50 protein-coding genes (1 of these 50 running past the window's edge) are annotated in these 57671 nt (G+C 62.6%); 17 read left to right on the top strand and 33 right to left on the bottom strand.

Annotated elements, in window-relative coordinates:
• A protein-coding gene (locus tag GC125_RS00950) for a glucoamylase family protein (protein WP_151983325.1) crosses the window boundary here: on the bottom strand, nucleotides 1-740 show its 5' portion. It extends 583 nt beyond the left edge of the window; 740 of the gene's 1323 nt are visible here — the first part of the coding sequence; the start codon lies at nucleotides 738-740; its stop codon lies off the left edge, out of view.
• 708 nt (nucleotides 741-1448) lie between these two features.
• Here GC125_RS00950 and GC125_RS00945 point away from each other — a divergent pair.
• From GC125_RS00945 to GC125_RS00935, 3 genes are read left to right on the top strand one after another with little or no spacing between them, the layout of a single operon-like run.
• On the top strand, nucleotides 1449-2075 hold the full coding sequence (locus tag GC125_RS00945; protein WP_151983324.1) for a (2Fe-2S)-binding protein: 627 nt from the start codon (nucleotides 1449-1451) through the stop codon (nucleotides 2073-2075).
• Complete coding sequence (locus GC125_RS00940) at nucleotides 2072-3097, top strand: FAD binding domain-containing protein (protein ID WP_151983323.1); 1026 nt, start codon at nucleotides 2072-2074, stop codon at nucleotides 3095-3097. The genes GC125_RS00945 and GC125_RS00940 overlap by 4 nt, the downstream gene beginning before the upstream one ends.
• Nucleotides 3090-5288: a xanthine dehydrogenase family protein molybdopterin-binding subunit gene (locus tag GC125_RS00935; RefSeq protein ID WP_151983356.1), complete on the top strand. Its 2199-nt coding sequence runs from the start codon at nucleotides 3090-3092 to the stop codon at nucleotides 5286-5288. The genes GC125_RS00940 and GC125_RS00935 overlap by 8 nt, the downstream gene beginning before the upstream one ends.
• 197 nt (nucleotides 5289-5485) lie before the next feature.
• Here the strand turns inward: GC125_RS00935 and GC125_RS00930 are convergent, their stop codons facing one another.
• The gene (locus GC125_RS00930; protein WP_151983322.1) at nucleotides 5486-6379 is read right to left on the bottom strand and encodes a LysR family transcriptional regulator; all 894 of its coding nucleotides are present in this window, start codon (nucleotides 6377-6379) and stop codon (nucleotides 5486-5488) included.
• Nucleotides 6380-6475: 96 nt separating this feature from the next.
• Between GC125_RS00930 and GC125_RS00925 the strand changes: the two genes are divergently transcribed.
• Complete coding sequence (locus GC125_RS00925; protein ID WP_151983321.1) at nucleotides 6476-7270, top strand: SDR family NAD(P)-dependent oxidoreductase; 795 nt, start codon at nucleotides 6476-6478, stop codon at nucleotides 7268-7270.
• Nucleotides 7271-7736: 466 nt separating this feature from the next.
• On the opposite strand, the gene GC125_RS00920 is transcribed toward GC125_RS00925, so the two are convergent.
• The 11 genes from GC125_RS00920 to GC125_RS00870 all read right to left on the bottom strand — a co-directional run bounded on the left by GC125_RS00920 (nucleotide 7737) and on the right by GC125_RS00870 (nucleotide 19337).
• Nucleotides 7737-9473: an SLC13 family permease gene (locus GC125_RS00920; protein WP_151983320.1), complete on the bottom strand. Its 1737-nt coding sequence runs from the start codon at nucleotides 9471-9473 to the stop codon at nucleotides 7737-7739.
• A 58-nt stretch (nucleotides 9474-9531) separates the two neighbouring features.
• Nucleotides 9532-10917, bottom strand: coding sequence for an FAD/NAD(P)-binding protein (locus GC125_RS00915; protein WP_151983319.1), 1386 nt, complete (start codon nucleotides 10915-10917; stop codon nucleotides 9532-9534).
• A 4-nt stretch (nucleotides 10918-10921) separates the two neighbouring features.
• Entirely contained in the window at nucleotides 10922-11977 is a 1056-nt protein-coding gene (locus GC125_RS00910; protein ID WP_151983318.1) for a sulfate/molybdate ABC transporter ATP-binding protein, read from the bottom strand.
• A gap of 28 nt (nucleotides 11978-12005) precedes the next feature.
• Entirely contained in the window at nucleotides 12006-12881 is an 876-nt protein-coding gene (gene cysW, locus GC125_RS00905) for a sulfate ABC transporter permease subunit CysW (RefSeq protein ID WP_151983317.1), read from the bottom strand.
• A complete protein-coding gene (gene cysT / locus GC125_RS00900) occupies nucleotides 12871-13731 on the bottom strand; it encodes a sulfate ABC transporter permease subunit CysT (protein WP_151983316.1) in 861 nt (286 codons plus the stop codon). The genes cysW and cysT overlap by 11 nt, the downstream gene beginning before the upstream one ends.
• 6 nt (nucleotides 13732-13737) lie before the next feature.
• Nucleotides 13738-14757, bottom strand: a complete 1020-nt coding sequence (locus GC125_RS00895; protein WP_151983315.1) for a sulfate ABC transporter substrate-binding protein — start codon at nucleotides 14755-14757, stop codon at nucleotides 13738-13740.
• Between the two features lie 102 nt (nucleotides 14758-14859).
• Complete coding sequence (locus GC125_RS00890; protein WP_151983314.1) at nucleotides 14860-15306, bottom strand: RrF2 family transcriptional regulator; 447 nt, start codon at nucleotides 15304-15306, stop codon at nucleotides 14860-14862.
• A 172-nt stretch (nucleotides 15307-15478) separates the two neighbouring features.
• Entirely contained in the window at nucleotides 15479-16255 is a 777-nt protein-coding gene (locus GC125_RS00885; RefSeq protein ID WP_151983313.1) for an exodeoxyribonuclease III, read from the bottom strand.
• On the bottom strand, nucleotides 16252-16887 hold the full coding sequence (locus GC125_RS00880; RefSeq protein ID WP_151983312.1) for an alpha/beta hydrolase family protein: 636 nt from the start codon (nucleotides 16885-16887) through the stop codon (nucleotides 16252-16254). Before GC125_RS00880 ends, GC125_RS00885 begins: the two co-directional genes overlap by 4 nt.
• 293 nt (nucleotides 16888-17180) lie before the next feature.
• The gene (locus tag GC125_RS00875; protein ID WP_151983311.1) at nucleotides 17181-18203 is read right to left on the bottom strand and encodes an aldo/keto reductase; all 1023 of its coding nucleotides are present in this window, start codon (nucleotides 18201-18203) and stop codon (nucleotides 17181-17183) included.
• A 30-nt stretch (nucleotides 18204-18233) separates the two neighbouring features.
• The gene (locus GC125_RS00870; protein WP_151983310.1) at nucleotides 18234-19337 is read right to left on the bottom strand and encodes a Gfo/Idh/MocA family protein; all 1104 of its coding nucleotides are present in this window, start codon (nucleotides 19335-19337) and stop codon (nucleotides 18234-18236) included.
• A 291-nt stretch (nucleotides 19338-19628) separates the two neighbouring features.
• Between GC125_RS00870 and GC125_RS00865 the strand changes: the two genes are divergently transcribed.
• The gene (locus GC125_RS00865; RefSeq protein WP_286165312.1) at nucleotides 19629-20546 is read left to right on the top strand and encodes an AraC family transcriptional regulator; all 918 of its coding nucleotides are present in this window, start codon (nucleotides 19629-19631) and stop codon (nucleotides 20544-20546) included.
• Between the two features lie 4 nt (nucleotides 20547-20550).
• Here GC125_RS00865 and GC125_RS00860 read toward each other — a convergent pair whose 3' ends face one another.
• Entirely contained in the window at nucleotides 20551-21564 is a 1014-nt protein-coding gene (locus tag GC125_RS00860) for a homoserine dehydrogenase (RefSeq protein ID WP_151983309.1), read from the bottom strand.
• Nucleotides 21565-21623: 59 nt separating this feature from the next.
• A complete protein-coding gene (locus tag GC125_RS00855) occupies nucleotides 21624-22382 on the bottom strand; it encodes an SDR family NAD(P)-dependent oxidoreductase (RefSeq protein WP_151983308.1) in 759 nt (252 codons plus the stop codon).
• Nucleotides 22383-22478: 96 nt separating this feature from the next.
• Between GC125_RS00855 and GC125_RS00850 the strand changes: the two genes are divergently transcribed.
• Nucleotides 22479-23426 carry a helix-turn-helix transcriptional regulator gene (locus GC125_RS00850; RefSeq protein WP_151983307.1) on the top strand — a complete coding sequence of 316 codons (948 nt, stop codon included), beginning with the start codon at nucleotides 22479-22481 and terminating at the stop codon, nucleotides 23424-23426.
• A 104-nt stretch (nucleotides 23427-23530) separates the two neighbouring features.
• Nucleotides 23531-23881, top strand: coding sequence for a DUF2200 domain-containing protein (locus GC125_RS00845; RefSeq protein ID WP_151983306.1), 351 nt, complete (start codon nucleotides 23531-23533; stop codon nucleotides 23879-23881).
• A 21-nt stretch (nucleotides 23882-23902) separates the two neighbouring features.
• Here the strand turns inward: GC125_RS00845 and GC125_RS00840 are convergent, their stop codons facing one another.
• Together GC125_RS00840 and GC125_RS00835 are read right to left on the bottom strand one after the other, a co-directional pair.
• Nucleotides 23903-24571 (bottom strand): response regulator, encoded by a 669-nt coding sequence (locus GC125_RS00840; RefSeq protein ID WP_151983305.1) that lies wholly within the window; start codon nucleotides 24569-24571, stop codon nucleotides 23903-23905.
• Nucleotides 24571-25932: a sensor histidine kinase gene (locus GC125_RS00835; RefSeq protein ID WP_199864394.1), complete on the bottom strand. Its 1362-nt coding sequence runs from the start codon at nucleotides 25930-25932 to the stop codon at nucleotides 24571-24573. The genes GC125_RS00840 and GC125_RS00835 overlap by 1 nt, the downstream gene beginning before the upstream one ends.
• A 400-nt stretch (nucleotides 25933-26332) precedes the next feature.
• On the opposite strand from GC125_RS00835, the gene GC125_RS00830 reads away from it, so the two are divergent.
• The gene (locus GC125_RS00830) at nucleotides 26333-29158 is read left to right on the top strand and encodes a peroxidase family protein (protein WP_151983303.1); all 2826 of its coding nucleotides are present in this window, start codon (nucleotides 26333-26335) and stop codon (nucleotides 29156-29158) included.
• Entirely contained in the window at nucleotides 29119-34002 is a 4884-nt protein-coding gene (locus GC125_RS00825) for a peroxidase family protein (RefSeq protein WP_151983302.1), read from the top strand. Before GC125_RS00830 ends, GC125_RS00825 begins: the two co-directional genes overlap by 40 nt.
• Nucleotides 34003-34226: 224 nt before the next feature.
• On the opposite strand, the gene GC125_RS00820 is transcribed toward GC125_RS00825, so the two are convergent.
• From GC125_RS00820 to GC125_RS00800, 5 genes are all read right to left on the bottom strand, one after another.
• Nucleotides 34227-35264: an ABC transporter substrate-binding protein gene (locus GC125_RS00820; RefSeq protein ID WP_151983301.1), complete on the bottom strand. Its 1038-nt coding sequence runs from the start codon at nucleotides 35262-35264 to the stop codon at nucleotides 34227-34229.
• Between the two features lie 17 nt (nucleotides 35265-35281).
• The gene (locus tag GC125_RS00815; RefSeq protein ID WP_151983300.1) at nucleotides 35282-36166 is read right to left on the bottom strand and encodes an ABC transporter permease; all 885 of its coding nucleotides are present in this window, start codon (nucleotides 36164-36166) and stop codon (nucleotides 35282-35284) included.
• Entirely contained in the window at nucleotides 36163-37041 is an 879-nt protein-coding gene (locus GC125_RS00810; RefSeq protein WP_151983299.1) for an ABC transporter permease, read from the bottom strand. The genes GC125_RS00815 and GC125_RS00810 overlap by 4 nt, the downstream gene beginning before the upstream one ends.
• Nucleotides 37041-37814: an ABC transporter ATP-binding protein gene (locus GC125_RS00805; protein ID WP_286165311.1), complete on the bottom strand. Its 774-nt coding sequence runs from the start codon at nucleotides 37812-37814 to the stop codon at nucleotides 37041-37043. Before GC125_RS00805 ends, GC125_RS00810 begins: the two co-directional genes overlap by 1 nt.
• A gap of 124 nt (nucleotides 37815-37938) precedes the next feature.
• Nucleotides 37939-38601 carry a FadR/GntR family transcriptional regulator gene (locus GC125_RS00800; protein WP_151983298.1) on the bottom strand — a complete coding sequence of 221 codons (663 nt, stop codon included), beginning with the start codon at nucleotides 38599-38601 and terminating at the stop codon, nucleotides 37939-37941.
• Nucleotides 38602-38726: 125 nt separating this feature from the next.
• Here GC125_RS00800 and GC125_RS00795 point away from each other — a divergent pair, with 125 nt between their 5' ends.
• Together GC125_RS00795 and GC125_RS00790 are read left to right on the top strand one after the other, a co-directional pair.
• The gene (locus GC125_RS00795) at nucleotides 38727-39590 is read left to right on the top strand and encodes a fumarylacetoacetate hydrolase family protein (protein ID WP_151983297.1); all 864 of its coding nucleotides are present in this window, start codon (nucleotides 38727-38729) and stop codon (nucleotides 39588-39590) included.
• A gap of 22 nt (nucleotides 39591-39612) precedes the next feature.
• Complete coding sequence (locus GC125_RS00790; protein WP_151983296.1) at nucleotides 39613-40596, top strand: ABC transporter substrate-binding protein; 984 nt, start codon at nucleotides 39613-39615, stop codon at nucleotides 40594-40596.
• Between the two features lie 59 nt (nucleotides 40597-40655).
• On the opposite strand, the gene GC125_RS00785 is transcribed toward GC125_RS00790, so the two are convergent.
• The 11 genes from GC125_RS00785 to GC125_RS00735 form a co-directional block, all read right to left on the bottom strand.
• On the bottom strand, nucleotides 40656-41717 hold the full coding sequence (locus GC125_RS00785; protein ID WP_151983295.1) for an aldo/keto reductase: 1062 nt from the start codon (nucleotides 41715-41717) through the stop codon (nucleotides 40656-40658).
• A 10-nt stretch (nucleotides 41718-41727) separates the two neighbouring features.
• Nucleotides 41728-42336 (bottom strand): DAK2 domain-containing protein, encoded by a 609-nt coding sequence (locus GC125_RS00780; RefSeq protein ID WP_151983294.1) that lies wholly within the window; start codon nucleotides 42334-42336, stop codon nucleotides 41728-41730.
• Nucleotides 42337-42347: 11 nt separating this feature from the next.
• Complete coding sequence (locus GC125_RS00775) at nucleotides 42348-43346, bottom strand: dihydroxyacetone kinase subunit DhaK (RefSeq protein WP_151983293.1); 999 nt, start codon at nucleotides 43344-43346, stop codon at nucleotides 42348-42350.
• Between the two features lie 22 nt (nucleotides 43347-43368).
• Complete coding sequence (locus tag GC125_RS00770) at nucleotides 43369-44382, bottom strand: ABC transporter permease (RefSeq protein WP_151983292.1); 1014 nt, start codon at nucleotides 44380-44382, stop codon at nucleotides 43369-43371.
• Nucleotides 44379-45869 (bottom strand): sugar ABC transporter ATP-binding protein, encoded by a 1491-nt coding sequence (locus GC125_RS00765; protein ID WP_151983291.1) that lies wholly within the window; start codon nucleotides 45867-45869, stop codon nucleotides 44379-44381. Before GC125_RS00765 ends, GC125_RS00770 begins: the two co-directional genes overlap by 4 nt.
• Nucleotides 45870-45933: 64 nt before the next feature.
• On the bottom strand, nucleotides 45934-46929 hold the full coding sequence (locus tag GC125_RS00760; RefSeq protein WP_286165310.1) for an autoinducer 2 ABC transporter substrate-binding protein: 996 nt from the start codon (nucleotides 46927-46929) through the stop codon (nucleotides 45934-45936).
• A gap of 44 nt (nucleotides 46930-46973) precedes the next feature.
• The gene (locus tag GC125_RS00755) at nucleotides 46974-48476 is read right to left on the bottom strand and encodes an FGGY-family carbohydrate kinase (protein ID WP_151983290.1); all 1503 of its coding nucleotides are present in this window, start codon (nucleotides 48474-48476) and stop codon (nucleotides 46974-46976) included.
• Nucleotides 48473-49573 (bottom strand): M42 family metallopeptidase, encoded by a 1101-nt coding sequence (locus tag GC125_RS00750; RefSeq protein WP_151983289.1) that lies wholly within the window; start codon nucleotides 49571-49573, stop codon nucleotides 48473-48475. The genes GC125_RS00755 and GC125_RS00750 overlap by 4 nt, the downstream gene beginning before the upstream one ends.
• A complete protein-coding gene (locus GC125_RS00745; RefSeq protein ID WP_151983288.1) occupies nucleotides 49570-50553 on the bottom strand; it encodes an ABC transporter permease in 984 nt (327 codons plus the stop codon). Before GC125_RS00745 ends, GC125_RS00750 begins: the two co-directional genes overlap by 4 nt.
• A gap of 4 nt (nucleotides 50554-50557) precedes the next feature.
• A complete protein-coding gene (locus GC125_RS00740; RefSeq protein ID WP_151983287.1) occupies nucleotides 50558-51367 on the bottom strand; it encodes a BtpA/SgcQ family protein in 810 nt (269 codons plus the stop codon).
• Nucleotides 51364-52182, bottom strand: a complete 819-nt coding sequence (locus GC125_RS00735; protein ID WP_151983286.1) for a DeoR/GlpR family DNA-binding transcription regulator — start codon at nucleotides 52180-52182, stop codon at nucleotides 51364-51366. Before GC125_RS00735 ends, GC125_RS00740 begins: the two co-directional genes overlap by 4 nt.
• 160 nt (nucleotides 52183-52342) lie before the next feature.
• Here GC125_RS00735 and GC125_RS00730 point away from each other — a divergent pair, with 160 nt between their 5' ends.
• From GC125_RS00730 to GC125_RS00705, 6 genes are all read left to right on the top strand, one after another.
• On the top strand, nucleotides 52343-53083 hold the full coding sequence (locus GC125_RS00730) for a FadR/GntR family transcriptional regulator (protein ID WP_151983285.1): 741 nt from the start codon (nucleotides 52343-52345) through the stop codon (nucleotides 53081-53083).
• Between the two features lie 38 nt (nucleotides 53084-53121).
• Nucleotides 53122-54120, top strand: a complete 999-nt coding sequence (locus GC125_RS00725) for a TRAP transporter substrate-binding protein (RefSeq protein WP_502706024.1) — start codon at nucleotides 53122-53124, stop codon at nucleotides 54118-54120.
• A 72-nt stretch (nucleotides 54121-54192) separates the two neighbouring features.
• The gene (locus tag GC125_RS00720; RefSeq protein ID WP_151983283.1) at nucleotides 54193-54660 is read left to right on the top strand and encodes a TRAP transporter small permease; all 468 of its coding nucleotides are present in this window, start codon (nucleotides 54193-54195) and stop codon (nucleotides 54658-54660) included.
• 5 nt (nucleotides 54661-54665) lie between these two features.
• Nucleotides 54666-55943, top strand: a complete 1278-nt coding sequence (locus GC125_RS00715; protein WP_151983282.1) for a TRAP transporter large permease — start codon at nucleotides 54666-54668, stop codon at nucleotides 55941-55943.
• 20 nt (nucleotides 55944-55963) lie between these two features.
• Complete coding sequence (gene rpiB / locus GC125_RS00710) at nucleotides 55964-56410, top strand: ribose 5-phosphate isomerase B (RefSeq protein WP_151983281.1); 447 nt, start codon at nucleotides 55964-55966, stop codon at nucleotides 56408-56410.
• 113 nt (nucleotides 56411-56523) lie between these two features.
• A complete protein-coding gene (locus GC125_RS00705) occupies nucleotides 56524-57552 on the top strand; it encodes an NAD(P)H-binding protein (RefSeq protein WP_151983280.1) in 1029 nt (342 codons plus the stop codon).
• Nucleotides 57553-57671: the final 119 nt, after the last annotated feature.

Below are 57671 nucleotides of genomic sequence, written 5' to 3'. Positions count from 1 at the left end.
TCGATGCCGTGGTATCTTCGTCCGTTCTGGAAATCGGCGCCGGACGCGAAGCCTTCATGATAAGCCTCGGCGTCGACCGAATGATCGGGAGAGCCGGCAGCAAGTACGAAGGCCAGCAATCCTTCGTTCCAACCAGTGATCTTCCGGTTCATCGCCCAGCCGTATTTGGGGCTCCAGTGCCAATAGAGATGCTTGCCGCGGCCCCGGTTGTACCAGTTCCACTCAGCTTCCAGCCAAAGCCGGTTGATGCGGTCACGCAGGGATCTTTCGGCATCGGTTTCACGATCGAAGTATTGCCGAGCGCAGAGAAGCCCCTGGAACAGAAGCGTGCTCTCGACGACGTCGCCGCCATCATCCTTTCGACCGAAGGGTATGGTCTCGCCTGTCCGCCCGTTAATGAAATGCGGAAACATGCCGCGATAGCGTGGTGTCCGCTCCAGACAGAACAGCATCGTGTCAAGCCGGGCGGTAGCGGCTTCGCGCGAAATCCAATTGCGTTCGACCGCAACGATCATGGACATGATGCCGAAACCGGAACCGCCGATGGCGACAAGATCGTTGTCAGGGTCACCGGTCGTTTTCTGGCGGTCTCGTGCTAGGCCGCTTGGCTGATGCGCTCCTTCCCAAAAGAAGCGGAAGGTTTGCCTTTGGATCAGTTCGAGAAGTTCTTCATCAGCCTCTGAGAACTGGCCTGGATGCGCGTCAGATTTCAATGTCATCGGAAAATCAGTAAGGCTCATCGCTCCGTCAGGCTAGTCGGCACCGAGCCAGCAGAGGCCCGCATGCCGGTAGCCTTGGGGCCATCTTCGGATGGGTCCGGTTGGATGAGGCACTGAGAAAGTCGGCCAGCGACCCCTTCTCCAATATCGACGTCCGGTCCAGCACTCGCACTTGGGAAATGATTTCCCAAGACGTTTTAGGGGCCGGATCGGGACGGTCGAAGAGAGATGGAGCACAGGTGCGGCAATCATTTCGCCTGCTACGCACGCGACATCACGCCGCCTGCCCGGACCCAGAGGCTGCCAGGACGCTGCGTCATCTCCGCATGCACGCAAGCTGCTTGCGGCCCTGGACAGGCAACCGAAGCGATGACCCGCCAGATTGCGCCTCAAGGCAGACCTGACCGGTCCACCGATAACCAGGGCGAGGGCGCATCTGCGACGTCGCACAGCTCGAAACATAACTTCACATTTCAAAATCTCTTGGCGATCTCGGCCGGGTTAGTTCTGACCTTCGCGGTGGCCGAACTGCCGATATATGCGGCGTCGGTTCCATCGGTTTCTGGAGCCCAGAATGCGTCAGCCCGATCCGTCTGAAATACAGAAGTCAGCCACTCAAAGTGCTGCCAGCCGCCCATGGCAGGCGGTGAAGACGATGGCATGCCCCCCCTTCTCCCAGACCAATGAGGCTTCGGGATCAACCAGCAACCTCCGGGAGGTCTTCTTGAGATGAATGACAGTGAAAATCATGGCGGCCCCATCTCCAAGCCGCGACGGAAGTTCTTGATCGGAACGGCGGTTGCCGGGGTCGTGCCAGTTACCGGCTGGACCGGACCGACGCAGGCCGCGGTGGGGGTCACGCCCCCAAATGTGCAAAGACCGCTGGAGATCGGGTTGCAAGTCAATGGAAGCCTGCACCGGCTAGAGGTCGACGTGCGTACTACCCTACTCGATGCGCTGCGCGAGAACATCGGGCTGACCGGGGCCAAGAAGGGCTGCGATCACGGTCAGTGCGGCGCCTGCACCGTGCTGGTCGATGGACGGCGCGAGCTCTCATGCCTGACACTCGCCGTCGCCGCGCAATCGCGCGAGATCACGACGATCGAAGGATTAGCAGAGCCGGATGGCACACTTCACCCCATGCAGGAAGCCTTCGTCGAGCATGACGCCTTCCAATGCGGCTATTGCACGCCGGGGCAGATCCTGTCCGCGGTCAGCTGCGTCCGTGAAGGTCATGCCACCAGCCCCGAGGAAATCCGCGAATACATGAGCGGCAATCTGTGCCGCTGTGCCGCCTACCCAAACATCGTGGCCGCCGTGCTCCAGGCCGGCCAGCAGATGGGGAGTGACACATGAGACCGTTCCACTATCACCAGCCGGACACCCTGGCCGAGGCGATCATCGGCGAACGCGATGCGCGCGGCGCCACCCAGGACATTCAGGCCGCCGCTTTCCTCGCGGGCGGCACCACTCTTCTGGACCTGATGAAGCTTGAAGTGATGCAGCCCGAGCGTATCGTGGACCTGCGTGCGTCGGGCCGCGAGTTCTCGCATATTGCCTATGATGGCACCGTGCTGCGGCTGGGCGCCTTCGCCAGGATGGCCGAGGTCGCAGACCATCCGGACGTGCTCGATGCCTTCCCGGTGATCGCACAAAGTCTGTCACTCGCGGCAAGCGCGCAGTTGCGCAATATGGCAACGCTCGGCGGCAACGTGCTGCAGCGCACCCGCTGCGCCTATTTCCGCGACCCTACCTGGTCGGCCTGCAACAAGCGTCTCCCGGGCAGCGGCTGTGCCGCGATCGACGGTGCCAACCGGCAACATGCGGTACTTGGCACCAGCAGCCGGTGCATCGCCACCTATCACGGTGATTTCGCGCAGGCGCTGATCGCACTCGATGCGAGGGTGGTGCTGGCAGGGGCCGAAGGCACGCGGCAGATACCTTTTGCGGCACTGCACCTTCCGCCCGACGAAACACCGCATCTGGAAAACACGCTGCAGCCAGGCGAGATCATCATCGAGTTCGTGATCCCCGCTGGCGGATGGACCCACCGCTCGCTCTACCTCAAGGTCCGAGATCGGCAGTCCTACGAATATGCCGTTGCCTCCGCCGCGGTTGCGCTCGAGCTGGACGACAATGTCATCACCCAGGCACGCATCGCACTCGGCGGCGTTGCATCGGTGCCATGGCGCGCACGTGAGGCCGAAGTGGCCCTGCAAGGCGCCGTCCTCGATGAAGCCAGCGCACAAGCGGCAGCAGACGCTGCCTTTGCCGGCGCCATCCCGCAATCCCACAACGCGTTCAAGATCGGCACCGGCCGCGCCACATTGGTGCGCGCCCTGCTGCAAGCGGCAACGATGGAGCTTCGTCGTGGTTGATACCCTCTTCCCTAAAGCTACCGGCAGCTCGGGCCAGCCCAATCGCCGTTATGAGGCGCGTGAGAAAGTGACCGGGAGTGCAGCCTATGCCAGCGACGTGAAGCTGGCGCGGGTGGCCCACGCCTACATGCTGACCAGCCCGATCGGCAGCGGCAGCATCCTTTCGTTCAACATGGCTGAGGCGCGATCGCTGCCGGGTGTGCTTGACATCCTGACGCATGAAACGATGGCGGGCGAAATCCGGCAGATCTCTTCGATCTACGGCGGCGGATATATGGCTGACTCGTTGCTGCCGCTCGGTTCGGCTGCGGTAGCTTACTGGGGCCAGCCGGTCGCGATGGTCGTCGCGGAAACGTACGAGACCGCACGCGAAGCGGCAAACCGGATCCGCGTCACCTATGCGCCAAACTCTGCGCTGAGTGCGGGTATCGACGCGCCAGGCGCAAACTCGCAGCTGCTGGACCCGATGACGGTTGAGGTCGGCGATTTCGACGCGGCCTATGCCGCAGCACCGGTCACGGTCGAAGCCCGTTACACCACCCCCGCCCAGCACCAAAATCCAATGGAGCTCTTTGCCACTCAATGCGTGTGGGAGGCAGGTCGACTGACCGTCCACGAGCCCAGCCAGTATGTGAACAACATAAAGTTTGGACTGGCCGAGCAACTTGGACTGGACCCGTCGAACGTCCGGGTCATCAGCACCTATGTTGGCGGCGCGTTCGGCGCGAAGGGCTTCCTGACACATCGAACCGCAATCGTCGCGGTCGCCGCCCGGCGGCTCGGCCGTCCGGTCAAGCTGGTTCCGACCCGCGCGCAGGGTTTTACCGTATCTGGTTATCGCGCCGAGACGCGGCATCACGTTCAGCTCGCGGCGAAAAGGGATGGACGCCTGACCGCAATGAGGCATGAAGGTTGGGAGCTGACTTCGCGCGCGGATGCCGTCGCGATGGGGGCGGTGTCGATGACCGCACGTTTGTATGCCTGCCCCAACATCATTGGCCGGGTGAATGCAGTCGCGTCAGACCGATCGACGCCGGGCTTCATGCGGGCGCCAGGCGAGATGCCCTATGCGTTCGCGATGGAAACGGCGCTGGACGAGCTAGCGCACGAGCTGCAGATGGACCCGGTCGAACTGCGCCGCGTCAACGACACCACGACCGAGCCGATCGGAGGCCTGCCCTACACCAGCCGGTCGCTGATGCCTTGCTTCGATGCGGCGGCCGCCGCCTTCGGCTGGGACGCGCGGATGATGCAACGCTCGACGATGCGCGATGGCGATTGGCTGATCGGCTGGGGCTGCGCCACCGCCTTTTATCCGACCCATGCCGGCAACTCGGCGGCTCGCGTAGGGCTGTCTGCGGATGGCAGAGTGCATGTCGAAAGCGCCGGACACGAGCTCGGGCAAGGCATGTACACCATGATGGCGCAAGTCGCTGCCGAAGAGCTTGGGGTACCGGTTGAGCAGGTCACCGTCGCTCTCGGCGATACCAACTTGCCGCCTGCCGTGGTTGCCGGCGGCTCTTCGTCCACCGCCAGCGTCGCTCCGGCGATCATGGCTGCCTGCGCCGCGATCCGCAGACGGCTTGGCGTCGAGGACGGCGCTCCGGCCGACATATTGCCCGCTATGGAAGCCCGCGGCATCGGCACCATCGAAGAGTTCGCCGAGGTGAAGGCGCACGGCACAGCGCCCGACAGCATGCGCGGACTTTACCGCGGCATGGCGGTGCCTGCAGGCGGCGTGCATCTGCCCGACCGTGTGCAGTTCGCGCTCGGCGCGCAGTTCGTGGAGGTCCGCATCCACGAACGCACGCGCGAAATCCGCGTGCCGCGCGCGGTGGGCGCCTTCGCTGCCGGGCGCATCATCAATCCCCGCACGGCGCATGGACAACTGGTTGGAGGGATGATCTGGGGCATCGGGTCGGCGCTGCATGAACACAGCGAAATCGACGCCAGAAACGCGAGTTACATTAACGCGAACCTCGCCGATTATCTGGTGCCGGTGAACGCCGACATCATCGACGTTCAGGCGATCATGGTCGAGGAAGAGGATCGCGAGGTAAACCGCGCCGGGGTGAAGGGCGTGGGCGAAATCGGCGTGGTCGGCGTCGCGGCAGCCATCTCCAATGCGATCTTCCACGCCACCGGACGCCGCCTGCGCGACCTGCCGATACGGATCGAGCACCTCATGTGACGTCACCACCAGAAGCATAACGTTTTCAGGCCGGGCGAAGCAGCGAAGGCAAGCTTGATGCGCGCCACCACTGCTGTCGGCTACCCTGCTCGACATTTCCCCGGCAAAGCTCGCTGAGCTTGTGGATGGCGTGATAGGGCTGCACGTCCACGTTCGACGGCGCGCGCCTGCAGCCGTACTCAGGATGGCTTTCGAAGCTAGGATCTGTAGCGAAGCGTCTCCACGAGCGCTGCCAAAGCCGGCGTTTTCTGCCGCCTTGTGGGATAGTAGAGATGATAACCCGGCGCGGGCGGGCACCATTTCTCGAGGCATCTTACCAACGCCCCGCTTTCGAGATGCGGCGCGACTTGGTCTTCGAAGAGATAGGCGAGTCCCAGCCCGCACAGCGCCGCCGCTTCAAGCGTGTCGCCGTCATTGACGGTCAAGGAGCCCTCGACCTTGACGTCGAGCGGGCGGCCCTTGTCCCAGAACTGCCAGCGAAAGATGTTGCCGGCGCTTGCCAGACGGAAATTAATGCAGTCGTGCCGGGACAGGTCGCGCGGGTTCTCCGGTTTGGAACAACGCTCGAAATAGTTGGGCGTCGCCACCACCGCGACGCGGATATCCGGGCCGATCGGCACCGCGATCATGTCCTTTTCGACCCTGTGGCCAAAGCGGATCCCAGCGTCGAACCCACCGGCGACGATATCGGTGAAAGCATCGTCCACGGAGATTTCCAGCTTCACACCGGGATAAGCCTCATGAAAGCCGGACAGTGCCGGCAGGACCAAGGCTCTTGCTGGATAGCCGATGGTGGTCAGCCGGAGGGTGCCCGTCGGGGTATCGCTCATGGCGGCCAGCGTCTGGATTTGCGCGTCGAGATCGGCAAGCGCAGGGCGTAGCGTTTCCAGCAGTCGCTCGCCCGCTTCGGTGGTACGGACGCTGCGCGTGGTGCGCGCCAGCAGCCTGATGCCGAGACGGCGTTCGAGATTGCTGACCGTCTGGCTCAGCGTTGCCTGCGACAAGCCAAGCCGGATCGCGCCGCGGGTGAAGCTGCGCTCCTCCGCAACAGCCAGAAAGACCGCAAGATCGCTCAAATCTTCCCGCTTCATTTATCGCTCCTGCCGATGAACCCAATCATACTATTCAGTCTAATGCAGGAGCGAGGCCTTTCCTATCTCCAGTCTTCCATCATCTGGAGATGCACAATGTCCACCGTTACACGTTCTACCGCCCTCATCACCGGCGCTTCGTCCGGCATCGGTGCCGCCTATGCCGAACGCCTTGCTGCACGCGGGCATGATCTGATCCTGGTCGCCCGCCGCGGTGACCGGCTTGAAAAGCTGGCCAGCGAACTGACCGGCACGCATGGCATAGCCGTGCAGACCGTGGCTGCCGATCTGGCGAGTGCGGATGGGTTGCGGCAAGTGGCAGACATTCTGACCGCAGATGCTTCCATCGACATGCTGATCAACAATGCGGGCGTTGCGCGCCTCGGCGCCACCGCGGACCTTGATATGGAAGCGCTAGATTCCATGCTGGCGATCAATATCACTGCGCTGACCCGGCTCTCGCGGGCTGCACTGCCTGGCTTCATCGCGCGCAATCGGGGCACGATCGTCAATATCGGCTCCGTGATGGCAATCAATGCCTCTCCCATCACGTCGGCCTATGGCGGCAGCAAGGCCTATGTGCTGCTTTTCACGCGCGGCTTACAGGAAGAGCTCAAGGAGACGGCCGTTCGGGTTCAGGCGGTCTTGCCGGCCGGCGTCGCAACCGAGATTTATGACGGAACGATCATGCCGCTCGACCAGATCCCGGCCGATCTGGTCATGGATGTCGACACGATGGTCGATGCGGCACTGGCGGGCCTCGACAGCGGAGAAACGATCACCTTTCCCTCCGTTGGCGATGCAGATCTGTGGACCAAATATGCCGCGGCCAGCGACACGTTGTTCGCCGCCAGCCAGACGGGAACACCCGCCCCTCGCTACGGCGTCTGAGAACTTGTCGCGAACGAGGTGTAGGACGAGCCGTTGCTGTCGACGCTGCGGCTGCCCTCACCTTTCGTGGGTGAGGTCCCCGATACTAAGGTCATTTTCTCTGGAACCGCTGTTCCAGAACCTGCTTTCCCCATAGCGATCCCGGGCGCTTTTCGGACAGTGAAAACCCGGACGCCTCGTAAAGGTGCCGGGCAGCATCGAGGCCAGCGAAAGTCAGCGATGGGTTTGCCGAAGCCGTGCGCATCGGCGAAGGTCAGTACAGTCTGCAAAAGCTTCTGCCCGCCCCGCCACCCGCGTTTTCAAGCGTCGGCGCCATATCGAGCTTTGATGTCGATCCGGATCGATGGCTGCACTTAGTGCCTTTACGCAAGCGTTGTCCGCTGATTTGTGGTCATCCCACTCGGAATTGAGGACTTCTGATTCAGAAGCCGGGACCAGCGCGTTGCTGCCGAACGATCGACACGCCTCAGGTCCAGAAGAGAGCTATGGCCACGGCGGCCGTGACGAAGGCGGTGACTGTCGCCGGGCCGCCGGCAATCACGAAGTCCCGGAAGCGATAGCCGCCGAGGCTCATTGCGAGCGTGTTGTTGTGATGGCCGAAAGGCGTCATGAAATCGATGGAAGCGCCGATCGCCACCGCCATCAGCAGCGGTTCGGGCGCAGCACCCGTGCGTGCGCTGAGTTCGAGCGCGATCGGGGCGAGGATGATCGCCGTCGAAGCATTGTTGACGAACGGCGTGATGATCACCGCGACGACCAGCATGGCGACGGACAGCATGAGCTCATGCGTTCCCGGAAGAAAGCCGATGATGCCCGCAGCGATGAGATCGGCAGTGCCGGTGTGGCGAACGGCATCGCCAAGCGGGATCATCGCGGCCAGCATGATCAGGATCGGCCAATCGAGATCTGCGAGCGCGGTGCGCAGATTGAGATGGCCGCCGATCAGCATGGCGAGAATGGTGCCGCCGAATGCGACTTCGGGCGGGACAAGGCCGCTCACCGCACCTGCGATGCCGGCGGCAAAGAAGAACAGCGGCATCATGGAGCCATCGGAGGGACCGGTCGATCGGCTGGCAGGCGCAATCAGCAGCGCTTCGGCCTCGTCCACCGCCGACAGGATGGCGGTCCGATCGCCCTCGACATAGAGGATGTCGCCGACCGACAGACGAATGTCCGACAGCCGCCCCTCGACCCGGGTGCTGCGGGTCGCGATGGCCCGCACCGTGACCGAGAACTCTTCGAAGACGGCGGCGGTGCGCGGCAGCGAACCGACAAGGAGAGACCCGGGTGTCACCACCATCTCCGCCATCTCCCGCGCCCGAATGAAGCCCGTCCAGCCGAGTTGGCTCGCGTCGATCATCCGTTCCAGTCGACTGTGCGCGATGCGTATGACGCAGAGGTCGCCCGCAGCGAGATGGATCGTGTCGGGCCGCCCGAACACGTGCTGCCCGTTCCTGATGATGGCGAAGGTCTGGGCCTCGTGGGATGCCTGCAGATCACGCGGAGTCATCCCGATAAGAGGTGAGGCTGGAGTGATCGACACCTCCGTCGTCAAGGCGCGATCCACCGCGCCAAGGGCGACCTGATCGATCCGAAACCCCGCGATGCGCGGTGCCGACCAGAGCGCTACGACCGCAAGACCGGCCAGAGCGACCGGCACGCCCACCCAGGCGAAGTCGAAGAAGGCGAAGCCGGCTCCTGTTCGTTCGGAGAGGGCGTTGCTGACAAGCAGGTTGGCCGGTGTTCCGATGATGGAGCCGAGCCCGCCGAGCAGCGCGGCGAAGGAAATCGGCATGATCAATTGCCGCGGGTCCATGCCGGTCGAACGCGCGACGCTGAGCGCGATGGGCAGGACCATGACAAAAGCGCCGATATTGTTGACGAAGACCGAAATTCCCGCCGTGAGCGCGCAGAGCGCCATGGTGATCCGCAGCTTGCCGACGCCGAGACGCTGAATGCGCGTGGCGAGCACTTCGATGAGCGGCGTCCGTCCGATGACTTGGACGATGATGAGGATCTCGATGACGGTGATGACCGCCGGATTGGAAATGCCGGAGAAGATCGTCTCGGCCGGAACGATGCCGATGAGGAAAGCAAGGCCGAGCCCGCAGAGAGCCGTAACCTCGATCCTCGGCCGCTCCAGGGCAAAGCAGCCGAGCATGCCAAGCAGGATGGCGATGATCCCGACCTGTTCAAAACTCATGCCTCTAACCCTCGCTGCCAACGGCGAGGGTTACAGGGCTATCGGGCAACGGCAAGTGCTAATCTGCGTCGAGCCCTTTGCGTGTCTGCGCAGCGACGATGGCGGCCATCGCGCGGGACTGTTCGACGATCTCGCGGATGCCGGTGATTTCCAAGAGTGCTCCCTGACCGAGCGGGCCAAGCGCGAAGAGGTCGGATTGCGGCCTCCCGTCTGCTGCGAGCACGCGTCCGTCGGGCGCCACATCGATCCCAGCGCCCGCGCGCGGACGGCAAGCCAGCCCGTCTTCCAGCAGGCTTTTCATCAGCGGTGTTTGCGCAGACGATTGATGGCCGCTGCAATCGATGACGAGGTCCGCCGTCACGCGCTGGGTCGTCCCAGTCCTTCGATCCTTCAGGACGACGACGTCCTGGTCGACTTCGAGAACCGCGGCGCGGCGAAGTCGCGTGTCCTCGCGCGATAGCTCCTGTCGCAGGCGTCGGGCCGAAGCCGGGGGAAGGCGATGGCGGTGAGAGAAATAATAGGGCTTCAGGTGACGAAGGAACGTGTTCTGGTGTGCAGTGCCGAGCGCTTGCCACGTCTGGCGGGCGATCGGACGAAATCCGTTCATCAGGCCTTGCCAGTTCTGGCCTTCGGCGACGGACTCTCGCGCGCTCCTACGAAAGGCGTGGAGGATCTCGCTTGGACGTTCATCGTGGGCGCCGGGCGCGAACGGTATGGCCGTCACAGCGCGCTCCGTATGTGGCGCCGGCAGAATGCCGCGACGGGACACCAGGTCGATCGTGCCCGAAATGCCCATGTCGCGAAGCCGGAACAGCATGTCCACCATGGTCAGACCGGTGCCGACGAGCACGGCGTGGCGACCGTGCGCCAGGTCGGCATCATCCAAGCTGGAAAAAGCTGCTCGCCCGAAGCGAGCCTCGGAACTGAAGATGCCATAACCGGTTGCGATGACGACAATGTCGACTGACAGGCGTTCGGTGCCGGCGACCACGGCGATACGACCCTCCGCATCGCGCTCGACAGCCGTCACTTGCGCCTGGATGAAGCGGTGCGACAGCGGCGCCTTGGCGATGCAGGCCATAGCCCGGTCCGCAACATAGTCGCCATAGGTGGCACGGGACATGAACGTGTCGCCGAGGTTATCAGGCGAAGGCGAACCGGTCTGATTGCGGACGCCGAGCCAGTTCAGAAAATCGTCGGGCCGATCGGGAAAAATGCTCGCGTCGCGGCTGCGCACATTCAGCAATTCGCCGTCGCGCGCCTTGCCATAGGCCAGCCCTTTACCGAAGTCCGGCGAAGGGTCGATCAGAAGCAGCTCCGCCGGCGCGACCCCCGTTTCGGCGATCGCGATGGCGGCAGCAGCGCCGGTGAAACCCCGCCCGACGATCGCAACCCGCAAGGGTCGCGACGACAATCGGGAACCCGCTGCTGCGCCGCCGCTCATACCTCTAATTTCCGCTCACCCCGCCACTGCGATAGAGTCGCCAGCGCTTCGGCCTGAACGCAACCCTGCCGGTCTCGCCGATCGGGTAATCCGCCGGGACCTCGATCTCGACGCGCGTTCGGTCTCCGCCGATTTCCAGTTCGAGATGGCGCGTTCCGGCCACGCGTCGCTGTGCTGCGACCGGGCCGGCGAGGCAACCGCCGCACCCGCTCAGAATCTCGATGTCCTGCGGGCGGAAGTACAAGGTTGCCGGACCTTCGGCTTCGCCGGACACATCGATGCCCAGGGGCCGGTCGGCCAGCCATGCCTGGCCGGTTTCGATCCTGATCGGCAGCGCGTTGGATTCGCCGATGAAGGAGAAGACGAAGGGCGAAGTCGGACGATCGTAGATGTCGTCGGCGGTGCCCACCTGTTCGATCCGTCCCTGGCTCATCACCACGACGCGGTCGGCGAGCTCCAACGCTTCTTCCTGGTCGTGCGTCACGAACACCGTCGTATGCCCGGTCTTGTCGTGGATCTCGCGAAGCCACTTTCGCAGGCCCTTGCGGACTTGTGCATCGAGCGCACCGAACGGCTCGTCGAGCAAAAGGACGCGCGGTTCGATAGCAAGCGCACGTGCAAGCGCCACACGCTGGCGTTGGCCGCCGGACAGCTGGTTCGGATAGCGCTTTTCCAGCCCCGGCAACTGCACGAGGTCCAGAAGTTCGAGCACCCGCCGCTCGATCTTGCGCTTGGGCGGGCGGATCGCTGCAGGGCGCACGTTGAGCCCGAAGGCGATGTTGTCGAGCACCGTCATGTGCCGGAAGAGGGCGTAATGCTGGAAAACGAAGCCGACATTGCGATCCTGCACGGACCGGTGCGAGGCATCCTCGTCCCCGAAGAAGATCGCGCCTTCCGTCGGCCGTTCCAGCCCGGCGATCAGTCGCAGCAAAGTTGTCTTGCCCGATCCGGAAGGGCCGAGCAGCGCGATCAGTTCACCGGAGCGGATGTCGAGCGACGTTTCATGCAGCGCCGGAAAGCGGTCGAATTCCTTCCGGACCTTGTCAATTCTCAGTTCCATGAATGCTTTTCCTTGTCGCGGTTCGGCGTCAGTGACCGACGACGTCGCGGCTGTATCGAAGTTCGAGAAGGGCTTTGAGGACGAGCGTCACCAGCGCCAGTAGGGCAAGCAGCGACGCAACGGCAAAGGCAGCCGAGAAATTATACTCGTTGTAGAGAATCTCGACATGCAGCGGCATCGTGTTGGTTTGGCCGCGCAAGCGCCCCGAAATGACCGACACGGCTCCGAATTCGCCCATCGCGCGGGCATTGCAAAGTAACACGCCGTAGAGCAGGCCCCATTTGATGTTCGGCAGCGTTACGCGCCAGAAGGTCTGCCATCCATTGGCTCCAAGCGAGATCGCAGCCTCTTCCTCGCCCGTTCCCTGGTCCTGCATGAGCGGGATGAGTTCGCGCGCGACGAAGGGAAAAGTGACGAAGATCGTCGCGAGCACGATGCCCGGCACAGCAAAGAGGATCTGGATGCCGGCCGACTGCATGTATGGCCCGAGAACGCTGCCTGCGCCGAACAGCAGGATGTAGATCAATCCGGCGATGACCGGCGAGACCGAGAAAGGCAGATCGATCAGGGTGATCAGGAACGCCTTGCCCTTGAACTCGAACTTAGCGATCGCCCAGGCTGCGGCGACGCCGAAGACGAGATTGAGTGGTACCGCGATGGCTGCAACCAGCAAGGTGAGCTTGATGGCCGCCAGCGCATCCGGCTCGCGAAGCGCTGCGAGCGCGGCACCGAGGCCGTTGCGCAGCGCTTCGGTAAAGACCGCAACGAGCGGAACGACGAGCACCAGCGCCATGAAGATCAGCGCGATGCCGATCAGGATCGCCTTGGCCAACGGTCTTTCTGCGACGGGATCGCTCCAGCCGCGGCGCCGATCGACAACGGCGGGCGTGATGTCAGTTGCCATAGCCGTACCGCCTCCTGCTCCAGGCCTGAATGAGGTTGATCGCGAGAAGCACCGCGAAGGCGAAGATGAGCATGATCGAGGCGATCGTCGTGGCGCCGGCGTAGTTGAACTCTTCCAGCCGGATGACGATCAGCAGCGGTGCGATTTCCGATACGTAGGGAATATTGCCCGCAATGAAGATGACCGAGCCATATTCGCCGACCGCTCGACCGAAGGCGAGGGCAAAGCCTGTCAGGATCGCCGGGGCGAGGCCTGGAAGGATGATGCGGCTGATCGTCTGGAAGCGGTTTGCGCCAAGCGTCGCGGCAGCTTCTTCCACCTCACGGCTGATCTCTTCCATTACCGGCTGGACCGTCCGCACCATGAACGGAAGCCCGATGAAGATTAGTGCAATGACGATACCGGTCGGCGTGTAGGCCAGTCGGATGCCGTAGGGCGCAAGATGCTGGCCGATCCATCCGTTGGGGGCGTAGAGCGCTGTCAGCGCAATCCCCGCAACGGCCGTCGGCAGTGCGAAAGGAAGGTCGACGATCGCATCCAGAATGCGGCGTCCGGGGAAGCGGTAGCGCACCAGCACCCAAGCGACGATCACGCCGAAGACGGCGTTGATGAGCGCAGCGATGAGCGAGGTGCTGAAACTGACCCTCAACGCCTGAACGACGCGTGGATCGGTGGCGATTGTCCAGATACCCGACCAGCCGAGGGCCGCGGATCGAATGCCGAGGCCCGCGAGCGGGATGAGGACGATGAGGGTCAGGTAGGTCAGTGTGAAGCCGAGCGTCAGCCCGAAGCCCGGGATGACGCTCGGCTGCCTGAACCTCCAACCGGATGCGGTTGCAGATGATGCCATTGGTGATTATTGGCCCGGACGATAGATTTCATCGAAGACGCCGCCGTCACCGAAATAGAAGGGCTGCGCTTCACCCCAGCCACCGAAATCCTCGATCGTGACCAGTTCGACGTCGCCGAAGCGCTCGATGTCTTCTGGAGCTGCCGCTTCCGAACGGAAGGGACGGTAGAAGTGCTTGGCGGCGAGCGCCTGGCCTTCGTCCGAATACAGATAGTCGAGATAGGCTTCGGCGAGTTCGCGGGTGCCCTTTTCGTCGACATTGCCGTCGACGATGGCAACCGGCGGTTCGGCCAAAATCGAGATCGATGGCGTCACGATGTCGAATGCATCGGGACCGAGTTCTTCGATTGCGAGATAGGCCTCGTTTTCCCAGGCCAGCAGAACATCGCCAATCTGGCGCTGCACGAAGGTCGTCGTGGAACCGCGGGCACCGGTGTCGAGCACCGGAACGTTGCGGTAGACCTGACCGACGAACTCCTTGGCCTGTTCTTCATCGCCGAATTCGGCGCGGGCCCATGCCCATGCGGCCAGGAAGTTCCAGCGAGCGCCACCGGACGTCTTCGGGTTCGGTGTGATGACCTCGATGTCTTCGCGGATCAGATCGTCCCAGTCTTCGATCTGCTTGGGATTGCCCTTGCGCACGAGGAACACGATCGTCGATGTGTAGGGCGCGTTGTTGTTTTCAAGCGTGCCGCGCCAGTCGGCCGGGATCTTGCCGGACTCCTCGGCGATGGCGTTGATGTCGGCTTCGAGTGCGAGCGTCACGACGTCGGCTGCAAGGCCGTCGATCACGGTGCGGGCCTGTGCGCCCGAACCGCCATGAGACATCTGGATCGTGACATCCTCGCCCGTATCGGCCTTCCACTTTTCAACGAAAGCGGCGTTGAATTCGCGGTAGAGTTCGCGGGTCGGATCGTAGGAGACGTTGATCAGGGTCTCCTGCGAGAACGCCATGCCCAGCGCTCCGAACTGGACGGTGCCGGCCAGAAGGGCCGCTGTGAAGATTTTCGAAAACCGAGTGCGCATAGGAACCTCCGAGTGGAATGCCTTTAAACTCTATCGGTTTGGTCGTGTATAAGAACGTAGTTTTCCACTGTTGGCAATCTCATGCGGGAAACGCTTTGCCGCTCAGCCGAGGTTTCGCGCAATGAATTTTTCGGCCGGGATAACGAGACTGTCCGCGATCGTCGTTGAGTCAAGCACGCCGCGCGTAGCATTGGCCACCTTCTCGAACACGCGACGCACTTCACATGTCTCTTCGTCATTGCAGTCGTCGCAGCGCTGGTAGGCGATGCGGCTGAGGCAGGGCAGCGGCGCCAACGGCCCATCGATGATGCGCAGAACTTCGCCGAACGAGATGTCGGACGCGTCTTTCAGCAGCAGATAGCCGCCCATCTTGCCCCGTCGGCTTGCGACGATGCCGTGATGTTTCAGGTCCAGCAGGATCTGCTCGAGGAACTTCTTCGGAATATCCTGCTCTTCAGCGATCTGGCCGATCATGACCGGTTCGTCGGGTTCGGCCCGCGCCAACGCCACCAAAGCCCGCAGCGCGTATTTGGCTTTCTGAGAGATCATTCGTCCCTGCCTCGTGGCTCAATGGCGAACATGCGAACCTAACAAAAAGATCGGCATTTTCTCTCGATATCAAGCTTGCCGATTGATTATGCCTTGGGATGAATAAGCTCGGCCGCACCTCGTGTCATCAGATGGCCGGATTTCAGAACACCGGAGAATTCATACCGCGGCCTCAGGACGGGCGGAGCCTGATCCAGGCGGGTGCGTGGTCGCTCGCGCCATCCAGCCCTCGCACATCCCTGTCGATACCTGCGTCCTCGAGCCTGTCGCGCAGATTGGCGCTGAGCAGCAGATGGTCGAGCCGCAGGCCGGCGTCGCGCGGCCAGCGCATGCGCTTGTAGTGCCAGAACGTGTAGATGCGTTCGTCGGGATGAAGATGCCGCATCGCGTCGGTCCAGCTGCGGCCGACGAGCTTCTTGAACGCTGCGCGGCTTTCGGGATGGATCAACGCGTCGTCGTCCCAGGATTTGGTCGGATAGATATCGAGATCGGTCGGCGCCACGTTGTAGTCGCCGGCGAGGACGATAGGCGCGCCCGTCTTGCGCAGCGAAGTCGCATGTTTTGCAAGCCTCTCCAGCCAGGCGAGCTTGTAGTCGAATTTCGGACCGGGCTGCGGGTTGCCGTTGGGGGCGTAGATCGACGCGACGAGAATGCCGGCGACGGCAGCCTCGATGTACCGAGCCTGCAGGTCGGATGTATCCCCGGGGAGCGACGCGCGGGTCATGACTGGCTGGCCGATCCGCGACAGGATCGCGACGCCGTTCCAGCTGCGCTGGCCGACCCAGACAGCGTCATAACCGGCTTCGGAAATGGCCTCTTCCGGAAAGGCGCCCTGCTCCGCCTTGAGCTCCTGCAGGCAGACGATGTCCGGCCGCGTAACGTCCAGCCATGACAGGAGATTCGGCAGGCGCTTGTTGATGGCATTGATGTTGAAGGTCGCGATCTTCATGGGCGCAGCAGACGCTCTGCCCAGTTCCGCGTCGCTTGGGCGAGCGTCGCAAGATGGTCGGAAACGGAGAAGCCGGAGAACTTCTTGCGCGGCTTCAGATCGTGGTCGCCGTCTTCGAGCCAGAGAATTTCGATGCGATCCGAGAGCGCGTATGTTCCGACTTCCTCGCGCGTGCCGAAGGGATCGCGCGTGCCCTGGCAGATCAGCGTCGGCGTCTTGAGATGTTCCAGATGGGCCGTGCGCAGTTGCTCAGGCTTCGCCGGGGGGTGGAAGGGATAGCCGAGACACAACAACCCGGCGACCACACCGGCATCATGAAGCCCATCGGCAACCATCGACGCCACGCGGCCGCCCATCGACTTGCCGCCGATGAAAAGCGGGCCGCCGCAATTAAGCTCTGCCACCGCCTGGCGGTACTCGTCCTGGAGCAGGTCGGCTTTCGGCGGCGGCTTGCGCGCACCCTGCCGGCGGGCGGCCATGTAGCCGAATTCGAACCGCGCGACCCTGAAGCCGGCAAGCATCAGGGCATCGGTCACTGAATTCATCGCATCGGAATCCATCGGCGCACCCGCGCCGTGAGCAAGAAGGAGCGTGGCGAAGGCGTCGTCCGGGCAATCGATGAGAAGTGGCATTCGTGATCTCCCTGCCCGACGGTCGATAACTTCCAGCGCGCGAAGGGGTTTCGTTCTGGGGCAGCACGACCAGCACTGAAGCGCGATGGCATGTCCTGCAGGCGATGGCGCCCCGTCATCAACGCTCGTTTTCGCTGGTCGCTGAAAGACCTCGGACGAAAGTCATTCTTGAGCCTCGTGTTCCGTTCGAAAGTGACAGTTCTGCGGTGATCACAATGCTCTCTGGGTACAAGTATGATCCGGCGCAGTTGGAAACCGCACCGGATCAGCCGCATAACCTCCGAATTTGCCGCTCAGTCCGTGACCGCCCGATCGCTGTCGCCATCCAACAACCAGTGGGGATATTCGACGGGCAGACGGCTCACGGCATCGAGAGCGGCCATGTCTTCGTCATCGAGGACGACCGTTGTCGCCTCCACGTTTTCACGCAGTTGCTCGACGCGCTTGGCACCGATGAGCACGGTCGAGACCACCTTCTGGTGCAGCAGCCAGGCGATGGCGATCTGCGCAGGTGTGCGCCCGTGCTTGTCCGCCACCCCGCGCAGGATTTCGATCAGGGGCTCGCCGCGCACGCGATCGATGGGTGGGAAATCCAGCTCGGTCTGCCGTCCGCCCTCTCCAGAGTTCGCTCCGGAATACTTGCCGGTGAGATAGCCGCCGGCGAGCGGGCTCCAAACCATCAGGCCCAGTTTTTCCGATCGCAGAAGCGGGACGATTTCGCGCTCCAGGTCGCGGCCCACAAGAGTGTAATAAGCCTGGACCGACGTGATCGGTGCCAGCTGCCGCGCTTCGGAGATTCCGATGGCCTTCATGATCTGCCAGGCTGCCCAGTTGGACAGGCCGATATACCGCACGTCGCCTGCGCGAACCAATGTGTCGAGGGCTTCGAGCGTCTCCACGATCGGTGTTGCGGGGTCGAAGGCGTGGATGTTGTAGAGGTCTACATGATCGAGACCGAGCCGTTTCAGGCTGGCGCGGCTTTGGCTGATGATATGATGACGCGACGCGCCATGCATGTTCGGACCCCGCCCCATGGATGAGGCGACTTTGGTGGAGATGATGACTTCGTCACGCGCAATGCCGAGGTTCTTCAACGATTGCCCAAGAATGGTTTCACTGCGACCCTCGGCATAGGCATTGGCCGTATCGAAGAAATTGATCCCGGCTTCAAGCGCAGCCGCCACGAGCGTGTCGGCCTCGCCTTGGCCCAATCGTCCGACCTTGCCCCAGATCCCGCCTTCTCCACCGAAGGTCATGGTGCCGAAGCAGAGCTCGGAGACGAACAGTCCACTGCTTCCGAATTTTCGAATACGCATCTCAATTCTCGCTTTCAAATGAAGGCTCGATCAGGCCGCGAGGCTCTGACGGTGGCCGGTCTTGGCAGCGCGTTCGACGGTGTCGACGAGACGGCTGTTGTGAAGGGCATGGGCAAAGCCGGGCGTCTTGGACGTTCCAGCCAGCAGATCGCGGGCGAGCGCGGCATAGACCTCACCGACATTGATCGATGCACCGGTCCAGAAGTCGGCCGCCGTCGGCCCCGAACCGGAGGCCACCGGCGCATCCGGTTCAACGAATTCGGGACTGGATGCAAGCTTGAGGTCGCCAACCTGGACACCGGCGGGATGATTGCCAGTGAGCTTCAGCCAACCTTCGGATCCGCGAACCTCGAAGCTGAAGTTCGCCTGATCCGGCGATACGCCTGCCAGAACTTGCACGGAGACGGGTGCGTTGCTCGCCGTCTTGGCGATGAGGTCGAGATGATCGGGAATTTCGCGGACCGAGATTTCGCCCGTATCCACGATCCTGATCTGCGGCCAGAGCAGTTCGGTGCGCGCATCGACTTCTGTGATGGTGCCGAGCACCGCCTCGATGACGTCGAGAACGTGACCCGTCGTGATCGTCATGAAGCTCGCGCCGGATGCGGCCTTGTTGAAATAATCGTAGACGCTCGGCGCTTCAGGCCCATAGCCGAAGGTGGTCGCGCCCACCCGTGCCGACATCAACCGACCGAGCCGACCCGAGGCAACAATTTCAGCGGCGCGGCGGACGGCGGGGTTGTGTCGCCCCTGCAGGCCGATCGCCGTGTGAAGGCCCTTTGCCGCCGACGCCATTTCCTCGGTTTCGACGAGCGTCGCGCCCAGCGGCGATTCACTGTAGACGGCCTTGCCGGCCGCAAGCGCCGCCATGACAAGGTCGCGGTGCGCTGGCACCTTGACGGCAACGGTCACGATATCGATGTCGTCGTCCCGGATCATGGCGTACGGATCGGCAAACCAGCGCTCCGCACCGAAAGCCTCGGCTGCCGCCTTGGCGCTTTCTTCCCGCCGCGTCGCCACAGCGTGAAGGACAAGGGACTGCTGTGCCGCTAGAGCGGGCACGTGTGACGCGCCTGCCCAACTGGCCTGGGTGTCTGCGCCGATGATACCAACGCGAAATTGCTTGTTCGACATGTCTTTGCTCCAGCATTCATGCGGTTCGCCTGGGATCGGCGCGATGCTGGAAACCTAGTGACAGGGCGGCGGCGACCCTATGCAGATCCTATCAAGGACTTGCCTGCTTCTCTCATTTTAGATGCTCCCGACTCTTGGCTTGATCCAAGTCCGGGATTTGAGAGGAATGGGCATACCCTTGATAGGATCTGCATAGCGCACGACATTTTTGGATGGTGAACTGGGCAGTCGGTCGCACATCCCTTGGGACGAGTTGGCCTGACACCAAGGCGCGACGGAGACATTCCAACCATGATGAAACCGATATTCTCGGACCTTCTTGCGCTTATCGAGCGCCATGCGCGCCACGACTATGTGACCCCGATCACCGGGCTCAAGGTCGGCCGTACCGATCGGCCGACCGAGCCAGCGCATTCGATCTACCAGCCATCGTTCGGGTTGGTGGCGCGGGGTGTCAAGGAACTTATGGTCGGCGAGATTCCCTTTCACTACGCGGCAGGCGAGAGCCTGCTGTGCACGGCCGACGTTCCGGTCACGTCGCAGGTCACCGAAGCCAGCCCCGAAGCGCCCTATCTCGCGATCCATATCGAGATCGACCCTTCGACCGTTGCGGAGCTTCTTCGCGAACAGGTCGACGTATCGGCCAACACGCCGGTCACGTCGGTTGCGAGCAAGCATCTGCTCGATCCGGAATTGATCGATCCTTTGATCCGATTGCTGTCACTCATCGATAGACCGAGCGACATCCCGGTCATGGCGCCGCTGATCCTCCGCGAGATCACGTGGCGGCTGCTTCACAGCGATCATGGTCCTATGCTCAGCCAGCTCGCGTTTGCAAACGGTCACGCGGCGCGCATCGGACGAGCGACCGCCTGGATCAGAGACAATTTCGCCGAACCGCTCAGCATTCCCGATCTCGCCGCTCGGGCAAGCATGAGCGTCCCCAGCTTTCACCGTCACTTCAAGGCGGTGACATCGATGACGCCGGTGCAATTCCACAAGCGGGTGCGCCTGCAGGAAGCGCGTCGTGGCCTGGCATCAGCCGATACGATCTCGGCGGTGGCATACGAAGTCGGCTATGAAAGCATCTCGCAGTTCAACCGCGATTATCGGCGCCTGTTCAACCTGACGCCGAGCGGCGATGCCGCTTCGCTGCGTGCAGCGCATTTGCCGGAACCAGGCGCGCGCCGCCAAACCGCCACGATGTAATCGGTCAATCCGACGACGGCCCGGCAGCCCGCATTGCCAAGAGAGACTCCAGATCCTTCAGCGCTGCCGCCGCGGTGGCCATCGGTTCCTTGCCTGATGCGATGGCGATCGTTTCTCCCATCTCTTCCGTTAGGATTCGGATCGCTTTGTCCTTGCCGCCGACCTGCGATAGCGGGTCCTTTGTGGGATAGGTTCTGATCCCGACGGTGGCGCGCAGCAAACCGTCCGGCCAACTCAATTCACCGACGAGCTTCGGGACGACGCCATCGGCGCGCCAAGCCTGGACGCGGTCCATCGTGACCGATCCAATGCCTTCGACTTGCACGTCCTCCATGGTCAGATCGGCTCCGAGACCGAAATTGGCAATGAGGACGAGCTTGGCGGCGGTATCCCAGCCATCGACGTCGTTGCTCGGATTGGCCTCGGCGAACCCGCCGGCCTGCGCTTGGCGGAGCGCCTCGTGGAAATCGATGCCCCGTGTGGTCATTGCGTCGAGCAGGTAATTGGTCGTTGCGTTGAGTATCCCCTCGACGCGGACGACCCTGCATCCCTTGAGACTGTGTTCGAGGAGATCGATCGTCGGCAGCGCCGAGGCAGCTGCGCCGCTCAACTTCAGCGTCGCGCCGGTGCTCTTGGCGAGCTGGCGCAACGCTGATCCGCTGTGCACGAGCGCACCTTTCGACACCACGATCGTGTCGAGGCCGGCTGAAAGGGAAGCGTGGATGTAGACAAGCCCAGGGCCTCCGGTGCGGAAATCGCTCGGTCCCGCCTCGATCAGGATGTCCGCGCCACTGGCTGCGATGAAATCCGGCCCCGTCCGGCCATCTTCGAGAGCATCCAGGTCCGACGCTTCGAGTCCATCAGGATCGGCTCGACCGGACCGGGAGCCACAGGCTGCCGCGAGGCGGACATCGGTCGCGTACACCTCACGATACCGTCCCCGCCGCGACAGAAGCAGTTCGGCCGTGGCGCGCCCCACGCCGCCCAGCCCGGCGATTGCGACCTTCACTACCCGCATGCTGCCCTCCGATATTCAAAAGCGATCCGCCGACCTTGAGCCGGCGGATCCTGATGAGATCACCAGGGATAGGCTTCGTTGACCGATCCCGTAAAGGTGCCCGTAGGGCCGTCGCTGCCGAGAAGCGCGACGCGCACGGCTTCAGCGGCCCCCTGCTCGACGGTTTCGTTGCCTTCGTAATTGTTGAGCGCGGTGCTGGTGTAACCGGGGGTGACGGCGTTGACCTTGATGTTCTCCGCCTCGAGGTCGATGGCAAATGCCAACGTGATCGCGTTCAGTGCGGTCTTCGACGCGCCGTAGCCGGGGTTGAACGTCGCACGGTGCGGATGGGGCGCGGCATTGACTGCGAGCGAGCCGAGGCCGCTAGACACGTTGACGATGCGCGCGGCTTCCGATTTGCGCAGCAGGGGGACGAATGCCTGAGTGACGGCGAGAACGCCGAAGACATTCGTTTCCCAGATGGTCCTCACCTCATCGACGTCAATCACCGTCGCGCGCGAGCGTTTGATATAGTCCTGCATCGTTTCCGACTGCTCGCCGTTGGCGCGGGAAATGGCAGCGTTATTGATGAGAATATCGAGGCGGCCGAACTTGTCCTCGACCTGCTTGACGGCTGAACGGATCGAAGCCTCCTCGGTCACGTCGAGCTGGATCGGGTGGACATCGCCATCGATCGTCTCGGCCGCGGCGTTGCCCCGGTCGAGGTTACGCGAGGCGAGCAAGACAGTAAGGCCGTCGGCGGCAAGGTCTTTTGCGATCTGAAGCCCGATGCCCTGGTTTGCACCCGTAACGAGTGCGATGCGCTTGTTCTCAGTCATGACTAGGTCCTGTTCTTGAGTGGAAAACAGGAGATGGCCACGGATGACTGGACGTTCTATATTCAAACGTCCAGCAAACTTTCGAAAGCGTCCAGAATGGCGGATCCACTCGCGCAAATCGTCGGCCTGCTGCAACCGGGCGCGCCCTTCTCGAAATGCGTCACCGGCTCTGGTCCCTGGCGCGTGCGACGGACGCAATCGCCCAATCCCTACTATGTCGCCGTGATCATGGGCAGCCTGCGTTACAGCGATCCGAGAAATGGCGAAGTGGTCGTCGACGCAGGCGATTTCATCCTCATTCCCTCTGCCCGGGACTTCATGATGTGGAGCGAGGCCCCCAGCGCCGATAACGACATGGTGGTCGATCCCATCATCCTCCCCGGGGGCGGCTATAGGGTCGGCAGCATCGACGGCCCGATCGATATGCGGGCGCTGGTCGGCTACTGCATGTTCCAATCAGACGATGCGACGTTGCTGTCGTCGCTCCTGCCTGAACTCGTCGTGGTGCGAGGCGAGCATCGGCTCGCAATGCTGATGCAATTGCTTGGTGAGGAGGCCGTGGACAACAAGCCGGGGCGCGACGTGGTTTTGCAGCATCTGCTGGAAGTGCTCCTCATAGAGGCGCTGCGATCGGCCGCTGATCTTGGCGACGCGCCTGGATTGTTGCGCGGACTTTCGGACGATCGGCTGGCCGTGGCGATCAGAAGCATGCATGCCAAGCCCGGACGTGGGTGGACGGTCGCAGAACTGGCACGCGAAGCCGCCCTGTCGCGCTCGGGATTCCATGAGCGCTTCCAGGACGAGGTGGGAATGGCGCCGATGGAGTACCTGAAGGCATGGCGCCTGGCGCTCGCCAAGGATCTGTTGCGCAGGCGCGAGGGAAGCGTCGGCGAGATCGCCCGTCAGGTGGGCTATCGGTCGGCAAGCGCATTCAGCGTCGCCTTCATGCGCGGCGTCGGCGTTTCCCCGGCCCGCTACGCGCGCGATGCTGCTGCAATCCCTGCCGGAATGACGGCGGATGAATTCAACGGCGCCATCGCCTGATCCCGTTCGCCGACTGGGGGGTGCATTCGTCGTCGATTTCCGTTTATTCTGGTGTTCGTCATCCGGCGCGCATGGTCTCCGCGCCATCTGAACGAGGAATGTCGATGTCCAACGACCGCGTCTTTGCGATGAAGTTTTCCAAGGTCTATCCGCTTTACGTGCAGAAGGCCGAACGCAAGCAGCGCACGAAGGATGAGGTCGATCAGGTGATCCGCTGGCTCACCGGTTACGACCAGGCCGGGCTGGAAAGGCAAATCGAACTGGAAACCGACTTCACCTCATTCTTTGCGCAGGCGCCCGCTTTCAATCCGAACAGCACGCTCATCACCGGCGTGGTCTGCGGCGTGCGTGTGGAAGCGGTCGAAGATCCGCTAATGCAGAAGATCCGCTATCTGGACAAATTGATCGACGAACTGGCCAAGGGCAAGGCGATGACGAAGATCCTGCGGCATTGAGCCGGGCACGGCGCGCAGACTTCAGCCCGCGTGCCACTGGGCTATCTGCTTTTCGTAGGCCTTGGCGATGAGGCTTGCTTCGGTGCGATTGCGCACCTTGAGTTTGCCGAAAATGCCGGTGAGATGGGATTTGACCGCCTTTTCTCCGACCTGAAGCGTCGCCGCCACTTCCCGGTTGCTGAGCCCCCTGGCGACGAGGCTGAGTACGGAGCGCTCGCGCGGCGTCAGACTTTCGAGCGCCACCCATTGCGGATCGATCTGGTCGCGCCGCCGTGCTCGCGCCAAAAGCGCTAAGGCGAGCTTCGGCGCCATATGCGTCTGGCCGGAGGCGACACTCTGGACTGCGGAAATAAGGTCGCGGGCGGAAGTGCCCTTGAGGATGTATCCGATAGCACCTGCCTCCACCGCATCGAAAACATCGTCGTCGTTCTCAGAGACGGTCAACATGACCACCTTGGTTTCCGGCACCATCCGCGTGATCGCCCGTGCGGCCTCGATGCCGCCTCCCGGCATGGAGACGTCGATGAGCGCTATATCGGGCCGCAGCCTTCCGGCCAGTTCCTCGGCTTCGTCGGCGGAGCTTCCTTCCGCAACGACGCGGATCTGCGGATCCAGCGACAGCGATTGGACCACCCCGGCCCGGAAGATGGAGTGATCGTCGACGACGATAACGGAAACCGATCTGGCCATTAGACATTCTCTTTCAGCAAGGTCATTTCGAGTTTCGTCGGCGTATGTCCGTCATGGGCAATCGTGAAGGTTCCGCCCAGGCTTTCGACGCGCTCCTTCAGACCGGAAATACCGAGACCGGGGCGGCCGTCCCAAGATGCGCTGTTCTCTTCTGGCAGGTTCGACACGCTGACGCGCACCGTCTCGGCATCGATATCGCAACAGGCCGTGGTTGCCGTTCCAGGCGCGTGGCGATGAACGTTCCAGAGCGCTTCCTGCAGGAAACGATAGACGCAGATCTTGAATGATCGCGACAGCACCGGATCGTCGATGGTGATGAACCGGTCGACCGTGCTTCCCGTCCGCTCCTCATGGGCGCCGATAGCCGCGTCGATCAATTTCGGCACCGGCATCCGATCGAGGTCCGGCAAGACGAGGCCTTGCGACATGTTGCGGATTTCGCCAACGGCTTCGACAAGTGCCCGCTCGACGTCTTCGATCATCGCCGAGCGCTCGGCGATCGACCTCGCGCGTCTGATCTGCTCGAGTTTCAACGTCGAATAGCTGATCAGTTGGGCCGGTCCGTCATGCAGATCCGCGCCGATGCGCCTGTAGGCCTTTTCTTCGCGTTCGACGAGGCGAGCCGTTGCCGATTGCACCGCATCCTTCAGTCGGCGCACTTCGTCCAGGGCGCGCTCCGTTTCCTCGATACGCTCGACAAGCCCGCGCTGCTGGGCACGAATGATCGCGTTGCCGCGCATCACGACGGTCAACAACCCGGCCATGACGAGGAACGCCAGGGTGACGACGAGTGCCCAGTTGCGCCGCGTCGCAAAATCCAGTTCCTGCCGCACCGCTTCCGCGCTTTCGTGAATTTCCGCTACGGCGATGATCGTTCCGCCGCCAAGATCGCGAATCGGTGTGTAGATTTCCAGATATTCCTCGTTGAAATGGCGCGCCGTATGTTCCTGCGCCCTCAGATCGGTGAAGTCGGAGGCGATTTCACCTGCGAATGCCACTGCAAGGCTGGGCGGCGGCGGGTAAGTTTTGCCGATCATTTCGCGGTGGTTCGAATAGGCGATCGTGCCGTCGGCCTTCCAGATCTCGATGAAGGGGAAACGATCGCGCAGCGCAGGATCGAGAAAGGTGCGATCCAGGACTTCGATTGCGGTCTCTTGAAGGATCGAAGCGTTGGCAAGATCCTGCACGTGCGGCGTGACGATGCTGTCGACGAAGAGCGCAGTCGACGACGCGGCCGTGCCCAGGACGTTCCGGGTGATCAGCGTCGTGCTCATCCAGCCGACCAGCGCCGTGGTCGCAATGACGACGGCGCCGCCAAACAGCGCAAAGCGCCTTGCTATATCGGCATCCAGTACCAGCATGGTCGACCCCAAGGCCAAAAATCCATGGTCGCAAGACGCTTTTCGCCTCGCCACCAATGATCCGAGGAGAAGAAAGCCCTGAAGTCTCCGGTTCCGCAAGCGGTCCATGGTCGAACATAGACTAGGTCCATGGTCCATCCATGGCCTCGGTCACGCCTGCCGCGGCACAAACGCCTGAGTTGCACTCCTACGAAGCGCTACCCGATCAGCCGGACGATCAGGCGTTACGCGGATTGATCGCCCGGCCTATCCTCACCTCACTTCGAGAACCGAGAGCGGCGGGGCAAGCCAACTCTAAGGGAACTCCGACGGGTCAGGATGGACGCCATTCTGCCGACGGCCCCGCTTTGTCTCCTCTCGACCCGAACAACCGGAGCTCTGTGCTCGCGAGGAGGATACGATGGTCAAGCTGGTTCAACACGATCTGGAATTCATCCTGAAACAGATCAAGATCTCGGAAGCACATAGCGCCGCTATCGATGCCAACGACACGCCTGCGGATATTGCCGCCAAGCTCTCGGCGCTCGTCAATGGCGCTGGCGGCACACCAGGCGGCGTAGTTGGCCAGGCGCAGGCCGGCTTGATGCCTTTCGGCTTGCGCACGGTCGACGGCAGCTTCAACAATTTCACGCCGGGCGGCGAACTGCTCGGCTCGTCCGGCCAGATGATGGACCGGTTGCTCGATCCCGTTTTCCGTCCCGCCGAAGGGTCACCGGCTGGTCTCCATGCGCCTGGCACGCCGGCCGGTGCGCCGACATCCTATACGCAGCCGAATGGCATCGTATACGATTCCCAGCCGCGCGTGATTTCCAACCTGGTTGCTGATCAAACGCTCAAGAACCCCGCTGCACTCATGGCGGCGCTGGCGGTCGAAGGGATCACCGGCGGGCCTGCACTGGCGATCGTCCAGCAGGTGCAGAGCCTGCTCGCCGCCGCCGAGGCAGCGCATGATGCCGTTGCTGCCGCTGATGAGACCGCCGACGCTGCGGTCGCAGCGGCACAGGCGATCGTCAACGCGGCGACCGCCGATGAAGCCTCAGCCCAATCGGCATATGATCTGGCGCTGGCGTCCGAGACGACGGCAGAGACCAATCTGGCTGCAGCGCAGCAGGTGCTGCAGGACGCGATAGCTGCGCGCGATCTACAAGCCGGAGAAGTGACCGTCGCGCAAGATGCCGCCGCGGTAGCTCTGGCTGCGCTCAGCACCGCGCAGGATGCCGCAATCGTAACCGAAGACGCAAAGAACGTGTCTTTCGCAGAATTGGCCATTGCGGAAGCATCTGCCCAGGCCGCGCTGGATGCTTTCCAGCTTGCACCAAATACCGCGAACGCCGCCGCCTATGCAGCCGCGGACGAAGCTCGTGACGACGCGGCTCTTGCCTATGCGCAAGCTGTCGATGCCGATCAGTCCGCCGACCAGACGCTGGTCGCGGCACAGTCGACCCATGCCACCGCCTTGTCGACGCTGCAGGCCGCAATCGCGACGCAAGCTTTGCTGGCCGCAGCAGTAAGCGGTGCCCAGGCGACCGTCTCTTCCGCCGAACTGGCGCTTGCCCAGGCCACTGCCGCTCTGGCTACCGCAACGACTGCGCTGACCGCCGCTGAAGCCGCCCTCACCGAGGCTGTGGCCGACCTCGCGGCCATCCCGACCGGCACGGCAGCGACCACCGCCGCCCAGGCTGCCGCGGATGCGGCAGACCAGGCCGTTATCGACCTCGTCACGTCGCATGGCGTCCAGATGGATGGCATCAATGTACTCATCCCGAACGTCTCGGCCGACCTTGGCGACACGGCGCCCTATAACGGCTTCTTCACGATCTTCGGCCAGTTCTTCGATCACGGTCTCGACCTGACGACCAAGGGCGGAAGCGGCCAGGTTCTGATCCCGCTCCATCCGGACGACCCGCTCTACGGCCAGGGTCCGACCAATTTCATGGTGCTGACGCGTGCGACCAACCAGCCTGGCCCCGATGGCAGGCTCGGCACGGCCGACGACATCCGCGAAAACGCCAATGAGACGACGCCGTGGATCGACCTGAACCAGGTCTACACCTCCAATGCCTCGCACCAGACGTTCCTCAGGGAATACGCATCGGTGAACGGCAGAGCCGTTTCAACCGGTGACATGCTGGAAGGCGAAGCCGGCGGCCCGCCCACCTGGGCCGACGTCAAGGCACAGGCACAGACCATGCTCGGCATCGAGTTGAAGGATGCTGACGTCAACAGCGTGCCACTCCTAGCGACCGATCTCTATGGCGAGTTCATGCGCGGCCCGAACGGCTTCGCAATGGCAACTATTGGCGTGACCTTCACCGTCAACGGCGCGGTCGTTGGCCGCACCGCCTTCGTCAAGGAAGGTCATGCCGGTGGCCTGCATCCCTCCGAACTCACCCTTGCCGATCTTGCAGCCGCAGGCATCACTGTGCCAGCTGGCGCGAGCGTCGCCTTCTCCTTCGCTTCTGCGGGCCGGGCATTCCTGAACGACATCGCGCATAATGCGGCGCCTGGGACGACCTACGATCATGATGGCAGCCCGTCGACACCGAACATCGTTGTACAGCCGGATACCGACACGGATACCGGCAACGCGATCGGCGTCGATGGTCGGTTCAACAAAGTGGCCTACGACAACGAGCTTCTCGATCGACACTTCATCGTCGGCGACGGGCGCGGCAACGAGAACATCGCCCTCACCTCGATCCACACCGTGTTCCATGGCGAACACAACCGCCAAGTGGACGAGATCAAGGCGACGGTTCTTGCTTCGAACGATCTCGCCTTCATCAATGAATGGCTGCTCGACGGCCACAAGCTGACGGCACTGCCGACAGCCGGCGCCGATCTCGTGTGGGATGGTGAGCGGCTGTTCCAGGCATCACGCTTCTCGACCGAAATGGTCTACCAGCATCTCGTCTTCGAAGAGTTCGCCCGTGCGGTCGCTCCGCAGGTCGATGCATTCCTCTTCTCCAACTCGATCGACATCGATCCTGCGATCAGCCAGGAATTCGCGCAGGTCGTCTATCGCTTCGGCCACTCGATGTTGAACGAAAAGGTCGATGTGTTCGGCATCGGCGGCGACGCTGCCAACCGCGACGATCCAGGCCTTATCGAAGCGTTTCTCAACCCGGTTCTCTTCGAAGCTACGGCACGAATGCCGAAGAAGCGGCCGGCGCGATCCTGCGCGGCATGGGCCGCCAGCGCGGCAACGAAATCGACGAGTTCATGACCGATGCGTTGCGCAACAACCTCGTCGGCCTGCCGCTCGACCTTGCGGCCCTCAACATGGCGCGTGCCCGTGAAACTGGGATCCCTTCGCTGAACGAGGCCCGTTCCCAGTTCTACGCCCAGACCAACGACACCTATCTCAAGCCTTATGAGAGCTGGACGGATTTCGCCCACAACATCAAGAACCCACTCTCGGTCGTCAATTTCATCGCCGCCTATGGCACCCACAGCACCATCACCAGTGCGACGACCGTCGAAGCCAAGCGCGATGCGGCCATGAAGCTGGTGCTGGGCGGCGATGGAGCACCCGCCGATCGGCTCGACTTCCTGAATGCAACCGGGGACTACGCCGGCGGCAAGCTCGGCGGCCTGAACGACGTCGACTTCTGGATCGGCGGCCTTGCCGAAGCCAAGATGGCGTTCGGCGGCATGCTCGGCTCCACCTTCACACTCGTCTTCGAAAACCAGATGGAGCGCCTTCAGGACGGCGATCGCTTCTACTACCTCAGCCGTGTCCAAGGCTTGAACCTGCTCAACGAACTGGAAGCGGACTCCTTCGCGGAGCTGCTTCGCCGCAACACCGATACCGAGCACAGCGGTCTTCACGTCAATGGTGCATCCTTCCAGACTGCGGACTTCATCCTCGAAATGAACCTGTCGCAGCAATGGAACGACGGTCTCGGCTCCGCCGATCCGGAATCGGACGATCCGGTCCTTGGTGGAATGCTGGCTAACGGAAACTCGCTCGTACAGCGTGGGCCTGGTTCGATCACATTCCTCGGCGACCAGCATGTCGTGATCGGCGGCACGGACGGTGCCGACAAGATCACCGGCGGCTCGGGCGACGATACGCTTTGGGGCGAAGGCGGCGACGATACGCTCGAAGGCGGCTTCGGCGTCGACCACATCTTCGGCGGTGCCGGCGATGACATCATCACCGATCGCGGTTCAGATATCGGCGAATTCGACGTCATTCATGGCGACGAAGGCAACGACGTCATCAATCCCGGCATGGGCATCGACCTCGTCTTCGGCGGCGAAGGTCAGGACTTCATCTTCGGGGGTGGCGAAGACAAACACATTTCCGGCGGGCTCGGCAACGACTTCATACGCGGGGGGGACGGCTTCGGCTTCCTGCTTGGCAACGAAGGTGACGACTGGCTCGAGGGGGGCGACAGCTTCGATACGCTCGCCGGCGAAAATTCAGAACTGTTCTTCAACTCCACGATCATCGGCCATGACGTCCTCAACGGCCGTGGCAACGACAACGACTACGATGCCGAGTCCGGCGACGACATCATGTTCCAGGGCCTCGGCATTCAGCGCAACAACGGCATGGCCGGCTTCGACTGGGCAATCCACAAGGGTGATCCCGACGATCGTGACAACCCCACCGCCGCCAACAGCGACATGAACGTCTCCATCTTCACGAACCAGCAGAACAACATCCTGCGCGATCGCTTCGATCTGGTGGAAGGTCTGTCCGGCTGGGATGGTAACGACACGCTTACGGGGCGTGACGTTGTCATCGGTGCCTATGACGCCAACGGCAACGGCACGCAGGTCGACCCGACAGCACCGCTCGACAGTTATTCGAACGCGCTGCTCGCCAAGAACCTCAATCTGGTTGATGGACTTGAGGAACTTACCGCGCATCTCGTACGCCAAACGGTCACGGTGGCGGGCAAGACAGAAACGATCGTGATGGATACGACGGAAGCGGGAGACATCCTGCTTGGCGGCGCCGGTTCCGATGTGATCCGTGGCATGGGCGGCAACGACATCATCGATGGCGACCAGTGGCTCAACGTTCGGATCGCCTTCACTCAGAATGGGGTGGATTACACGACCGATGGCCTTGGCGAAAAGGTGTACCTGGCGTCTCAGTACGTCGATGGTGCTCCGACCACGGACGCATCGCCAGCTTTTGCCGGGAAGACCCTCGATCAGCTCATGTTCAGCCGCGAGGTCAATCCGGGCACGCTGCAGATCGTGCGTGAAATTGTCGATGGCGGCAGCGCCACGGACGTTGACGTCGCGGTCTACTGGGATATTCGGGCTAACTACACGGCGACACGCAATGCCGATGGCAGCGTGACCATCGAGCACACGACCGTCAGCGATGCGGTGGTCGATCCCACCACAGGGCGGGCGCTGGAGGCAGAAGGCACCGATCGGCTGTTCAACATCGAGCGGGTGCGCTTCGCCGATGGCGAGGTCGCCATGAGCGTGATTGCGCCTCCGCCGAACAGCCTTGCCACGGGGGCGCCGATCATCATCGATCCGACGCCGACCAACGGGCTGGTTTCGCCGACCGAGGGCGTGCAGCTGACGGTCAACACCACTGGCATCCAGGATGGCAACGGCCTCGGCACGTTCAGCTATCAGTGGCAGCAATCTTCCAACGGCGGGCAAAGCTGGACCAACATCGGTGGGGCGACGGCTGGCAATTTCACGCCCAATGACGGCCTGCTCGGCATCGGCGGCCAAGTCGGCAACATTCTGCGCGTCGGCGTCAGCTTCACGGACGGTGACGGCTACAGCGAGACGGTGTTCTCCGGCCCGACGCAGGTGGTAGGTGACGATTGGAACGGCATACCCTTCGTGAACAATACCTTCAACGGCACGGCGGGTGATGACATCGCCGACGGGGTCAGCCCAATTATCTTTGGCGGAGCTGACACCCTGAATGGTAATGGCGGCAACGACATTCTCAATGGCAACGGTGGCAACGACACCATCAATGGTGGTGCCGGCAACGATACGATCAATGGCGGTGCCGGAACCGATGTGGCGGTATTCGCCGGTGCTGCCGGCAACTTTGCACTGGCTCACTCCGGCACCAACATTATCGTCACGGATGTAACGGGGGCCGAGGGCAGCGATACTCTGACGGCCATCGAGACGCTGCGGTTTGCCGGCGTCAACTACAGTGTCGTGGCCGGCACGACAGGCAACAATGCGAACCTGAACGGTGCTGCCGGAGCGGCAGGCTCACAGGCTGTCTTTGGCTTTGCCGGGAACGACAGCCTGAATGGTGGGGCAGGCAACGATCTGCTGATCGGTGGCCTTGGTAACGACACGATCAATGGCGGGGCCGGGAACGACATCGCCTATTGGAGCGCGGGGGATGGCCGTGATCTCGTCGATGGCGGGGCCGACGCCGACACCTTCCATGTTTCGGGAGATACGACGTCTGAAAGCTTCCGCATTTATACGCGTGATGCGTGGGTTGCGATCCAAGGAAACGCCGCCGCGATCACCACGGAGATCGTGATTACACGCAATGGCACCGACAACGCGTCGATCATCGCCGAACTCGACAATATCGAGGAGTTGGTGATCAACACGCTCAATGTCACAGCGAACAATGGCGGAGGCTTGGATGCCGGTGTTTCGAACGGCGACACGGTTCAGGTGTTCGGCAACTTCGACCCGACCAGCCTGAACTTCTCCACCATCACCATCGATGGCGGAACCGGCGACGACACGGTGGATATTTCGAACCTGACATCCGCCCACCGCATCGTGTTCCGCTCCAACGGCGGCAATGACACCATCGTCGGTGCCTTGCGGCCGCAGGACGTGATCCAACTGCCGGCAGGGACCACGATTGCCGACTACGCCGTCGAGACGGACGATGACGGCGCGACCACGCTCACCGGGGCCGATGGCCGAACGATCAGCTTCGTCGCACCGAACGGCATGCCAGGCTTCGGCGGCCTCCCTCCACACGAGGAGGAAGACGACGAAGGTGACGACGATCATGGTCAGGACGACGATGACCACGACGATGATGATCATCATGATGGCGATGGCGATGACAGCGACGACGACGACGATGTCGACGCTGGGTCTGGCGCGGGCTCCGGCTCAGGTTCTGGATCGGATGCGGGTAATGGCAGCGGGTCTGGCACTGTCACGCCTCCTCCGCCCACGCCAAGCGTGCCGCCTGTTGTCGTGATCGGCGGGACCAATCCCGGCGAGATCATCGGGACCGAAGGCGAGGATATCCTTGTCGGCCGGGCAGTGGCGGACACGATCATCGGTCTTGGCGGCAACGACAAGATCAGTGCCGGCGATGGCGAGGACGCGATCTTCGGTGGCGATGGCAACGACATCATCCATGCCCATGGCAACCAGGATGAAGTCTTCGGCGGGTCCGGAAACGACCAGATCGATGCCGGCTGGGGCCATGACACGGTCTATGGCGAGGATGGCGACGACATCCTCACCGGTGCCGAAGGCAGCGACAAGCTCTTCGGCGGCGCTGGCGACGATCTGTTCCTTGCCTCTGTCGGCGACGAAGCCGACACCTATTGGGGCGGCGAAGGCATCGACACGATCGACTACGCCGCTCTCACCGAGGCCCTGACGATCAATCTCGGCAACGGCCTCAACGAGCGGGGCAGCGTGACCACGGCGGCGGGTATCCGCGACGTCATTTACTCGATCGAGAACGCGATCGGCGGTGGCGGCAATGACACCATCACCGCAAGCGACGCGATCAACGTGCTCGATGGCGGGGATGGAAGCGACACGTTCCGCTTCCTGTCGGCCACGAGCGCCAACGGCGACACGATCATGAACTTCGCGCCGGGCGACCGGATCGATATCTCGGCGATCGACGCGAATGTGTCGGCGAGCGGCAAGCAGAGCTTCTCGATGGCAAGCGGCACGACCTTTACCGCCGCCGGCCAGATCACCTTCGAGCATGTCACCCGCGAAGACGGTGAATTCACGATCGTGCGCGGCAATGTCGATGCCGACAACGCGGCCGAGTTCCAGTTCGGCCTCAAGGGTCGGATCAACCTGACGGAGGACGACTTCATCGGGCTCAACTGAGCCTAAGGCGACCGCCTGCCGGCAAGAAGCGCCGGCAGGTCCATAGGCGGTATCATCGGCCTTGTGCGTGTTACCGGAGGAACTAGCCCTTCAGGCTGCGGCAGCGATAGGCCGCAGCACTCCGGTCACCACGCCTTTCCCCCTATCCGGTGATACCGCCGACCCTCTTTTCCGCATCAACTTGGCCGCACGGCCAAGTTTTTGTTTTCAGACCAGCGTGGAGCCTACATATTCTCGGCGCGCCAGGCTTCGACTTCCGCTTCCACTTCGGCACGATCCCACTCGTTGGCTGGTTCGATGAGAGATGGATCGAGGAATTCCTCGTTGGCGAATACCTCGTCGATCACGCCGAATTTCTGCATCGCGGGCTGGATGTTCTGCCAGATGTCAGTTTGCAGATCGCCGAGATTCTCGGTCACCGAAACATTCAGCCGGATCGCGTTGTCGAGATATTGCTGGCCGAACTCGGGATCTTCCCACTCTTCCGGCACCGCCTCGCGGGCAATCGCTGCCACCACTTCCGGATCGACCTCGGCGACATACATCGCCTTCGACCATGCCCGCAGATAGCCTTGGATCGCCTCACGCTTGGCTTCGTCTGCTTCACCGGAAATGACGAACGTGTTGCCGGGCTTTGCCGATACTTCCTCCGGCGTGATCAGTTTGATCGGTATGCCGTTGGCCTGGATCGCGAGCCAGTCCGGTCCCGATCCGGCGATGGCAGCGACCGTCTGATCCCGGAACGCCGCAGCAAGCGTCGGGCCCGCTTCGCCCACCACCACGCTGGTGACGTCGTTTTCGGTCAAGCCGCGCGCATCGAGCGCTATCTTCAGCGTCACCAGATCGCGGTCGGACACGAGACCGACCGTTTCGCCCTCGAGTTCGGCGACGTCCGTGATGGCGCTCTCACCGGAAATGGCGATGCCATCGGGCGCCTGCTGCATGACCTCGTAGACGACGCGCACGTCGGCACCCGCAGCTTTTGCCTGCAGCACTTCGGCCGGGTCGAGCATGGCGATGTCGGCCTGACCGTTGCGGATGAAGCTCACGAACGGGATCGGCGTCGTCGATGGCAGCAAATTGACGCTGACACCCTCCTCCTCGAAATAACCCAACGCCTCGCCGACGATCAGCGGGAAATAGTTGGCTGAACGCTGCTTCGGCATGATGGCGTTGATCTGGGTGACGTCCTGCGCCACCGCCGTTCCGCCGATGATCATCGCCGTTGCGGCGAGAAGGCTCATCTTTACTGCACGTCCCATGGTTTCTCCTCCGGTTTTCAGTTGTTGTCGTTCAAAAGCTGCGCCCAGCGCTGCTGGCGCTTGCGGCTCACCTGGTTCCTGCGCGCCTCCCTGCGCCAGAAGACCACCTGCACGTCGAGCAATTCGATGATGGTGAAGAGCAAAAGCCCGAGCAGCGACATGCTGAGCAGAGCCGCGATCGCCGAGCCCATGTCGAGCGAGAAGGCGAAGCGCTGCATCAAAACGCCGATCCCAGCCGTCCCTTGCGAGAATTCCGAGACGACCGCGCCGACGAGCGCCGTGGTAATCGCGATTTTGAAGCCCGCGAAAATGAGGGGCAGCGCTTCCGGCACCTGCAGCTTGAAGAAGCGCTGCAGCCGCGTTGCACCCAGCGATTGGAACATCTCGTCCATCTCGCGATCGACCCGCGTTAGGCCGATCAGCGCGTTCACGAATACCGGGAAAAACGAGACGATCGCGCCGAGGGCGATCTTGGAGCTGTATCCGAAGCCGAACCAGGCGATGATGATGGGCGTCAGCGCCAGCCCCGGCGTGACGTTCAATATGACCGCATAGGGCGAAACGTAGCGCCGGAAGCGCCTGCTCAATGTCGAGCCGACCGCTATCGCGATGCCGACACCCGCTGCGATGAGGAATCCGGCAAAGGCTTCGTAGAAGGTGATCAGGAAATGGCCGTAGATCTGCCGGTTCGTCACGTAGAGGTCGACGATGCCGCGCGCGATGTCGGTCGGTGTCGGCAGCAGGATGGTATCGATGAGTCCGAGCGCCGAGGCGCTTTCCCAGACGATGATGATGACGGCGAAAACGGCCAGATGCTTGGCGATGGCGACGCCGATAGTGAGGCCTCTGAAGCCCCGGGCCGCTTGCGTTTCGGGTTGGGATTCGATCGAGGCAGCGCTCATGCGTAGGCCTCCTTGACGAGACCTTTCCACTTGGCAGCGCGCACACGGCCCATCACTTCCGTCCGGTCGCGGTCGGTCCAGAAGACGATGTAGCGGTCGAGCGCCTCCATGGAGCGGAAGATCAGATAGCCAAGGCCGGTCAGCGTGAAGACGCAGACAAAGGCGGACGCCATGTTCAGCGTGCCGGTATATTGCGCAAGCAGAACGCCGATGCCTTCATTGGCCGAAATGAACTCCGCCACCAACGCGCCGCCGAGAGCCGATGCCATGGCGAGGCGAAGGCCGGCCATGATTTCCGGAAGCGCATCGGGCAGCATGAGTTTCGTGAAGGTCTGCCAGCGGCTCGCACGCATCGAGCGCATCATCGCAAGCTCCTCGTCGTCGACGCTGGCCATACCGTTCAGCGTGTTGACGAAGGGAGCGAAGAAGCAAACCAGCATCACGATGACGGTCTTCGACGTCCAACCGAAGCCGAATGCGGCGATGACGATCGGGCCGATGGCGATGCGGGGCGTCGCCTCAAGGATGATGATGTAGGGCTTCAAATAGCGGCGTACCCGATCGAACATGCCGACAACCAGCGCCAGCCCAATCCCGAGCGCGGAGCCGGCGACGAACCCGACGGCGACCTCCGTCATCGTCATCCCGAGATGCCACCAGATATTGGCCTGAGTGATGTAGAGCCGATAGAACGAAACGACGATATCGCTGGGCAAGGGAAAGAACAGCGGGTCGAGCAGCCCTCCGCGCGCGGCAAGCTCCCATAGCCCCATCAGCGCCAGAAAGATCGCGGCATGGGTGGCGACGACGCCGATCCCGGCCTTGCGGTCGTCGCTCGGCAACTGGTCGACATTGGTCGTCGCTGGATCGACCATCAATGACCTCCCAGCACAGAACGGACGCGGGCAACCAATTGGTTGAATTCGGTCGTCAGTTGCAGCGCGGGCTGTCGGGGTCGGTCGAACGGCACGTCGATGATTTCGGCAAGGCGGCCGGGTCGCGGCGTCATCACGAAAACGCGGTCCGCCAGAAAGATCGCCTCGCCGATATTGTGAGTAACGAACAGCGTGGTCGCGCCGACTTCGCCAACAATCCGCATCAGTTCGACGTTGAGATGTTCGCGCGTGAACTCGTCGAGCGCGCCGAACGGTTCGTCGAGAAGCAGGATGTCCGCGCCCGTCTGCAGCAAGCGGGCAAGAGCGACGCGCTGCTGCATTCCACCCGACAATTGCTGGGGAAACGAGAACGCGAAATCCTTCAAGCCTGCGAGTTTCAACAGGCCAAGCGCGCGACGGCGGTCGTCATCGGTAACGGTGCCTGCAATTTCGCTCGGCAGCAGCACGTTTTCGACCGCCGTGCGCCATTCCAGCAGCGTCGGCTTTTGGAACATCATGGCGACATCGCGGCGCGGCGCAGTGGTTTCCTGGCCGTGCACCTTGAGCGAGCCGCCGGACTTGTCGATCAAGCCTGCAATGATGCGCAGCAGAGTCGACTTGCCACAGCCGGACGGGCCTACCAGAGAGATGAATTCGCCGGGGCGGATGTCGAAGGAGGCATCCTCCAGCGCGACGACCCGGCCGCCACCAAAGGTCTTGGTGACGTGGTCGGCGGATATGACTGCGGCCGCCTGCGGGCTTCCGGAAGGCACATCCGACCTTCCATGAAGGCCTGATATCGTCGATGCAATTGCCGTCACGCGATCCTCCCGATCGATTGTTCTTGCGCCGATCCGGCCGTTTCCTCACGGCACTGACCGACGTTGCGGCATCCTCTCAGATACCGAGCAGGTTCGAGCGCACGCGAATGAGGTGCGCACGGATCTCCTCTTCGGCCTGCTGGGCATCGCGCCGCCGCAGGGCGGTGACGATGCGCTCGTGCTCGGCCTGATAATGGGCACGCCGTTCATCGGTGAGGCTGCGACGCTTCAGGTCACCCCATTCGCCCTGCTCGCGCGCCTGGGTGATGAGCCCGTAGGCGGCGACGATCAGGGGATTGCGGGCGGCTTCGGCGATCGCCTCGTGAAGTGCCGCGTCCCAATGCTCGAAATCTTCCATGAGTTCGGCGGAACCACCGCGCTCGACGCATTCCTGGAACCTTGCGAAATCGGACGCCGTGCCGTTGGCGACGACGAGATGCGCCATCTGCGGTTCGAACGCCAACCGCGCCTCCATCACCTGCGCGGGGCTCGATGCGATGTCGTTCGTGCGCGCCACTCTTTTCGGCTGGCTGTCTGCCACGAAGGTCCCGCTGCCCGGCGCCCTGACCACACGACCCTCCCCTTCCAGAACCGCAAGGGCGTTTCGCACCGCGGTGCGCGTCACCGAAAGCGTTTCGCACAGCGCACGCTCCGTCGGCAGACGGACGCCCGGTCCGAACCGACCTGCCTCGATGCCTTCCAAAATATAGTCCCGCACACCGTGGTTTGCGCGCTGCATGGATCGTTCCTTGTTGCCAAATTGGTAGACCAGATGGATAAATATTGTCAACCAATAATGGATGTGGTTGACAATATGGTTCGCCGAGGCGATGAACGACGGACCATTTCGAGGAGATCCATATCATGAAGCTCGCATCCGTGACCTATAAGGGAAGCCGTCGCCTGGCCGTCGTTCTGGATGGAGGCGAGCGCTTCGGACTGCTGGACCCGCGCCACACGGACCTGATCGCCTTGATCGAAACCGGAACTGCGGTCGACGCAGATTCCGATCTGGTCGACACGGTTAAACGCGGCGAGATCGAGCTTCTCGCTCCGATCCCTCAGCCGCGCCGCAACATCATGTGCGTCGGCAAGAACTACAGCGAGCATGCAAAGGAATTCGCGCGCAGCGGCTACGAAGCGGGCGCTGTCGCTGGCAAGGACATCGATGACCATCCGGCGCTCTTCTCCAAGCTGCCAAGCAGCGTCATCGCGCCAAATGCAGCGATCGAACTGCATCCGTCCATCACCCAGAAGGTGGATTACGAGGCGGAGCTTGCGGTCATCATCGGCAAGGGCGGCCGCGGCATCAGCAAGGAAGATGCCTACGGGCATATCTGGGGCTACACGATCGTCAACGACGTGACGGCGCGCGATCTGCAGAAGAACCACAAGCAGTGGTTTCTGGGCAAATCGCTCGACACCTTCGCACCGATGGGCCCCTACGTCGTGACCGCGGACGAGATCGATCCGGAAAACACGACGGTGCAGTGCCATGTGAACGGCGAATTGCGCCAGAACGCCAACACGCGCGATCTCATCTTCGACATCCCGACCTTGATCGCCACGCTGTCGGCCGGGATCACGCTGCAGCCGGGCGACATCATTGCCACGGGCACGCCTGCCGGTGTCGGCATCGGCCTCGATCCACCGGTGTTCCTGAAGAGCGGCGACATCATCGCCGTGACGATCAGCGGCATCGGCACGCTCGAAAATCGCTGCGCCTGACGCCTGGGAGGACTTTGCACACATGACCGAGCTTGCCCTGACCGTCGCCTGCACCTCGTCCGACCGAACACGCCCCGTGCTGGACGGGCGCGTGAAGATCGAGGGCGTCGATGCACAGTTCACCACGGGCGAGCCGGAGGATCTTTTCCGCCAGGCAGTGCGCGAGCAGACCTTCGACGTCACCGAGCTGTCGATGGGCAGCCACATGGTGACGACGGCCAGGGGCGACAGCCACTATATCGGTATACCGGTCTTCCCCTCCCGCGCCTTTCGCCATTCGGGCGTGTTCATCCGAAGCGGTGCCGGTATCGAACGGCCGGAGGACCTGGCCGGTCGGCGGATCGGATTGCCGGAGTACCAGCAGACCGCAGCATTATGGGTACGCGGCATCCTGTCCGACCAGTACGGCGTGAAACCCGAAGACGTCGAATGGGTCATCGGCAGCCAGGAAGAGGCCGGCGGGACCGAGAGAACCCCGATCACGCTGCCGGACCGCATCCGGCTGAAGCGGATCGCGACTGATGAAACGTTGAGTGGACTGCTCGCCAGCGGCAACATAGACGCCATCATCACCCCGCGCCCACCAAGCGGCTATTTGCGGGGCGATGGGTCCGTAAAAAGGCTCTTTCCCGACTTCAAAGCGGCGGAAATCGCGTATCACCGGGCGACTGGCTTCTTCCCGATCATGCATTGCATTGCATTGCGTCGAAGCCTTGCCGATGCGCACCCCTGGCTGCCGAAGGCACTGTTCGATGCGTTTTCGGCAGCCAAACAGTCGGCGATGGACGACCTTCAGAAGATCAACTTCCTGCGCATCTCTCTGCCCTGGGTCGCCGCCCATTTCGAGGAAACGTCGCGCCTTTTGGGCGACGATTATTGGGCCTATGGCTTTCGCCGCAACGAAAAGGAAGTCGAGGCGATGTTGCGTTATGCTCGCGAAGACGGGCTGATCACCAACGCGATCGCGCCCTCCGATCTCTTCCATTCAAGCCTGCTTGACACCTAGGCTCATCGTCTAAGCCTCGATCAGAGGCTCCGAACGTCATGAGCAGCTCGTCGAAAAGCTCAAATCTTGCCCAGATCGCGATAGCTGTCGTGCAGCGCCCAGTCGGCGGGGCTGAAGCGGTCGGCGGCGAAATTGTGTTGGTGCCAATAAGGGTAAAGGTATGGCGGGCGGCTGACCTGGTTCAGGCGTTCAAGTTCGGCGGCACTCAGTTCCACCGATGCTGCCGCGATGTTTTGCTGGAACTGCTCCGGCGTCAGTCCGCCGGTCACGAGCGTCGCGATGCCCGGGCGCGACAGCGTCCATGCCAGCGACACCTGAGCGGCGGTCAGCGATCGCTCTTCTGCAATCTCATTGAGAACGTCGACGATGGCCCAGAGACGCTCTTGGTCGCGGATGGGCGGCTCGGACCAGCCCGCCGCCTGGCGTGAATCCTGCGGGAACGTATCGCGGGTGAACGCGCCCGACAGGAGACCCGCTGCGAGCGGCGACCAGATCATGATGCCGACGCCCTGGTCGACCGCGATCGGCAAAAGCTCGTATTCCGCCTCGCGGGCCTCCAGCGTGTAGTGGATCTGCTGGGCCGCGAACCGCGGGAGGCGGTCGCGTTCGGCGATGCCGAGCGCCTTCATCAACTGCCAGCCGGCATAGTTCGAACAGCCGGCATAGCGGATCTTGCCCTGCGCCTGCAGAGTTTCGAACGCTGCGAGCGTCTCTTCGAGCGGCGTCAGCCCGTCCCATTCATGCATCAGATAAAGATCGATACGGTCCGTGCGCAGGCGCTTTAGGCTGCGTTCGCACTCGCGGATGATGTGATAGCGCGAAGCGCCCTCGTCATTGATCCCGTCGCCGATCTTCATGCGCGCCTTGGAGCAGATTAGCACCTCGTCGCGCTTGCCCTCCAGCACCTCGCCCAGGATCTCTTCGGAGCGGCCGAGTGAATACATGTTGGCGGTGTCGAAGAGATTGATGCCACCGTCGATGCAGGTGTCGACTAGACGACGCGCTTCCGCGACGCCCTGATTGGCGACCATGGCAAAGTCACCTTTGCCGCCGAAGGAGAACGTCCCCATCGCGATGGCGGAAACCTTCAGGCCCGAGCGGCCGAGCGTGCGATACTGCATGTGTTGTTTCCTATTTGGCCGCTGGAACGGCTGCTTCGACGATGCGCAGAAACGCCAGTTGGCCGGGGTCGTCGAGTTCAGCGCTCTTCTCAGCAAACATCCGGGCGCGGCCGAGCTTGCAGGGCTTGCCCTTGAAGTCCTGCAGCGTCTGGCGGGCGGCTGCGACGGCCGTCTCGCCCATCTCGGCGGCGTCTGCGCCCTCGATCGCTTTTGCACACGCATCGAGGCTGTCGAGCACCGACTTGGCGCCGAGCTCGCCCTTGCCGCGCGCCATCATTGCGTCCCGCGCCGCAGCGACCAGCGCCGGGATCGCGGAGGCTTCGAGGCTTTCCGAGCCCTTCGTGCTTTTTGCAGCCGCCATGAAGCCGGTGGCGACGAGCGTGCCGTAGGAGGAGGACGACACGCGCTGGAAGGCTTTCGAGCATTCCAGGAATGCCATGCCGAGATCGTTGGGAAGGTCAGCCTCCGCCGCCGCAGCGAAGCCCTTGGAGACCGTGATGCCGAGATCGCCATCGCCGAGCTGGCCGTCGGCGGCATTGAGTTCGGCCGCAGCGGTCGCGGCACCTTCAGCCACCCGCTGCAGGGCCGCTTTGAGACTCGCGCCGTCGAGTGTCGCCATGATCTTCGCCCTCACCCGACGCGCCAATAGGCGCAGGCCGCCGGCGCATGGAGGTAGCGTTCGAGCTCTTCATCCAGAGCGATGGTCGTGATGGTCGCGCCGGTCATCTCCATGGAGGTCGCGTAGCGCCCGACGAGCGGCATGACGATCTCGGCACCGATGTCGTCGAAGCGCTGCTTCACCTTGCGGTACATGATGTAGAGCTCTTCGAGCGGCGTCGCGCCGAGCGAATTGACGAGGACGGAGAGCCGGTCGCCCTTCGAGAAGGGACGGTCGGCAAGGATCCGGTCGATCATCTCGTCGACGATCTGGTCGGCCGGACGCAGCGCATCGCGCCAGATGCCCGGTTCGCCATGGATGCCCATGCCCATTTCCATCTCGTTCTCGCCGAGCTCGAAATTGGCCTTGCCGGCCTGCGGCACGATGCAGGGCGTCAGCGCCATGCCGATCGAGCGGCAGGCATCGGCCGCCTTCTGCGCCACGCGCGTGACCTCGTCGAGATCGGCCTTGGTATCGGCGCAGGCGCCGGCGATCTTGAACGCATAGATCATACCGGCGACACCGCGGCGCTTTTCCGCTTCGTCCTTGCCGGCCGAGACGATGTCGTCGGCCAGAAGCACGGTGGTCGTGCGGATGTCGTTTTCCATGTCGACCATCTCGCCGGCCATGTCGAAGTTCATGACGTCGCCGCCGTAGTTTCCGTAAAGCCGCAGGACACCGGCGCCGCCATCGGCATGACGGATGGCGCTCGCCATCTGCTCGGCAGAGGGGCTCGCGAACACGTCGCCAACGGCGCAGGCGTCGAGGAAGCCGGGACCGACATAGCCGGTGAAGACCGGAAGATGGCCCGATCCGCCACCGCTCACGATGCCGACCTTGCCGGTTGTGGCACCTTCCGGCCGCGCGATCACGCGCCGCTCCGGCTGGGCGTAAAACTCGGGATGCGCGGCGACGAAGCCCTCCAGCATCTCGTCCACATAGTCGGCCGGGTTGTTCAGAATCTTCTTCATAGTTTGGGCTCCTTCCCGAATTTCAAACCGCAGCCTGTGCCAGGCGCTCGCGGCGCTTGGCCAGCCGATCGATGACGATCGGCAGACCGGTACCGATGATGATGAGGGCGCCGACGACGACGCGTTGCCAATAGGACGGCACGCCCGCGCTGAGCAGAGACGTGTTGATCATCGTGATCAAAAGCGCGCCAAGCAGGGTGCCTGTGACCGTGCCGTGACCACCGGTGATCCGCGCGCCGCCGAGCACGACGGCAGCGATGACGTTCAGTTCCATGCCGACGAGATCGAACGGGTTGGCCATGCGCGACAGTGTCATGTGGGTCATGCCGGCGAGGCCGGCGATCGCACCGACGATCACGTAGATGAGCACCTTGGTGCGGCCGACCTTGATGCCGATCCGTCGTGCCCCCTCTTCCGATCCGCCGATCGCGTAGATCGCGCGGCCGAACTTGGTGAGGTTCATGATGACGGCGACGAAGGCGGTGACGCCGACAAGGACGACGAAGGACAGTGGCAGCGAGGCGAGCTGACCCACCGCGTTCTCCATACGCACGATCATCGTGCGCGCAAACGAGATGACGTTGCGCGGGACGTTGGTGATGTAAGTCGTGCCGACGAATGTCAGAAGCGCGCCGCGAAACAGGCTGAGCGTGCCAAGCGTGACGATCAGCGTCGGCAGGCCGAGCCCGCCGATCAGAATGCCGTTGACGAGGCCGAGTGACGCGCCGATGGCGGCACTGACGACGAACAGCGCGACGATCGGCACGTCGAAATCGACGCCGAGAACCATCGACATGGTCGTGTACATGGCGAAGGCGGCAATCGCAGGAAACGACACGTCGATGCCGCCCGAGGCGAGCACCATCATGACGCCGAGCGCAAAGATCGCGGTCACCAGCGAATTGCGCAACAGATCGATGACCGTCGCGAGCGACAGGAAATTGGGGTTGATGAAGCCGACGACGAGCGCAAACAGCAAGGCTGCGATCAGCACCACGCCTTGAGGCGACATGAACATGCGTGTGGCGGCATTCATCGTGCCGGTGCCTCCTCGGTCACGGCAAGCGACAGCCGTTCCTCGTCAATCTCGTCGGCCTTGAACTCACCCGTGATCCGTCCGCGTACCATGACGAGTATACGGTCGGAAAGCGCCAGCGCCTCGCCGAGATCGTCGGTGACGACGAGTACAGCGGTGCCGCTCTTGCGCAGATCCAGCAATATTTCGTGGATCTCGCGCTTGGAGCCGATGTCGACACCGACCGTCGGACCGTTGAGGATCATCAGTTCGGGATTGCGTTCCATCCAGCGTGCAAGGACCACGCGCTGCTGGTTGCCGCCGGACAGGGTCGCCACCGAAGGTTCGATGCCGGGCGTCTTGATGCGCAAGCGCTTGACCGCCTCGCGCGCCCGCTCGCGCAATGCCGAGCGATCCACGATTCCCGACTGCTTCAGGGACGCCACCGAGATGTTGTCGCCGATCGGCTGGTCGAGAAACAATCCCTCCGTCAGGCGATCTTCGGGCACATAGGCGATCCCCGCGTCCATTGCTTCCAGTGGTTCGCGGAAGCGGCGGACAATGCCCTTGAATTCGATCGCACCTTCGTCCGGCTCGATCTGCCCGAAGAGAGACAGAGCCAGTTCCGTTCGCCCGGACCCGAGCAGGCCGACAAGCGCAACGATCTCGCCCGGCGCGATCGAAAGATCGACATTGGAGTAGACGCCGTGCCGTGTCAGGCCGCGTGTCGCCATGATCGGCGCTGCTGAAGGCGCGAGCTCACGCGGAAGACGATGGGTCTCTATATCGCGGCCGGTCATATCGCGGCCGAGGCGATCGGCGTCGAATTCGTCTGCATTGCCTTGCGAGACGACTCGTCCGTCGCGCAGCACGGTGATCGTGTCGCAGAAGGCGAATATCTCTTCGGTCTTGTGGCTGACGAACAGGAACGCGACGCCATCCTTCTTCAGCGCTTCGATGATACCCTGCAGGCGCTTCACTTCGCTGCGCGTCAAGGCGGTGGTCGGCTCGTCCATGACGATGATGCGCGCGTCGTTGGCGAGCGCGCGCGCGATCGCGATCAATTGCTTGGAGGCGACGGGCAGGAACTCGACCGGCAGCGCGGGATCGATTTCGACGCCCATGCGCTTCAGCGTGTCGGCTGCGATCTGCCGGTCACTGCCCCGCCGGTGCCAGCGATCACCACGCGCAACGCTGCGCAGGAATGCGATGTTCTCGGCGACGGTGAGATTAGGGAAGAGCGAGAAATCCTGATAGATGACCGACAGCCCTGCGTTGATGGCAGCAGTCGGGTCATTGGACAGATCGTGTCCGGCGATGCGGACCGTCCCGGCGTCCTTCGGCACCACGCCCGACATGATCTTGATCAGCGTCGACTTGCCGGATCCGTTTTCGCCCGCAAGGCAGCGCACTTCGCCCGCCTGCAAGGTCAGCGCCACATCGGCGAGCACCTGAACGGGGCCATAGGCTTTGTGAATGCCGTCGATCTGAAGAACGGGGTCGGACATCGGGGCTCCGAGTCAGATTGATGGTACGGGGCCGCCACGGATGCGGCAGCCCCGTGTTGTCCTCTTAGAAGTCGTATTCGTCCAGGTTGTCGGCCGTAACGTCGACCCATGCCTGACCGTAGACGACCTTACCGTCGACACGCACTTCGTTGTAACCATCGACGCCGAGGTCGTCACCGGTTGCAACCGTTTCGCCGTTCAAAGCCTTTTCTGCCAAAACGTTCATGGCATAGCCGGCGAGTGCCGGGTCCCAGAACGAAATGAGATCGATTTCGCCCGTTTCGACGTAAGGTCCGGCAACAGACGCAAGGCTGGTACCGACGATCGAAACCTGGTCGGACAGACCAGCTTCCTCGACTGCGAGTGCTGCGCCGACCACATCTTCACCGGCGGAGCCCTGCATTCCCTTGATGTCGGGGTAGGTGCGCAGCAATTCGCGCATCTTCTGGTAGGCAGTCTGCTGCTGTTCTGCAGACTCCTGCTTGCCGCCGACGAGCGTCATGTTCGGATAGTTTTCTTCCTGGTAGGCAATCGCCGCGTCGACCCACTCGTTGTGGGTCACCGACGTCAGATAGCCGACGAATACGGCGTATTCGCCCTCGCCGCCCATCTGGGTCGCCAGTGCTTCCATCAGATGCTCGCCATAGGCTGCGTTGTCGAAGGCTTCGAGATCGTAAGTCACGTTCTCCAGCGTTGCGCCTTCGTGGCCGATGACGACGATGTCGTTCTCGAGCGCACGGGCCAGGACGGGCTCGAGCGCCTGTGGCGAGTTCGGCACCACAGTGATGGCATCGACGCCGCGTGCGATCAGATCCTCGATGAGCTGGACCTGAAGGGCTGCGTCAGCCGTTGCCGCGCCGACCTGCGTGGCATTGTTGCCGGTCGCCTCGGCATACTGCTGCACGCCTTCTTCCATGCGATTGAACCATGCGATGCCCGACAGCTTCACGACGGTGACGATCTCGCGGGTGTCCTGCGCGTTGGCAGTGATCGCAACACCACCGGCGAGAACGGAAACGGCTGCCGCTCCCATCAGCATCTTCTTCAAACCAAACGCCATGTTCACTCTCCCTGTTGTAGCCTTTCGGGAAGGCCGTTCCCCACTCATGCCCTGCGCTCGGCGTGCATGAAGCTCCGCGTCGCCTCGTAGAGGCCACGATATGTCTTGAACCCGTGGCCATAGAGCGGCGCCAAGGCGCGATCCGCATCGATATGCCCGGCGGGTGGGTTCCACGTGTCGATGTCGCCCTCGCTTGCCGCGCCCGTGCCGATCGCAGCAAGAAAGGCGCTGCCATAGCTCGCTCCGAAGCTTTCCCGGCGCAGCGTCTGCGCGCTGCCGGAAATATCTGAAACAGCCTGAAGCCAGACGGTGTTGCGCACGCCGCCGCCGACCGCAGTGATAGTGGAAGGCGCATTGCCGGTCTCGCCGTATGTTTCCAGCACGTGCCGCACGCCATAGGCGATCCCCTCGAGCACCGCGCGGTAGATGTCGCCGCGCTCATGCGTGAGATCGAGCCCGAAGATCATGCCCTTGGCGTGCGGGTCATGGATCGGCGTGCGTTCGCCCGAGAAATAGGGCAGTACGAAAAGGCCATTGGCTCCTGCCGGCGTCGCCGCTGCCTCTTCTGCCAGCTTTCGCATCGCGTCTTCTGGAGGCAATTCACGGGCAAAGCGATCGCGGAACCAATGCGTCAGCGTTCCGCTCGTCGCCAGGCCGGACATGATGGCGTGGCGGCCGGCAAAGAGCCATGGCGCATACCACAGACGGGCGTCCTGCGACGGCTTGTCGGTGACCATGATGATGAAAATGGTGGAGCCATACATCAGCATCATCTCGCCGGGGCGTGAAACACCGACACTCAAAGCCTCGGCAGCCGCATCGATGGTTCCCGCAATGACGGGCGTGCCTTCGGCCAGACCGGTCTCCTCGGCAGCCCATTGCGTGACATGGCCGGCGATATCCGAAGACCACAGGAGACGCGGCAGGCGGTCACGCTCGACGATGCCGTCCATGAGATCGTCGGCCCAGTCATTGGTCGAGACGTCGTAGAGCGGCGAAAAGCTTGCCGCCGAATAATGGTCGAGCACGCGCTCTCCGGTCAGCCGCTCGACGAGGAAGGTGGAGGAATTCACGAAGCCTGCGGCCTTTTCGTAGATCTCCGGCCGATTGCGCTTCAGCCACAGGATCTTCGGCCCCACGGACTGGGACGTCAGACCGTTGCCGGTGCGCCGCAACAGCGTCTCTTCCCCTATTTTTGCGGTGAGATCTTCGATTTCGGCATGGGCACGCGTGTCGACGCCGTAAAGCACGGCGTTCATCAACGGCGCGCCTTTTTCATCCACCGGCAGCATGCAAGGGCCGATGCCGCTTGCTCCAACGCCGGCAATCGCCGATGCGGGGAGCCCGGACGCCGCGATCACCTCGCGGGCGATGTCGCGAAACTCCTGCCACCAATTCACCTCGGCATCGTGCTCGGCCCAGCCGGCGCGCGGCACGATCATACGGTGCGCGCGACGCGCCGACGCCAGGATCGCGCCCTCGTCCGATACGACGACGCCTTTGGTCTCGAAGGTCCCGATATCGATCCCGAGGAAGGCGCGGCTCATGTATAGCTGTCCCTGTCCAGATCGAAGCCGGTTCCCATGCGGGTGATGGCGCCCGTGACGAGCGCGGTCAGACCCTCGAGATCACGCATGTCGCAAACTTCGAGCGAGGTATGCGTGTAGCGGCTGGGGAAGCATAGATCGACGCAGGCGACGCCCTCGCCGACCAGCTGAACGTAGGAGGAATCGGTCAGCGCGCCGACATGGGCGGTGTGCTGCAGCGGGATGCCGTCTTCGCTGGCGGTGCGCTGCACCGCGTCGACAACCGCCGGATGCGGGATCGTGCCGTTGAGCGTGCCGCGTCCATGGAACGAGTAATGCGAAATCGCAGGGCCGGCGCCCATATGCACTTCGCCGCGATGGGCCATGTCCGGCGTATCCGACGTCAGAGCGAGATCCAGCTGGATCGCGATGTCGGGTCGCAGCGCCTGCGCTGCCACCATTGCGCCACGCAGGTTGAATTCTTCCAGGACGGCGAAGACGAAATGAACCGTCGGGCGCGACGCTTCCTTCTTCAGCCGGCGTGCGGCTTCCACGATGACGGCGCAGCCGGCCCGGTCGTCCACCGACGTGCCGGCAACGCGATGCTCGCCGAGATCGAAGACGTTGGGTTCGTAAACGACCGCCGTACCGATCTCGATGCCGAGCTTGCGCACGGCGTCGGCGCTTTCCGCACCGATATCAATGAAGAGTTCGGCGTAGGGCGTGACCTTGTACTTCTCTTCCGGCGGGGTGGCGTGGTGGCTCTTGTTGGCGATGATCCCCTTCACGTCGCGGCCTTCGCCGACGCACAGAAGCACGCTCTGTGCCGGCAGCGCCTTTTCGGGGATGCCTCCAAGCCGCTCGACGCGGATCAGGCCGCTGGCCTCGATCTTGCGCACCACAAAGCCCAACTGGTCGGTGTGAGCAAACAGCATCACGCTCGGCGCGCCCTCGTCGCCATCGAGGGTCGCGATCAGGTTGCCGAGCGTATCGGTGCGACAGTCGAAGCCTTCCTTCTCCATCAGGTCACGCAGATGGCGGCGCACCCGGTCCTCATGGCCGGAAAGGCCGGGGATGAGCATCAGGTCGTGGAGGTCTTTGCGCAATTGCTGGGTCATGTCTGCCGTCTTGAGATGAGCGCCCTGAAATCGCCCAACCGGCCTTCCGCGATGACGCGGATCGACATGATGGCAATGAGCAGGCCGCCGAAGAAAAGGTCGCGGGTGAAGGCCGTGAAGGCGAGGAAGTTGAGGCCGGACGAAATGAGCTGCAGGGTGATTACCGCAAGCACGACACCCATGGTCGACCCGACGCCGCCGAACGGGCTGACACCGGCGAGGATGTTGATGAGGATGACCAGCAGCAGGTAGGACGCACCGTAGTCCGCGGTCGCTGAATTGGCGCGCGCCAGGATCACCAGACCGGCGATGGAGGCGATGACGCCGGCGGTCGCGTAGATCTTGATGACGAGCTTGCGCTCCTGGATGCCGACGAAGCGCGCCGCGAGCGGATTTGCGCCATAGAGCCTGGCCCGTATGCCGGTTGCGGACAAGCGCAGGAACAGACCCATACAGATCGCGACGATGGTGAAGACGATCAGCGGCACCGGAAGGAACCCGCCGATCGACCAGGTTCCCCAGGCGCTGTACCAGGCCGGCAGGCCGGTGATCGATGGCCCGCCGGTGATGACGATCGCGATGCCGCCGAAGAGTTGCAGCGTCCCGAGCGTCGCCAGGATCGGCGGTAGCCGCAGATAGGCGATGAGGCAGCCGTTTAATACCCCGCAAGCGAGACCGGTGAGAAGCGCGGCCGGGATAGCCAGCAAGGCGTATCCAGGCCCGGCGCCGAGGAGCAGAGCAGCGACGATCGATGCCAGATTGGCAATGGCGACCACCGAAAGATCGATGCCGCCGGTGATCATCGCCGGGAGCAGTCCGAGCGCCAGAAGACCGAATTCCGGAAACTGCGACCCCATCGAATTGATGTTGGCGCGCGACAGGAAGTTCGGTGCGTAAAAGGTCAGCGTCACGAAGATCGCCAGCGCGAGCACGCCCAGGCCGATCGTGTATTGGGTCGTCGTGTCGCGCCTGGCATTCATGCCATCAATCTCCTCGAGCGGCCTTGGCAAGCCGCATGAACTCGGCGGCCCGTGCGGCATCGACGGCCTTCCACGTATCGCCGTCCACTTTCAGAGATGATCCTACGATGCAGCCATCGGCAACCTTGAAAACGTCGGCGATGGTCGAATGCTTGACCCCGGTGTTGGCAAGGACCGGGGTATCGGGAAGAACCTTCTTAACCGCGACGAGGTCGGCCATCTCGGCTGCCTCCCCGGTGATGGCTCCCGATACGAGGATCGCGTCGGGTATCGACGAGAAGACCGCGGAGCGTGCACGGTCGGACAGGTCGCGGCGATCGAGCGAATAGGCGAATTCGGCCGAGACATTGGCGAGCATCACCAAGTCCGACCGGTCCAGGCGATCGCGGTAGCGCATGGCCTTGCCGGCATTCGGCGTCCAGGGTCCCATGTCGGACGCATAGGTGCCCGTCAGGATTTCGCGCATGAAGGATGCACCGGTTGCGGTCGCGAGCGCGACGGATGCCATCGGGTCCCATAGGACGTTCACGCCGAACGGCTTCTGGATATCCTTGCGCAACTGGCCGATCACGAAGGCCATCGTTGCGGTCGAGGCGGTGTCGACCTCGAGTTCGTAGGGCCGGTCGTTCTCATTGCCGAACATCACGGCATCGACATCGGCATCCTGCAGCGCCTTGAGATCGCGGCGTGCGGCCTCGACAATCGCCTCGACCCCGCCTTCGGCGTCGTAAAGCGGCGTCCCCGGCATGGGGGCCAGGTGCACCATGGCGATGACGGGCTTGGTGCCGCCGAAAAGCGCGCTGAACTTTTTCATGTTTTTGTTTTTCCTTCTTTGCCCGGACCGGGGCCGCATAGTTCCACTCGGGTCGCCGCGCCTGCATAAGACTGGGCGACGGCGCCTGAGTGGCGGTCAGTGATGAACAGGTCGATGGCGCCCCAGGCGCACACCTCCGCCGGCTCGCGCCGATCGAGTTTGGTATGGTCGGCGATCAGCACCGTGCGCTTTGCATTTGCGATGGCCGCACGCTTCACGCGCGCCTCTTCGATGGTGACGTTCGACACGCCGCTGCCGTCCACCGCGTCGGCGGAGAGGAAGAAGATGTCGGCCGTTGGCTGGGCCGCGATCGCGGCTGCGGTCTCATCGCCGACGATGCTGAAATAGCCGTTGCGCAACGTACCGCCGGCAATGACAACCTCGGTATCGCCGGTGGCGGCGATTTCGGCTGCCTTGATGTCGGTCGCGGTCATCCTGATGGACTTGCCTGCGAGTAGCCGTGCAAGCGCCAGCGCCGTGGTACCGGAATCGAGCGTCACCCGCATGCCGTTTTCCACGTGGCGCGCGGCAGCCTGGGCAATGGTGCTTTTCGCCGATTGCTGCCGGCGAAGCTTCTCCATGAAGAGCGGCTCCTGCCCCGCTGCCCGGTCGGACGCGGTCACGCCGCCATGAGTGCGCACGGCGATGCCCGCGCGCGCAAGAAAATCCAGGTCACGACGAACCGTCGGCCCCGATACCGCGAATGTCTCGATGAGTTCGTCGACGCTAATATGGCCACGCAGCGCGATGAGATCCGCCATCTTGCGATGACGTTCCTGCGGAAACCTTATCTCCCGTCCGCGCTCGTTCTCCATGGCATGATCATTAGTGATTGTTTTGGGGTCGGTCAATCGGTCGGCCTGTGGACGATGGAAACGCGATCTCGGAGAAACAATCGGTGACTTGACAGCGAGGTCTAAGTTGAGAGATCAGTGGTCAGACCACAGTATGGCCACTGGGAGGGGCTTATCTGCGATGTCCACGATGCTTGCCGAGAACAGCGACGTCTCGGGTGCCGAAAAGGTGTTCGGCTTCTTCCGCGACGCGTTGATCGATGGCTCGCTGAAGCCCGGCGAGCGGCTGCTCGGCGAGCGTGAACTCTCGCTGTCGCTTGGCATCTCCCGTCCACTCCTGCGCGAAGCGCTGCGTTCGCTCGCGATGCTCGGCTTTCTCGATATCCGCCACGGCAAGGGCGCCTATGTGCGCCAGGCAGATATCACCGTGCTCTCGGATTTCTTCACCTTCAGCCTCGCCCAGCAGCCCGACATTCTCGACGACGTCATGCAGGCGCGTGTCGCGATCGAGTGCCAGGCCATCCGGCTTGCCTGTGCCCGCGCGACGGAAAGCGATCTCAAGGGTATCGGCTCTAAACTCACCCGGCTGATGGACACGCTGCACGACCCCGTTGAAGGCGCCGCCGCCGATTTCGCGTTCCACCAAGCGATCGTCGAGGCGGGCCATAGCGAGGCGTTGACCACGCTCTACGGCGCGATCGGCGAATTGCTGCGTCGAAGCCACGTGCAGCGACGTGAAGTGACGATCTCGGAGCCGGGCATCGTCGATTACCTGGTCGAGGCACATCGGGAGGTGTTCCTTTCGATCGTCGACAGGAACGCGGATGCGGCCGACCGCAAGCTCAGGGACCATTTCTCGATCGGCGACGAATTCCGTCGCCGGAGCCTCATCTCGGCCTTCACCAGGAGGCCGCAGATCTAAGTAACTGGCCTACTCAACCAGCATGAACGAATGGGAGGATTTTCAACATGCTACACAAGTCCATCATCAACCTTTTGACCGGCGCGGCCATCGCGCTGACCTTAACCGGTGCGGCATCGGCCGCCGAACTGCGCTATGCGCATGTGGGCGCCGAGGGTGACATCCAGACGATCTTCGCGACGCAGGCAGCCGAAGGCATTGCCGCCGCCACCAACGACGAAGTCACCCTGACGGTCTACCCGGCCAGCCAGTTGGGCGGCGTCGCCGAGATGGTCGACGGCGTCCGGATGGGGTCGATCTCCATGGGTCACCACGACTTCGCGTCGCTCGCACGCCTCGTTCCCGAAGTCGCCGTGTTCAACGCGCCTTTCATCTACCGCGACGGCGCCCATGCGCTCGCTGCAACCGACCCTGACACGTCACCGGCGCTGCAGGCCATCAACGAGCAGCTCATTGCGCAGGGTGTACGCATCATCGGCCGCATCTATCGCGGCGATCGCCACATCTCGTCCAATTTCGAGGTCAAGTCCCCGGAAGATCTGGCAGGCAAGCCGTTCCGCGCCGTGCCGCTCGAGCTTTGGGTCTCGATGGTCAAAGGGTTCGGCGCCATTCCGACGCCGGTTGAAGTGGCCGAGCTGCCGACCGCGCTGATGACGGGCGTCGTCGTCGGCCAGGAAAACCCGCTGACGATGATCACTTCCAACAACCTCAACGAGGTTCAGTCACACGTTTCGATGACCGGACACATGCGGGCCGTGCTCGCCGTCTTCGTCAACGAGGAAGTCTGGCAGGGACTGACCGAAGAGCAGCGCACTGCCATCACCACGGTGCTCGACGAGGAAGCGGAAAAGTCTCTGCAGATGGCGACGGAAGGCGAAGCTGAACTCGTCGAGGAGCTCAAGGGCCGCGGCATGACCGTCATCACGGAAGCTGAAGGTCTGGATCTCGCCGCCTTCGAAGAAGGCGTGAGTGCTCAGATCGCTCAGGACTTCCCGACCTTCACACCGCTCATCGAGCAGATTCAGGCTGTCGAATAACCGCCTGATCTTCATCCATTCCAAACGTGCCTGGCGGCGACCTGCCGCCGGGCACATGATGGAGCACGACCCATGCGTCTTCCCGAACGTATCCTGACCGTCTTCGTGGTCATCATCATGGCCGGCCTCGTGCTTGTTCCGACGGCACAGGTGATCATGCGCGGCGTCTTCGTCCTGCCGTTCATCGGTGCTGAAGAGTTCACCCGCTTCCTGCTGATCTGCCTGATCTTCTGCGCCTACCCGCTCGTCGTGGAGCACGGCGAGAACATTGTCATGGGCGAGTTCAAGGCAGCACTTCCGGATCGGCCGAAGCGCATGCTGAACTTGCTGATCTCCCTCAGCGCCTTAGCGGCGACAGGCTTCATGGGTTACGTCACGGCGACCAACATATCGCGCAACCTTGCGAATGCGACGCCGACGCTCGGCATTCCGTTCTGGATTTTCCTTGGCGCAGCGTTCTTCGGTTTCGCCGGAGCCGCCATCGTTCACCTTTTGCACCTGCGCAAACCGCCGCAGGCTGACACCAACATCGCGGTCTGATCATCATGGGTTTTGTCGTCGTCGTCGCCTTCCTGGCGCTTTTCATGATGGGCTTCCCGGTGGTCTACGCCGTGCTGCTCCCTTCGATCGCCTATGTGTTGATCGAAGGACTGCCGCTCGGGCTCTTGGCGCAGCGCGTCACCTATGCGCTCGACTCCTTTCCGCTGGTCGCCGTGCCGCTCTTCATCTTTGTCGGCAATCTGATGAACCTTTCGGGGATCACGGACCGCATCTTCCGTTTCGCCTACACCGTCGTTGGACGCATCCCTGGAGGACTGGCCCAGGTCAATGTCTTCGGCAGCCTCATCTTTTCGGGCATGTCAGGCGCAGCGCTCGCCGATATCGGTGGCCTCGGACGCATCGAGATCGATGCCATGAAGAAGCGCGGCTTCAATCCGGCTTTCGCGGGTGCCGTCACAGCAGCGTCTGCGACGCTCGGGCCGATATTTCCGCCCTCGATCCCGCTTATCGTCTACGGCTCGGTAACGAGCGTTTCGATCGTGCAATTGCTCGTTGCGGGGATCATGCCTGCAATCGCCTGCACATTCTTGCTCATGCTGACGGTGCTCATCGTCGCAATTCGGCACAAGCACCCGAGGGCCGAACGCTGGCCGACCTTTGTCGAAATCATCAAGAGCCTGCTGCCCGCCCTGCCTGCCATCATCGCACCCGCTCTGATGATCGCCGGTATGACCTACGGTGCCTTCACACCGACGGAAGCTGCCGCGATGACAGCGGTCTACGTCATTCTCATCAGCACCTTCGTCTATCGCGAACTGACGCTCCAGCATTTGTGGGACTCGGCCATTCTGACGGCGCGTAGTTCCTCCGCCATTCTCATCATCGTGGCGGCTGCGGCACTCTTTGGCTGGATCCTCGCCGTCGAGCAGATTCCGCAGACCTTTGCGGCGGCACTTTTGACGCTGTCGAGCGATCCCCTGATGCTGCTCATCATCGCCAATTTGATCTTCTTCGTCGCGGGGATGTTCCTCGATTCCACGACGGCGACGCTGCTTCTCGTTCCCATCATTGCGCCGCCGCTCGTCATGGCAGGCGTGGATCCCGTCCAGCTCGGCATCGTGACCATCTTCAACCTGATGCTCGGGCTTTTGACACCACCGATGGGCCTGTCGCTTTTCCTCGTCGCCGACATCGCCAAGGTGTCGATCCGACAGCTGCTCAAAGCCCTGCTGCCCTTCTACATTCCACTGCTGACCACGCTTGCGATCCTAACCTTCGCCAAGGATTTCACGCTGTGGCTGCCCCGCATGATCGCTCAGTAACTCCGGAGATCTTCCCAACAATGCGCATCGTCATCGGTTCCGACCACGCCGGCTTCCCGCTCAAGGCAACCATCATCGAACACATCAAGTCGCTTGGACATGACGTCCACGACGCCGGCTCCTACGATCCAGAACCGGTCGATTTCCCCGATATCGCCAAAACCGTCACCTCCTCCATCATCGAGGGCAAGGCCGAGCGCGGCCTGATGGTGTGCGGCACCGGCGTTGGCGCGTCGATCGCGGCGAACAAGGTGAAGGGCATTCGGGCAGCCGTCTGCCACGACATCCATTCGGCGCATCAGTCGGTCGAGCACGACGACGTCAACGTCATGTGCATCGGCGCCCAGATCGTTGGCGCCTGGCTCGCCAAGGATCTCGTGACCTCTTACCTCGAAGCCGAGTTCTCGACGGATGAAGACTTTCGCCGCCGGGTGCGCAAGCTTGCCGAAATGGACGGCGAACGCTGATCGTCAACGCGTTGGAGGGGCCTGTCTGGTGCCGGCCTTTCCAACGCTGAGCGGAATTGAGCTCAGCACCGGCAGCAGCTAGGATCGATTTCGTTCTTGGCGCTCGGGTGACGATGACCAACGCAATTTCGCCCACGCTCTCGTTTTCCTCCAGACCAAAGCGCGTCATGGTTCTTGGCGCCACCGGCACGATCGGCCAGGCTACCGTGCCGGCACTGGTCGCTTCCGGTCACGACGTCGTCTGCTTCCTTCGCCGCCCTGCCCAAACCCGCGACCTGCCGACACCGACAAAGGCGTCGGCAGCACTGCGTGGGGCAAGCCTGCGCTTCGGCGACGTGACCGATGCCCGGTCCATCGAGCAGGTTGGATTTGCCGGGGAGCGGTTCGACGCGGTCGTCTCCTGCATTGCGTCGCGGACCGGCGTTCCGAGAGACGCGTGGGCGATTGACCACAAGGCCAACGCCGATGCCCTGGCCGCCGGACAGAAATCCGGCATCTCGCATTTCGTGCTTCTGTCGGCGATCTGCGTGCAGAAGCCGCTGCTCGCGTTCCAGCAGGCGAAACTCGCCTTCGAAACGCAGCTCATGCAATCCGATGTGACCTATTCGATCGTCCGACCGACCGCGTTCTTCAAATCCTTGTCCGGACAGATCGATCGGCTGAGAAAGGGCAAGCCCTTCCTCGTCTTCGGCGATGGCACGCTGACCGCCTGCAAGCCGATCAGCGATGGCGATCTCGGGGCCTACCTTGCGCAGTGCCTCGACGACGAAAGCCTCCATAACCGTATGCTGCCGATCGGCGGGCCGGGCGACGCCGTAACGCCGAAGCAGCAGGGCGAGCATCTCTTCAGGCTGCTCGGCAAGGAACCGAAGTTCAGCCACGTGCCGGTGGCGCTGCTCGATGCGATCATCAAGACACTGAGCGTATCCGGGCGCGTCCTCCCCTCACTTGCAGACAAAGCCGAGTTGGCCCGCATCGGGCGCTATTACGCGACGGAATCGATGCTCGTGCTCGATCCCGAAAGCGGGCGCTACGATGCCGCGATGACGCCCTCGACTGGGTCTGAAACTCTGTTCGACTTTTATGCGCGGGTCATCCGGGGCGACGTATCGGTCGACCGCGGCGATCACGCCGTTTTCTGACGGCCATCGACCTCAGCCGGGCGAGAAGAGTGGAAAGCTGACGCCCAGCGACCACGCCAATATCAGGCCGAGCCCGATGCCGGATGCGACCGGAGACATGGTGCGGCGGCCCACCCACC

Source organism: Rhizobium sp. EC-SD404, from assembly GCF_902498825.1.
GTDB lineage: Bacteria > Pseudomonadota > Alphaproteobacteria > Rhizobiales > Rhizobiaceae > Georhizobium.
Note: the sequence above shows the minus strand (reverse complement) of the source record. Positions and strands in the feature narration are given on the sequence as shown.

Excerpts from the sequence above, each read along its gene's own strand:
- cysT (WP_151983316.1), bottom strand. The coding sequence starts at position 13,731 with ATGGCATCATCTGCAACCGCATCCGGTTGGAGGTTCAGGCAGCCGAGC.
- GC125_RS00835 (WP_199864394.1), bottom strand. The coding sequence starts at position 25,932 with ATGCTGGTACTGGATGCCGATATAGCAAGGCGCTTTGCGCTGTTTGGC.
- GC125_RS00865 (WP_286165312.1), top strand. The coding sequence starts at position 19,629 with ATGATGAAACCGATATTCTCGGACCTTCTTGCGCTTATCGAGCGCCAT.
- GC125_RS00755 (WP_151983290.1), bottom strand. The coding sequence starts at position 48,476 with ATGAGCCGCGCCTTCCTCGGGATCGATATCGGGACCTTCGAGACCAAA.
- GC125_RS00770 (WP_151983292.1), bottom strand. The coding sequence starts at position 44,382 with ATGAATGCCGCCACACGCATGTTCATGTCGCCTCAAGGCGTGGTGCTG.
- GC125_RS00895 (WP_151983315.1), bottom strand. The coding sequence starts at position 14,757 with ATGCGCACTCGGTTTTCGAAAATCTTCACAGCGGCCCTTCTGGCCGGC.
- GC125_RS00705 (WP_151983280.1), top strand. The coding sequence starts at position 56,524 with ATGACCAACGCAATTTCGCCCACGCTCTCGTTTTCCTCCAGACCAAAG.
- GC125_RS00920 (WP_151983320.1), bottom strand. The coding sequence starts at position 9,473 with ATGAGTTTTGAACAGGTCGGGATCATCGCCATCCTGCTTGGCATGCTC.
- GC125_RS00820 (WP_151983301.1), bottom strand. The coding sequence starts at position 35,264 with ATGGGACGTGCAGTAAAGATGAGCCTTCTCGCCGCAACGGCGATGATC.
- GC125_RS00760 (WP_286165310.1), bottom strand. The coding sequence starts at position 46,929 with ATGGCGTTTGGTTTGAAGAAGATGCTGATGGGAGCGGCAGCCGTTTCC.
- GC125_RS00850 (WP_151983307.1), top strand. The coding sequence starts at position 22,479 with ATGGCGGATCCACTCGCGCAAATCGTCGGCCTGCTGCAACCGGGCGCG.
- GC125_RS00745 (WP_151983288.1), bottom strand. The coding sequence starts at position 50,553 with ATGAATGCCAGGCGCGACACGACGACCCAATACACGATCGGCCTGGGC.
- GC125_RS00855 (WP_151983308.1), bottom strand. The coding sequence starts at position 22,382 with ATGACTGAGAACAAGCGCATCGCACTCGTTACGGGTGCAAACCAGGGC.
- GC125_RS00890 (WP_151983314.1), bottom strand. The coding sequence starts at position 15,306 with ATGATCTCTCAGAAAGCCAAATACGCGCTGCGGGCTTTGGTGGCGTTG.
- GC125_RS00790 (WP_151983296.1), top strand. The coding sequence starts at position 39,613 with ATGACCGAGCTTGCCCTGACCGTCGCCTGCACCTCGTCCGACCGAACA.
- GC125_RS00915 (WP_151983319.1), bottom strand. The coding sequence starts at position 10,917 with ATGAGCGGCGGCGCAGCAGCGGGTTCCCGATTGTCGTCGCGACCCTTG.
- GC125_RS00800 (WP_151983298.1), bottom strand. The coding sequence starts at position 38,601 with ATGCAGCGCGCAAACCACGGTGTGCGGGACTATATTTTGGAAGGCATC.
- GC125_RS00735 (WP_151983286.1), bottom strand. The coding sequence starts at position 52,182 with ATGGAGAACGAGCGCGGACGGGAGATAAGGTTTCCGCAGGAACGTCAT.
- GC125_RS00750 (WP_151983289.1), bottom strand. The coding sequence starts at position 49,573 with ATGACCCAGCAATTGCGCAAAGACCTCCACGACCTGATGCTCATCCCC.
- GC125_RS00815 (WP_151983300.1), bottom strand. The coding sequence starts at position 36,166 with ATGAGCGCTGCCTCGATCGAATCCCAACCCGAAACGCAAGCGGCCCGG.
- GC125_RS00730 (WP_151983285.1), top strand. The coding sequence starts at position 52,343 with ATGTCCACGATGCTTGCCGAGAACAGCGACGTCTCGGGTGCCGAAAAG.
- GC125_RS00925 (WP_151983321.1), top strand. The coding sequence starts at position 6,476 with ATGTCCACCGTTACACGTTCTACCGCCCTCATCACCGGCGCTTCGTCC.
- cysW (WP_151983317.1), bottom strand. The coding sequence starts at position 12,881 with ATGGCAACTGACATCACGCCCGCCGTTGTCGATCGGCGCCGCGGCTGG.
- GC125_RS00720 (WP_151983283.1), top strand. The coding sequence starts at position 54,193 with ATGCGTCTTCCCGAACGTATCCTGACCGTCTTCGTGGTCATCATCATG.
- rpiB (WP_151983281.1), top strand. The coding sequence starts at position 55,964 with ATGCGCATCGTCATCGGTTCCGACCACGCCGGCTTCCCGCTCAAGGCA.
- GC125_RS00880 (WP_151983312.1), bottom strand. The coding sequence starts at position 16,887 with ATGCCACTTCTCATCGATTGCCCGGACGACGCCTTCGCCACGCTCCTT.
- GC125_RS00840 (WP_151983305.1), bottom strand. The coding sequence starts at position 24,571 with ATGGCCAGATCGGTTTCCGTTATCGTCGTCGACGATCACTCCATCTTC.
- GC125_RS00825 (WP_151983302.1), top strand. The coding sequence starts at position 29,119 with ATGGGCCGCCAGCGCGGCAACGAAATCGACGAGTTCATGACCGATGCG.
- GC125_RS00945 (WP_151983324.1), top strand. The coding sequence starts at position 1,449 with ATGAATGACAGTGAAAATCATGGCGGCCCCATCTCCAAGCCGCGACGG.
- GC125_RS00715 (WP_151983282.1), top strand. The coding sequence starts at position 54,666 with ATGGGTTTTGTCGTCGTCGTCGCCTTCCTGGCGCTTTTCATGATGGGC.
- GC125_RS00810 (WP_151983299.1), bottom strand. The coding sequence starts at position 37,041 with ATGGTCGATCCAGCGACGACCAATGTCGACCAGTTGCCGAGCGACGAC.
- GC125_RS00785 (WP_151983295.1), bottom strand. The coding sequence starts at position 41,717 with ATGCAGTATCGCACGCTCGGCCGCTCGGGCCTGAAGGTTTCCGCCATC.
- GC125_RS00795 (WP_151983297.1), top strand. The coding sequence starts at position 38,727 with ATGAAGCTCGCATCCGTGACCTATAAGGGAAGCCGTCGCCTGGCCGTC.
- GC125_RS00870 (WP_151983310.1), bottom strand. The coding sequence starts at position 19,337 with ATGTCGAACAAGCAATTTCGCGTTGGTATCATCGGCGCAGACACCCAG.
- GC125_RS00845 (WP_151983306.1), top strand. The coding sequence starts at position 23,531 with ATGTCCAACGACCGCGTCTTTGCGATGAAGTTTTCCAAGGTCTATCCG.
- GC125_RS00940 (WP_151983323.1), top strand. The coding sequence starts at position 2,072 with ATGAGACCGTTCCACTATCACCAGCCGGACACCCTGGCCGAGGCGATC.
- GC125_RS00930 (WP_151983322.1), bottom strand. The coding sequence starts at position 6,379 with ATGAAGCGGGAAGATTTGAGCGATCTTGCGGTCTTTCTGGCTGTTGCG.
- GC125_RS00740 (WP_151983287.1), bottom strand. The coding sequence starts at position 51,367 with ATGAAAAAGTTCAGCGCGCTTTTCGGCGGCACCAAGCCCGTCATCGCC.
- GC125_RS00875 (WP_151983311.1), bottom strand. The coding sequence starts at position 18,203 with ATGCGTATTCGAAAATTCGGAAGCAGTGGACTGTTCGTCTCCGAGCTC.
- GC125_RS00910 (WP_151983318.1), bottom strand. The coding sequence starts at position 11,977 with ATGGAACTGAGAATTGACAAGGTCCGGAAGGAATTCGACCGCTTTCCG.
- GC125_RS00765 (WP_151983291.1), bottom strand. The coding sequence starts at position 45,869 with ATGTCCGACCCCGTTCTTCAGATCGACGGCATTCACAAAGCCTATGGC.
- GC125_RS00780 (WP_151983294.1), bottom strand. The coding sequence starts at position 42,336 with ATGGCGACACTCGACGGCGCGAGTCTCAAAGCGGCCCTGCAGCGGGTG.
- GC125_RS00885 (WP_151983313.1), bottom strand. The coding sequence starts at position 16,255 with ATGAAGATCGCGACCTTCAACATCAATGCCATCAACAAGCGCCTGCCG.
- GC125_RS00830 (WP_151983303.1), top strand. The coding sequence starts at position 26,333 with ATGGTCAAGCTGGTTCAACACGATCTGGAATTCATCCTGAAACAGATC.
- GC125_RS00860 (WP_151983309.1), bottom strand. The coding sequence starts at position 21,564 with ATGCGGGTAGTGAAGGTCGCAATCGCCGGGCTGGGCGGCGTGGGGCGC.
- GC125_RS00775 (WP_151983293.1), bottom strand. The coding sequence starts at position 43,346 with ATGAAGAAGATTCTGAACAACCCGGCCGACTATGTGGACGAGATGCTG.